We start from the raw sequence: 57,671 nt of genomic DNA, 5'->3' as shown, positions 1-57,671 counted from the left end.
TTTGAGGGAAACTGTTTTACCACCTGTATTAGGCCCGGTCACAATGATTTGTGAGAAATCATTACCCAACTCCAAATCAAGCGGCACAACGGAATCAGCCGCGATAAGCGGATGCCGGCCTCGCTTTATTTTAATGAAGCCTCGATCATTTAATCTAGGCATTGTAGCTTTCAGTTCCCTTGCTAAACCAGCTTTAGCAAAAGTAAAATCAAGCTCAGCCAATTGATCCACATCCAGCACAAGCAAATCCACTTGTTCGGCAACCAGCTCAGTGAGTGCGCGTAAAATCTTCTCAATCTCAACTTCTTCCTTAAACTTTAATTCACGAATTTTGTTATTTAATTGAACAATAGCATCTGGCTCAATATATAGCGTCGCACCTGATGCTGACTGATCGTGAATCATTCCGCCAAAGCTGGATCGATACTCCGATTTAACGGGAATTACAAAACGGTCATTACGAATAGTGATCAATACGTCCTGTAACATTTTCTGAACAGATGAATTACGAAGCATTTGCTCTAACCTCTCGCGGACTCTTCCTTCACCTGTGCGTAGTTCGCTTCGCACACGTCCCAGTTCAGGGCTCGCACCGTCAACAACAACAGCATTCTCATCTATACAGCTATTAATTTTATCTTCTAACGGCTTATTTTCTGTGAGTAATTCAACCTGCTCTTTGAGCATTGGAATTGCGTATTCCTCATGAACCGCAAGAACAAATCGCTTTAACCTGCGTGTACCGAACATCGTCGTCGAAATATCGAGCAGCTCCGTAGGGTTTAACATCCCACCTATTCTAACCCGGTGCAAGGAAGATCTAATATCACGAATCCCACCAAAAGGGGCATTCCCTTTCAATCGTTCTACATTAACAGCCTCATCAGTTGCTTGCAGCCGAAGCTTGACGAGTTCAAAATCACCTTTAGGCTCAAGCTTTTCCACGGCATCCTTACCAAGCGAAGTTGACGCATGATGAGCAAGTTTATGTAAAATCTTCTGATAATCTAATGTTTTAATTATTTTCTTATTCAACTATCCCAACCTCATTTCTCTAACCTATATTATAAACCAAAACCAGCCTGATTAGCTACGGAGACAATCATTATATGGAAGATGCTGCCTACCATAATATTCACTCGAATTGGATACAATAAGCTGTGCACCTATCCTCCTGCCAAAAGGAATTGCAAGACTTAGACACCAAGCAATAGTTCAAAAAATCACTTCTTGTTATGAGAACTTAATCTCATCACAAAAAGAAGGAGGTTTCACGAGATGCATCTTCTCGGACATCTGGTAAGGTTTATTGTTTCTGCCTTGGTTTTAATGTTTGTCAGCTGGTTAGTTCCAGGGTTTAAAGTCGGTGGTTTCTGGAGCGCATTTTTTCTAGCTTTGGTCATTGCTGTTGCTGCTTGGATCATTGAAGGGATCTTCGGCAAACAAATCACTCCCTTTGGCAGGGGAATCGTAGGCTTTCTGGTAAGCGCGCTTGTCATTTGGGCCGCCCAGTTTGTCGTGAGTAATGTTTCTACGAGCATAATAGGTGCCGTTTTAGCTGCTTTAGTCATCGGAATCATCGACCTATTCATTCCTGTGAAAACCCCTTTTGAACAAGGGATCTCAGGAAAAGAAAATCGTCGATAAAAACCTATTAGTTTCGATAACTGATACCCATGCTAAAGCCCAAAAAAGATCGGTCTGCCGCGTATCCACTCGCCGGACCGATCTTTTCTATGCTAACAATCTCTTTCACGAGTTTGTCACTGTTTTTTCGGAAGAGGTCGTGTACAATGATGAGGGAAACAAATACAATTCCGGAGGGATATACATGAAGAAATTACTCGTTCTTTTTATGGGAATAGTCTTAGTCATTGCGATAGCAGCTTGTGGAAACAAAGATACGAAATCACCACAATCCTCTACATCTCCCGCCGCTACTACACAAGCAGCAGGCCAGCAAGTTTTATTGAAAGCCACTAACTTCAAATTTGACCAATCCGAATATCGTGTCAAAAAAGGAGAGCCCGTTACAATTACGCTTGATAATGCTCAAGGCGTTCATGGTGCATCCATTAAAGAATTCAAAATAAACCTCGATAATAGCAACAAAACAGTTACCTTTACGCCAGATAAAGCAGGTTCCTTCCCAATTAACTGCTCTATAATGTGTGGCAGTGGTCACGCTAATATGAAAACAACATTGATTGTTGAATAGTTTAAATTATCAGTTCATAAGTCCTTATCGCGGCAATAAAGCGGTAAGGGCTTTTTTGTATTTGGATGATGGTGTAACATTTCCTCTGAAGCAAGTTCATTCATGATTCATAAGTGACAATAACGTTGCGTCAAAGCACTTGACAGTACCTTAAATAGACAGGAAACAAATAAACGGATAAGAAAAGCATCCATCCACTTTCTAAACAAAACATCCTCAACATACTTTATGTTCTTGGAATTTGTGAACATATACGCACAAAAGTTAGTGTTGATCTTTCGAGAGTTAAAAGTTGTATACTTTCTTTTATTTTGGCTGGATACTACTTTTTGTTTGCGATTTCTGTCCGCACCTGAACCCATGCGTGAATATTGCTTATATAAAGCTAGTTGCAGCTTCTCCAGCATTAACTTAGCAGTTCGATAATTTACTCCAAGCAAGCTCGCAAACGCTGCAATTGAATAAGTTTGGCCATCTTGGATCAATGCTCGTATAGCTTTGAACCATTGCATCAAGGAAAGCTTAGATTTATGCATAACCGTTCCAGCCGTTAATGAAATTTGCGTGCGGCATTCTTTACACTCCAATAAATTGCGAGTCTTAATTATATAAAATAAATGATAATCACAATTCGGGCAACAAAACCCACCGGCCCACCGTCTTTTCGTCAAAAATCTTACACAATCTTCCTCTGTCTTGAAAGTGTCATCCAACGATTCAAATAAATATGTATCCATGAATTGACCCCTTTCGATTACAAAGCGACCCTAAATTATTTCCTATATTTGTATTATACAGAACATTTGTTTGCATGTAAAGCAATTTTTGTTTCCGAGATTAATATCATGAATATTCATTTTCTGTAGTATCTACAATGTAAAAAATCAAGTATTCGACTAATCAATATCAATAATTTGAAGCTTTTTTTGAGCTTTTGCTATAGTACCGGTCTCATCTCCGTCAGGGACATAGAATGTTTTAATGCTTCAGCAAGGTTTTTTGGATGATTGTAGATACCACAGAAAACATAATTTTAAAGTGTAAAGGTTCGAGTGAAGGTATTATTTTCGGATTTATAAAGCCAGTTGTTCTTGCCACTTCGCAAGGGGTTATTTGACTTGAATATCCCCTGTGAAAAAGTAGTTTTATTAGATGTTCCTAGCCTCAATTTCTGGAGTAATGTTTTACGAAGCTCGTGGTGTCGTTGTCATTATCGGTTGTCTGTGTGGTCGTGGTGTCTTTTTCTTTTGCTTTTGCCTTTGTCTCTGACTTTGTCCCTGTCGATTATCGGTTTGGTTATATTTGTGGTTGTGGTTGTGGTTGCGGTTGTGGTTGCGGTTGTGGTTGTGGTTGCGGTTGTGGTTGTCGGTGTGGTTGTGGTTGTGGTTGTAGGTGTGGTTAAGGTATTTCGTGACTTTGTAGATACTACAGAACTCATATGTTTAGTGGATGAAAGTCGGGGAGTGCTGGTGCTGGTGCTGGTACTTTGTGGTGGAAACTGATAGAAGCTGCCCTTTCTATATTAGAAATGTAGGCAGCTTCTATAGGGGGATTCCTTGCTTCCAGAGTTCTTGGAGTTTTCCTGCTATATTGGGTAATTCGTTTATTAAATATGGAGCTATGGTTGAGCTTGAGAGCAGCTTTTGAAGTCCATCTGAGGGCATGATCGTGATAACATTGACGGCTATAATGATGATCAAAAGTGCTTCTGCTAAGCCCAACAATGCGCCGCTCCAACGGTTGATGAAGTTCAGGCCTGGGGTTTTTGCTAGAATATTAAGTGCTCTGCCTACGATGACTAGTGCAAGTTTTACGCCAAAAAACAATATTGCAAAGGCTAAAGCGTTCAGGATATAGGTATCCAAATTAAGGCCTTTTACGATAAATTCATATTTTTGGTAATTTTGATAGGTAGGCAATGCAACTGCATTTCGAAGCAGAGGGGCAAAATCCCTGTAAAAATAAAATGCAACGAGGTAGGCGAGAACAAAACCTGAGAGCGAAACAATCTGGGCAATAAATCCTCTAAAGTAACCAAGCAGCAGACCCAAAGCTACTATCGACAACATGACATAGTCTAGTGTATTCAGTGTCACTGTGGATTACCTGCTAGGACTGTCTGTTTCTACAAGCTCGATCCACTCATTGTATTCATTCTGCAGCTTAGCATATTCCTCGCGCAACTCTTTATACTCTTCTTTGATATTTTGAAGTTCTTTTTGCTGAGCTTCATCGTTCAAGCTTTGGTGCATTAACTCTTCTTTTTCTCTGCGGGCCTGGGCTAAAATCCGTTCTTTTTCTTCTTCAAAATGTTGAGCAAGGGCACTTCGTTCTAATTGTTGCTGCTCTAGTAATGCATCAATTTGCGCTTGATATTGTGTAATAATGGTTGATTTTTGGTCTTCAAGCTGTTTAATAATGTTTGTATGTCGTACTTGGAATTCCCCAACTAGATTGCCTTTATCTTGCTCAAAACGTAGAACCTTAGCATCAGCCTCGTCCTGGTAAATGACGGTGAGTGTTTCTATTTCCTCTTGGTGTGCAGTTGTGAGTGTTTCTATTTCCTCCTGGTGTGCGGTTGTGAGTGTTTCTATTTTCTCTTGATGTTGATTTGTAATTATATTTAATTTCTCTTTATGTTGGTTTGAAATTACATTTATTCTTTCTTGAAGTTGGTTCGTAATTGTATCTATTCTCTCTTGAAGTTGGTTTGTGATAGTTTCAAGTTCCCTTTGATGTTGGATTGTGATGCTTTCTAGTTCCTCTTGATGTTGATTAACAAGTGTTTCCTTTTCCGCTAGATACTGATTCGAAAGCTTGAAGATCTCTTCTTGATGTTGCATGTTTATGATTTCTTTATCCTGCAGATGTTGCTGCATTAGTGCTTCTTTGTCTTGTTGATATTGCTGATGTAACATTTCTTTGTCTTGCAAGTGGATTTCTGAGAGGGACTGTTTTTCGACTCTGTGTTGTTCGTTGAGCTTTTGAAGCTGATGTGCCTTTTGTTGTTTCTCTTGTTCGAATTGTTGCTTTGTTTGTTGGTGTTGTTGTTTTTCTTGGTCTAGCTGTTGTCTTACTTGAATTTGTTGACGTTTTTCCTGCTCTAGCTGTTGTTTGACTTGTTCTAGTTGTTGCTTGACTTGCTCTTGCTGCTGTTTAGCTTGTTCTTGCTGTTGTTTAGCCTGCTCCTGTTGTTGTTGTTTAGCTTGCTCTTGTTGTTGTTTAGCTTGCTCTTGCTGTTGTTTAGCTTGTTGTAGTTGTTGCCTCAATTGCTCTTGTTCTTGTTTTGCTTTCTGCACTTCTTGTTTCATTTGCTCTTGCACTTGGTTACTTTGTACTAGCTTAGCATTTTGTTCACTTATGGATGCCTGTTGTTGCTCGTATTCTTGTTTCAATTCGTTAAAGGTAACGTTTAGTTTGTCATAGGCAGCTTTGGTCGCTTCTTGATTCTTTTGGGTTTTGGTCAGTTCTTCCATGATTTCATTCATACGGAAGCACTCATCTGCCATGTTCACGGCAGCCAGAACGGCGATTTTCTGTGAATCTAGCCGCGGATAGCCCTTTGCAATACGAAACATTTGGTCGTTCACGTATTCAGCTACTCGCTTCATGTAATTGGTGCTTGTGCTTGCTTTTAATTTGTATTGGTGACCATATATATCAACGGTAATCCTCGTTTTATCTTCAGCGTTCACTTTTTTATATCCTCCCTTAGATGAAAGGCTGGCCCTATCGAGTGTAATTTCGATAAGACCAGCCTGTTTTCCTGCAACTTAAATGAAAGTTACACTATTTTCTTAACTCTGCCTCATATTGTTGTTCAAGGGTTTGAACAACTTTGGCATGAAGCTCTGTTACTTCTTCATCCAGCAGTGTTCTCTCTGCGTGACGGTATACTAAGGCAATGGCTACGCTTTTGCGATTTGCGCCTAAACGTTCTCCTGTATAGATATCAAATACTTGAATGGATTCTAACAAGTCTCCAGCTACTTCGGTGATGGTTTGCTCCATTAAACCTACTGGTACACTAGCATTCACTACTACAGCAAGATCGCGCCCAATTGACGGATAACGCGGCAGCAATTTATATACAATTGCATCTCCGGCAGCTTCTAAGATTGGGGAAAGCTCAACCTCAAGTACGTAAGTGTCATCAAGATCACGCTGCTGTTGGACTGTAGGATGCAGTTGACCGATTCGACCTATTACTTGCTCACCTTCAGCTGTTTTTAAGAGGAGCTCGGCGGTTCGGCCCGGATGGAAACCATCTGGTGATGCAGATTGATAGCTGAGTCCTTTAACGCCTAGATAGCTTACAAGTCGGTCAAAAACACCTTTGATATCATAAAAGTCGACAGCCTCGGACTTCTGCGCCCAATGTGCTTGACGGCGTTTGCCTGTCAATACGATGGAGAGGAGGAGCTTCTCTTGCGGCAAATCTGTTAGTGAAGACTCATCTGTAATGAATACTTTGCCGATTTCGAAAATAGCCACGTCATCCATCGTACGATTACGATTGTAGCTTACAACGTCTAGCAGATGCGGCAGCAAGCTTGTACGCAGTTGGCTGCGATCCTCGCTCATTGGCATAGCGAGCGAGATTGGCTTTGCCGCTGGGTATAGACCCGGCAGGGCAACAGTTTGATCCGGCTGTGTGAAGGAATAAGTGATGACTTCATGCAGTCCGCTTTGAGTCAGGAGATTCCGTGTAATACGACGGATCGACTGCTCTTTGGACAAGGAGCCGGGCGTCGTCACGCCGGTCATTAAGGTTGTCGGGATGTTGTCGTAGCCGAAAAGGCGAGCTACTTCTTCGATCAAATCGACATCCCGTGTGATGTCTCCGCGGCGGCTCGGCACATGCACGAGCAGCTTGCCTTCGCCTGCCTGCTCGAATGTGAAGTGCAGGCGCTCTATGATTTGACCCATCTCGGCCAAGGAAAGTTCAGTGCCGAGATAATTGTTCACACGGTCAGCAGCAAGCTCAATGCTGACCGGCTTGTGTGAGCCCGCTATGGCTTGGACGATGCCTTCAGCGACTTGACCTGATGCGTACTGAGCCATTAACGCAGCAGCACGGTTTAATGCCGGAAGCACCGCTTCCGGGTTCACTTCTTTCTCGAAGCGAAGACTCGCTTCAGAGCGGAGCCCTAGCTGGCGCGACGTTCGGCGCACTGAGCTGCCTGCGAACTTGGCGGATTCAAGCAGGATCCGTGTTGTACCTTCTGTCACTTCGGAGTTAGCACCGCCCATAACACCTGCGATTGCTACCGGCTTCGTACCGTCCGTGATGAGCAGCATATGCGGCTCTAGTGTACGCTCTACATCGTCGAGCGTAACGAGCTTCTCGCCGGCCTCAGCGAGGCGTACATCGATGTGACCATTGTTCAACTGCTCTGCATCAAAAGCGTGGAGCGGTTGGCCGTATTCAAGCATCACGAAATTCGTGATGTCTACGATGTTGTTGATCGGGCGGATACCAGCCGCCATCAAACGGTTCTGCATCCACAGCGGAGAAGTGCCAACACGCACGCCTTCGATAAGACGAGCCGCGTAGTGCGTGCACTGCTCCGTCGCTGTGATCTTCACACTGATGCGATCAGCAGCTTTCACTGCGGCTGTTCCAGCCGCCCCGCGCGCTGCTTCCGCATCAGGCAGTTTGACGCCGCGTCCGAGGATCGCTGCGATCTCATAAGCAGCTCCGAGCATGCTCAAGCAATCGGAGCGGTTTGGTGTCAGATCAAGCTCTAATACCTTGTCACTGATTGCAAGTACATCAAGAATTGAGCTGCCAATTTCGGTATCTTCAGGCAGAACTAGGATGCCTTCTTGAATTTCCTTCGGCAGCAGCTTGTCGTTCAGGCCAAGCTCTTTAGCTGAACAAATCATTCCTTGTGATTCTACACCGCGAAGCTTAGCGCGTTTGATTTGTAATCCGCCAGGCAGCACGGCCCCAATCATGGCGACTGGCACCTTTTGTCCCGCATCTATATTTTTAGCCCCGCAAACGATTTGCAAGTCTTCGCTTTGTCCGGCATCAATGATACACACACTTAATTTATCTGCGTCTGGGTGTTTTTCGCGTGATTTTACAAATCCAACGACTACGTTCGTTACACCCTTATTGCGATCTTCCACGATATCCACTTCGATGCCGCTTCGGGTAAGTTTTTCTGCTAATTCCTCGGCTGTGAAGCCTGATACATCGACATATTCCGATAACCATTGATAAGAAACCTTCATGCTTAACCCCTCCTTTTCCTGATGCTTACAAGTGTAAGAATTGCTTTAAGAACCGCAAATCGTTCGTGTAGAAATGGCGAATATCTTCAATTCCATATTTCAGCATCGCAATGCGCTCAACGCCCATTCCAAATGCAAATCCTGTGTATTCCTTCGGGTCATATCCACCCATCTCCAGAACGCGCGGATGTACCATGCCGGCTCCGAGGATTTCTAACCAGCCCGTTTGTTTGCATGTACGGCAGCCAACGCCGCCACACATCGCACAGCTCACGTCCACTTCAACGCTAGGCTCTGTGAATGGGAAAAAGCTCGGACGCAAGCGAATTCTCGTCTCTTTGCCATACATCTCTTGAACGAATTGAAGCAAGGTTCCTTTCAGATCACTCATCCGTACGTTACGGTCGATGACTAGACCCTCAATTTGGGTAAACATATGTGAATGTGTTGCATCATCATCATCGCGGCGGTATACTTTGCCCGGACAAATGATTTTGATCGGAACTTCCCCTTTGCGTTTCTCCATCGTTCTAACTTGAACTGGGGAGGTTTGTGTACGCATTAGAATCTCATCCGTGATATAGAAAGAGTCCTGCATATCGCGAGCTGGATGATCCTTCGGAAGATTAAGCGCCTCAAAGTTGTAGTAATCCTGCTCTACCTCTGGACCTTCAGCAACGGTGTACCCCATTCCAATGAAAATGTCTTCAATTTCTTGAATAACTTTGCTTAAAGGATGCACCGCACCTTGCTGCGATGGACGACCCGGCAGCGTTACGTCAATCATTTCTGCACGCAATCTGTTCTCGGTTTCTTGCTGTTGGTACGCTGCTTGCTTCTCTTCAATAACGGTCTCAATTGCTGCACGAACGTCGTTCGCTACTTGGCCGATGACCGGTCTCTCTTCCGCACTTAATGCGCCCATACCGCGTAGCACCTCGGTTAGAGGCCCTTTTTTACCCAAATACTTAATACGTAAATCGTTCAGCTCCTGCTGACTTTGTACGCCGCTCAGCTCCTGCAGCGCTTCCTGCTTTAAAGCTTCTAACCGCTCTTTCATCGAAATCCCTCCTGAATTAGGCCCCTGAATCACCCTAAATGAAAACACAAAAAAGACTTTCCGCTCCCTTACAAGGGACGAAAAGCCGTGGTACCACCCTAATTAGATTCGTTCACTGGCAAAGGCCAAATAAACGATTCTCACTTCATTTCAGATAACGGACGATGTGTCCGGTTCCTTCTATTTAGAAGCCATTGGTTAAGCTTCCGTTCAAAGGACTGCTCGGGAGCGAACTTCAGCAGCCTGATTCTCGGGGATAGCTCTCAATCATCGGCTTTCCCTCCCTGTCAAGAAGCACTGCGTACTCTTCTCCGTCAAAGCATTTTCGCGTATGTGTATCAATTATTATATGCAAGAAATGCCTGATATGCAAGTGAACTAGCCTCGGGCACTGAATTTCCCTATTGACTTCGAATAATCATCGGCGTATATTTTATTTAAATAGTTTAAACATTAATTTGTATAAATATTTTATCATTTAATGATTTGATACTTTAATTAAGTGGTAAGGAGGAATTCAATATGGAAGATGAACTGATTGCTTATACGGATCGTTTCCGCACAACATTTGAAACCGCACATCGAAAAATTGGCCATACGGTACTTAGCCAGTTAAATTCGGAGTTAACGAAGCCACAAATATTCATGTTATTCATGATTTCTAAAGAAGGCGCTCCGAAACAAACTCATCTCGCTGAGAAACTGGGCGTTAAACCAAGTGCGATCACCGTTATGATTGATCGGCTTGTCCAAAGTGGGCATGTTATACGTAAACACCATGAGACAGATCGACGTATTGTGCTGGTTGAAATAACCGAAACCGGAAAGGCCATACTCAAACAAGCGGAAGATGTCCAGAAAGAAGTGATTGCTCGTGGACTGTCACAGCTTCCCCCGGAAGAAATGCGTATTCTTGTGAGTGCCTTTGAAAAGCTTACTGATTATTATTAATTTCATCTTATTCAAGGAGTGGTACAAGTGGAAAACATACAAAAAACAGCTTCAGAGAAATCCATAGAAGCAGAAGGACCAGAACTCAAAAATCGAGGTCTCCTGCTTACCGGTCTTATCATTGCTATGCTATTTGGCGCTTTGGACGGTACAATTGTCGGAACAGCAATGCCGCGTATCGTTGGTGAATTCGGCGGTCTTGGTCTCATGGCTTGGTTGACTACTGCTTACATGTTGACATCAACGGTTGTCGTTCCAATTGCAGGTAAACTTGCTGATTTAATTGGTCGTCGGGTCATCTATGTAACAGGTTTAGTTATCTTTATCGCGGCTTCCGCCTTATGCGGGATGTCTCAGAACATGACCGAACTGATCTTGTTCCGCGGTTTACAAGGTCTTGGCGGCGGTATTATGATGCCCATGGCGATGATTATTATTGGGGACTTATTTACTGGTAAACAACGTGCCAAATGGCAGGGCGTATTCGGTGCGATCTTCGGTTTATCATCAGTTATTGGCCCCCAAGTCGGTGGTTGGATCGTTGACGCATTGAACTGGCGTTGGGTATTCTACATCAACCTCCCTGTTGGTATCCTTGCTGTTGTCTTAATTGCAATTGCATTACCGAAGCACAAAGCAAACGGCAAAGTAAAGTTCGATATTCCTGGTATTGTCACCATGATTGTCGGTGTCGTCAGCTTATTGCTTGCCTTAACATTTGGCGGTAAAGATTTTGCTTGGTTCTCTTGGCAAATCATTGGGCTTTTTGTGCTGGCCATTGTATCCTTGGTTTCCTTCGTTATTATTGAAAGTAAAGCCGAAGAGCCGATCCTTCCTGTTCGGTTATTTAAAAATAGAACATTTACAACAATTAACGGTGTAGGTTTCCTTATGGCCGTCGGTATGTTCGGAGCTATTATGTTCGTTCCTCTCTTCATGCAAGGCATCGTCGGTATCAGTGCTTCAGCATCAGGTACAGTGATGACACCGCTCATGATTACGATGATTGCAGCCAGCGTTGTTTCCGGTCAATTCATTCAAAAAATCGGTGTTCGTAAACAAATGCTTGGTGGTATGATTATTATGGCTATTGGCTTCTATTTCCTTGGCACCATGGGCATAAGAACGACGAAGTTGATTGCTTCAAGTTATATGTTGATTCTTGGTCTAGGTATGGGTCTGGTTATGCCAATCCTAACACTTGCTTTACAAGAGAGCTTCCCGAAATCTGAGCTTGGAGTCGTTACGTCTTCCAGTCAATTCTTCCGTCAAATTGGCGGTACATTCGGTATGACGATTCTCGGAGCCATTATGAACCACAAGTCAACAGTGCTGTTAGAACAAGATTTAACTCCTGTTGTCAATCAGCTTCCCGCGGAAGCAAGTGGGCTGGCTACACAAATGACGGATATGATCCATACAAATCCACAAGCCTTATATTCCTCACTTCTAAGTCCTGAAACCTTGGCCAAAATGCCAAAAGAATTCGTGGAGCACATGCTGCCAATTCTAAAAAATGCCCTGGTTACATCGCTTCACCAAGTGTTTATTGTAGGCTTAGTGTTCGTTTTACTCGGGGCTGTTCTGACTCTCTTTATTGGTAACATTAAAGTATCCGACCGTAAATCTAAGAAATCAGATGACAAAAAAGAAAACGAAAATGAACTTTCGCCAGGAATCGCTTAATACAAAAAGGCTCTTTTCTCTAATTGGAGAGGAAGAGTCTTTTTCTTTTTGACACGAAGCAAGCTATAGCGTTTAATAAACTTGGATACCTTAAAAAAGGAGAGTGCTCGCCATGAAATATCGCAGACTTGGTAAAACGGATTTGAAAGTTTCCATTGTAGGTGTTGGGACTTGGCAGTTCGGCGGAGAGTGGGGACTTACTTACACACAAGCTGAAGCAGATGCTATTCTCGATCAAGCAGCCGATCTTGGTATAAATTTGATCGATACAGCAGAATGCTATGGTGACCATCTATCGGAATCTCTTATCGGTAATTACTTATCCCGCCGCAATCGCGAGAACTGGATCGTGGCTACGAAATTTGGCCACCATTTCCACGATCTGTTCACCCGAACAGATGATTTCAGTTCCGAAGGTGTTGTCAAACAACTTGACGATTCTCTAAAAGCTTTACAAACGGACTATATTGACTTATATCAATTCCATTCCGGACCTGATGATTTATTTGATAATGATGTGCTTTGGACAACTTTGGACAAACAAGTTCAAGCCGGGAAAATCCGTCATTTGGGAACATCCATTGGTAGTAATGCTAATATTCATCAAACAGAAGCTTCCAGCAAGGTCAATTCCAAAGCCATACAAGTCGTATACAACCGATTGGATCGAGCCCCAGAAGAGCTAGTTTTCCCTTCCTGTGTGAATCAAGATCTTGGCGTATTAGCGCGTGTCCCATTGGCTAGCGGCTATTTGAGCGGTAAGTATAAGCCTGGTGCTGTGTTCAGCAACACAGACGTTCGCCATCGTCATGATGCCGAGAGTGTGAAACAGAAGCTTGAGGATGTGCAGCGCATCCAAAAAGAAGAAGTTCCTGAAGGTATGGACATGGCCAAGTGGGCATTAGCTTGGTGTTTGAAGCATGATGCCGTTACAACGGTCATTCCAGGCTGTAAAAACCCTGAACAGGTTATTGCGAATGCAAGCGCAACGGAGCTTATCAGCGATAACCACCCACAGGCTTGGAAAGCTTAAGAGAATGAGGAAGGAATGACTTCTGAATGAGTCATACACAACACGCAGAAACATGGAAGCAACTCAAAGAGCACTTGCCTCAGTGGGTTACGGAGAGCAAGACACATACATCAGACGGACATGTTGCTTCCTACATTCCTGAACTTGCTAACGCTCCAGCCGATGTTCTAGGTATCTGTATTATGGATACTGAAGGAAATATCTCTGTGGCCGGCGAATCTGATTTCCGTTTTACTTTACAAAGCATTTCGAAAGTATTTACGCTCATTTTGGCGTTGATGGATAACGGTGAAGAGATCGTTTTCTCCAAGGTGGGAATGGAGCCTACCGGAGACGATTTCAACTCGATGCTGAAGCTCGAACTCGTCGAGCCCGGCATCCCCTTTAACCCGCTTATCAATGCTGGGGCAATTGCGATATCATCCTTGATTGCAGGTAGTAATCCTACGGAGCAAGTTGAACGGATTCTCCATTTTTTCCGAGATATCGCTCATAATCCTTCACTTGAAATTAATCAAAGTGTGTTCCGATCTGAGTCGGATACCGCACACCGGAATCGTTCGTTAGCTTACTTCCTGAAAGACAACGGTGTGCTGGATAGCGAGGTTGATGACGTCCTCCACGTCTATTTCAGCCATTGTTCCGTCGAAGTGAGTTGTACCGACTTGGCTAGAATGGCCCTCGTTCTTGCGCATAATGGCGTAGATCCGATTCGTAATCAACGCCTTATACCGCGGCGATTCGTGCAGATCGCTAAGACGTTCATGTTTACCTGTGGTATGTACAATGCCTCTGGTGAATTCGCCATGAACGTTGGGCTGCCTGCCAAGAGCGGCGTGTCTGGCAGCATTTTGACGATGGTGCCCGGACAATATGGGATCGGTTTGGTCGGCCCCGCTTTGAACCGCAAAGGTAACAGCACAGCTGGCGTTCACCTTTTGGGTACGCTGTCGCAGGAATTTGATTGGAGCCTATTTTAGATTTCGATAAACCAAGTTGTAATGCCTAGCAATCACTTGTTATCCGTAAAATTGTTGTACGTTGTACAACTTTACGTGGGCTAATTTACATTTTCCTCGCGAATGTTGTAAAAAAAAATATAACAATTCCAGCCAAAAGTAGCTATATTGTCTATAAAAAGGCTAAATTGTTGTACGCAGTACAACTTGCTCATCTAGCTCTTCTTTTTACCAAGCATGCTAAATAGGGGTAAACCTCAGTTTCGGCTTCTGCTATTGCTATTGCTATTGCTATTGCTATTGCTATTGCTATTGCCATGGCTTGGCTTACACAGCTTAAAAAGAACCTTCCCAATAGTCGGGAAGGTTCTTTTGCCTTTTCGAGTATTTTCGTGGGACTTCTGGGACTTCCGGGGTTTCTGAGGCATGTCAGAAAAACGATTGGTTAGTTCAACGAAATTAACTGGAACGTCATATTATCCGCGGCGGAATATGGCCATTGAATCATTTTACCGCCTGCGACCAGCGAGTTATCGGCTACATTTAATGACTTACCGGATAGCCTGTTAATAATTTTGAAATAACCGCCGCCTACGCCCTGAATTTCCCACTGATCATTCAAGGTCGAGCCGAAATCCCATTGGATCACGTCTTCACCGTCCATCAAGGAGGCGTTTTTGACAGCCATAGCCTTACCGCTCTTCACGTTGATAATTTTATTAAAGCCTGCCGTTGTCGATGTAATCACCCATTGGTCATTTTGCGCAGTGCCGTAATCCCATTGAAATATTTTCGCTCCATTGTTTAGGGCAGCTGCTTCAACGGCAACGGATAAGCCCGTCGATTTGGGTACGATTCGGTACGTTTTACCTGAGATAAAGGAACCGCTCGTCGTTTCTGATCCCGTCAATTTCACCATAACGGTCCCATGTGAAGGTACATTTACAGTGTAGCTGTTGGTGAACGTTCCCTTCTCGGTCTTGGACCATAAATCCCTTACGCTAGCTGTAGCATTCAGGCCAATGCTTGAGAAATTGACCGTCATGTTCGCAGCCGCGCCGGTACGATTTAACAACACAACCGCACGTGTTCCAATAGCCTGCAGTTTTTTGGAGTACACCTGCAAACCTCCGAGATCGCTTACTAATATGCCTTGGCTGCCGAGCGCATCCTGATTTACAGCAATTACTTCAGAATTCATGAGTGTATCTTTCGTGAATTGACTCATCGTGCTCAAATTATTGCCCGCAATCAATGGAGAAGCCATAATCGTCCACATCGAGAAATGCGAACGGTATTCCGTATCCGTCATGCCACCGCCGAAGACGGCGCCAGTTCCATAATTGCCGACCATAAGCATATCTGCGTCATTCCAGCCTTTGGTAGGCCCCGCAAAATTGGCAAGCGGAGCGTTCTGATCAATGATCCAAGTTACTCGATCCCAATAATCGAAGATATCATCCGTCGTCCTCCACATATTGCCCGTGGCCGCACCCCACACCCATGGTTTGTTGATGCCCCAATTGCAAATGCTGAATAGGATGGGCCTTCCCGAGTTAGCGAGCGCATCCCGGATGATCGTATATCTGGTTTGCGGATCCATGCCCCCATTATCGCACCAGTCAATCTTGACGTAATCAACGCCCCAGGAAGCAAACGTATTCGCATCCTGCACCTCATGTGCATACATCCCCGGTTTTCCAGCACAAGTAGTGAACCCAGCATCCGTGTAGAGACCGAATTTTAAGCCTTTGCTATGAACATAGCTCGCAAGTGATGCCATCCCGCTTGGGAATTTGACCGGATCGGCAATTATAGTACCGTCGCTGGTCCGACCTGTCTGCCAGCAATCATCGATCACAATGTACTTGTATCCGGCTGCCTGCATACCGCTGCTTACCATCGTATCGGATCATGTTCGTATATTTCGCATTGAATCCGGTATAAAGATCATCAATCATGGTACGGTAAGTGCTGTTTCCCGTCCGCTGGTAAGCATCCATGACCGTTTCCCACATCTGAGCCTCCCACCAGAAATCGGTGTACAGTCCTCCATCGGGCCCATAGGCATGAGCAGCATGTGTGAGATGGTCACTGTTCGTGTAGAAATAGAGCCATTACCAAACTCACACTTAACCATTTGACAGCTGATCTTCTTTGCATGATCACATAAAACAACTCCTTTTCTCATTTAAAATTAGTTGTTGTGAATGCGCTTTCAAAAATGTAAATTTCACCTCCCTTCAGCGCCAATTTATCTCTAATTTGTTTGAAGTGATGCATACGCCTCCAGTAACATAACACCGCTTAGCATCACACTTAACTGAATGGGGCCTTCAGGAGGTATTGTCCAATCTGTGCCGACACGTCCGATGTTGTCTATGCCTTGCTCCAAAAGCGTGATTGCATTTTGCTCAATAAGCTTTGCTGGCAGCTCAAATTCGAGGTGAATCTCCGTCAAATTCAGCAGATACCTGATCAGTATCCCTTTGAATAAACCTGTATCGTCGATTCCTTCATCGGGCAGCATCCCTGTAGCACTGTCGCACAATCGGTTCTTCACCGCAGCTGCCGTGCGGCAGGCATCCTCCAGATAAACTGAATCCCCTGTACAGATGTATAATTCGATGCCAGCCCCGATGAAGACGCCCTGACAATAAGTAAACTGCCAGTCCCTATCTATCTTCTCGTCGCCGAGTCGATTAATGCCATCGAATACGAATCCATCAACGGGATCGGTTAACGTCCTTTTGTTCCAATCATAGATTTTTTGTGCCCAAGCCAAATCCGCTTCATCGCCAAATCGTTGAAACAATCGCACTGCTAAGATAACGGCTGGAGCGTTAGCTGGCGTGTTTTTGTAATCGAGCTGATTTTTTCGCCAAGCAATCCCGCCACCCATATGCTCATTCCATCCTCCTCGGATGTCTTCCCACAAGTCGGCAACACTCTCCCGGTACATCTGAGCGCCTGTCATGTCGTAAGCCCTTAGCCAAGCTAGCGCCATCCACTGCATATCATCATAATATTGATGGCGAAACGTTCCTCCGTTGGAGCGAAGAATACCGTGGAACAGCTGCTCTAATCGGTTCAAATAGTCCACATTGCCGGTTCGCGCATAGCCGTCAAGGATGACATCCGCAGCATGTGCTTGCCACCAATAATAGTAATTTTCGTCAGGGCGATTGACAGTTAAACTGTCGTCCCACTGATTCATAATCTGTGTATCCGGATTCCAATAAAGCTTGTGCAAAATCGTTTGCAGTTGTTCTGCCATCGCTGCTGCATTCATCTATCCCTCGACTCCTCTGTGCCTAAAAATAAAGGGGCAGATTTTCGGCTGCCCCTGCACTTAATACTTTAGTTCTGTTTCAGCAATCCTTGCTTCTCCAGCTCAGCCATACGCTCCAGCAGCATAACGCCGCTCAGATTCACGCTCAAATCCTCAGCAGGCTCAGGTGTTGCCGCCCATGATTTACTGAACATGACGCGCTGCTCATCTCTACCGTACTTCCAGAGACTGTCTGCATTCGTTACAAGAAGCTCAAGCGACTCCTTCTGACCAGGGTCCGCAAGTACAAGCTCCGCCAAATAACGGACATATATCCCTTTGAACAAGCCGCCGTCTCCATTGCTTTCACTTGGCAGCATGCCTGTTACCGGACTTGTCAGCCTGAGCTTAGATGCTTGTGCAGTCCGAGCGGCATCCGCCAGATAGCTCTTGTCCCCAGTCGCCTGATACAGCGCAACCCCTGCTCCGATGTAAACACCTTGGCAATAGGAGAATTCCCAGCCTTTATCAATCTTACCGTCTCCCTCGCGGTTTTTCCCATCCCAGACAAAGCCCGAATCCGGATCAACAAGATTAGCCTTCTGCCAATCGTAAATCTTTTTCGCCCAAGCTAGATCCTCCGACTTGCCGAACTGCTTATACAATCTAGCAGCTAGAATGGCTGCTGGAGCATTCGCCGGTGTATTCTTATAATCAAGCTGCGGCTTGCGCCATGCAATGCCTCCGCCTTGCTCTTCGTTCCAGCCCGTCTTAATATCTTCCCAGAGCTCAAGCGCGGCTTCCTTGTATTTCTCGTCACCTGTAGCGTTATAAGCACGGAGCCAAGCTAGAGCCAACCATTCCATATCATCGTAGAAATCATTCGGCAATACGCCGCCATTACGATCCAAAATCCCCTGATACATGTTCGCCAGGTAGCCCTTATACGCCGTATCGCCCGTTCTTGCATAAGCGTCCACTAGCGTATCTACTCCATGCGCTTGCCACCAATAATGGAACTTCTCATTACATAGATCGTTGCAAGGCGACAAATTATCGAATAAGTTCAGCTTTCCGTTCCAATATTGCTTAAGCAGCCCAGCTTGCGCTAGATCCGCACGCTGCTCCCAGGTTTCTCTATTTGTACTCACTTGCACATCGGCCATCTTATTGTTTTTATCCATTGTCTCCACTCCCCAGCTAGCAGCCATAATGATGCCTATCCCAACAATCATCAGGGCTATGATCATTTTTAATCGAATTGTCAATTCGCTTCACCTATCTGTCCGACTTGCGTACTATCCTTTCGTTCCTGTAAAAGCGATTCCTTGCACAAAATACTTCTGCAGCAGCAGGAACAAGATCAGGATCGGCACTACCGCAATTAAAGCACCTGCCATCAACGGGCCGAAATCAACCTGTTTGTTATAAGTAAAAGCAGCTAAGCCTAGCTGAATCGTTTTCTTGGCAGGGTCGTTAAGCATAATGAGCGGACCGAGAAAGCTGTTCCAGCCTGCTTGAAAGGTGAATATGCCGAGTGTTGCCAAAGCCGGCTTCGCGAGCGGAATATAGATGTTCCAGAAGATACGAAGCTCCCCGCTGCCTTCAATTCGAGCCACTTCCTGCAAGTCACTAGGTAAAGACACGAAAAATTGCCTCATAAAAAATACCGCAAAGGATCCCGACGCTCCTGGCAAAATAATCGCCCAAAATGTATTGAGCAAGCCATTGCCGCCACCGCCCAGCCAATCATTTCCTCCCAGGAAAGGAATGTGCTTCAGCACGAAAAATTGCGGGATCATCGTTACAACACCAGGTATCATCATGGCAGCGAGCAGAATTTTGAACATCGTATCTCTTCCGCGGAAATGAAGCTTAGCGAAGGCATATCCGCTTAAAGAACCAAATAGCAAGTTGAAGAGTACTCCCATGAACGCAAGGTAAAAGGAATTCCAGAAATACAGAGCAAATGGAACGAGCTCAAACGCCTTGCGATAATGCTCAAACGTTATGCTAGAAGGGATCCATTGGATCGGCAGCATGAAAATCTCTTCATCCGGACGGATGGAAGTGATAAGACTCCATACAAACGGGACGACCATGACGATGCAGACAGCGATGGAAATGATATACATGATTGTCGTTTGCCAATAGTACTGTTGTTTCACTTTCCATCCCTCCTAGATCACGGATTCCTCTTTGTTTAGTCTCATATTAATGAGCGAAAATACTAAAATAATGATAGACAGTGCAAACGCCATGGCATCGGCATAGCCCATCTGCAGCTGATTGAAGCCTTGCTGATAAATATGATACACCGTTGTTTTCGTCGAGTTGGCGGGACCGCCCTTGGTCAATACGAACGCCTGGTCAAATAACTGCAGCGCGCCAATGATGGCCATTGTACTTACGAAAAAGGTGGTCGGCCTCAGCACTGGCCAAGTAATATAGCGAAAGGACTGCCAAGCATTAGCTCCGTCCAGCTTTGCGGATTCATACAGATGATCGGGAACCCCATTAAGTCCCGCTAAATAAATGATCATGTTCGCTCCAACGGATTGCCACAAGGTCACTAACACAATGGACAGCATGGCGTAAGGCATTTCAGCCAACCAGGAAGGTCCTGTGATTCCAAACTTGCTCAAAATATCGTTTACGAGTCCGAACTCGGGGTTAAGCAGCCATATCCACACCGTGGCCGCAGCAACGCCAGAGGTTAACGTTGGCAAATACCCGGCTGTACGAAACAGCTTAACGCCGAAGCGGCTGCGCATAAACAACAAGGCCATCGATAAAGAAATGGCAATATTCAGCGGAATATAAAGGACGGAGTAAAACAAAACGTTTTTTAAAGTCGTCCAAAAGATGTTATCTTCTGCTAGACGCTTGTAGTTATCCAATCCAACGAAATCGTTTTTACTCACAATGTCATAATTCGTAAAGCTTAGATAGAACGCCATGATCACCGGAATGATTGTAAAAATAATAAATAGCAAAATCGTTGGCGTAATAAAGAGATAACCCATCCTAGCTTGATGTCGACCCAGCTTGGTTATCGATGCCAAGAGAATTCCCCCTTCCACAAAAAGGGAGGGATAACCCTCCCCCGCATTTCTAGTTACTTCCCTGCTGCGTTCTGATCCAACAGCTTATCACCTTGGTCTTGCCCCTTCTTGAGCGTCGTGGCCGCATCCTGCTTGCCTTGAATGAATAGCTCAATATTCGGCATCAGACCGTCGCCTTCCATAACTGAGTATCCTGGATGCTGCGGACGAATTTTCGCGAATTCCAGGGTATCCATGAATGGCTTCCAGTTCGGATCGTCCTTGAAGAACGGATCCTGCAGCGCCGGTTTGAAGCCTGGCAGGTTTAAGCTTGTTTTCGCCCATAGCAGCGTGTTGTCTTTATTTGCTAACCACCACTTCTCGAATTCCCATGCCTCGTCTTTATGCTTGGAGCCCGCTGGAATAACGAGACCGAAGCCGCCCATGACGCTTCCTTTGGCGCCGCCAGGTCCAGTTGGAGGAGGAACAACACCGAAATCAAGATCCTTGCCGTATTTCTTATAAGTTGATAGCATCCATGGACCTGTATAGGTCATAGCTACTTTCCCGGTCACGAAAGCATCCGTGCCTTCGCCAAGACCTTTTTCAAACCCAACTTTATAAACCTTATCCTTATTGATCAATTTATCCCAGAAATCGAGGACCTGCTTGCCCTGGTCATTATTGAAATTCGTTTTCTTCAGATCGCTGGTCATCATAGAACCGCCTGCTTGCTGCAGCCACATATTGAACAGACCATTATCCTGCATCGACATACCGGAACGAACTAGCTTATCGCCTTCCCATACCGTTAACTGCTTAGCTGCGTTTTCCAGCTCATCCCAAGTTTTTGGAGGTTGTAGTCCTTTCTCAGCAAACAATTTCTTATTATAAAACAGTGCGCGCGCATCAACCGTCAAAGGAAGACCGTACAGCTTACCGCCAGAGGAAAGCTCCTTCAAGGCTTCATCGTAATAATCACCACGGTTAATGTTGTCTTTTTTCAAATAATCGTCGATCGGGTGAAGCACGTTCTTGGATGCATACAGCGAAGTCCGCCATCTGTCCCAGAACATAATATCAGGCGAACCGCCTGAGGTAGCCGCTGTCAGAAACTTCGTGATCATATCTTCCTGCAGAACATATTTAACTTTAATCTTGTCTTGCGATTTATTGAATGCATCAGCCATCATCACAAACTGCTTTTCACCTTCTCCGCCCCAGTCGCCCCAGAACGTAATTTCTACCGGTGCTCCTTTGGTTGCAGCTGTCGATGCTGCTGGTACTGTCGTGGCCTCAGGCTTCTTGCTTTCAGCCGATTGATCCCCGCCAGTTTTCGTGCTGCATGCTGCCAAACTAAACGTGAGCGAGAGAGCAGTTAAAACGGTCATCCATTTTTTCATGTTTCTTCCTCCCTTTTTAAGTAAACGTTACAAGTGCAGTTGCTACAAGGATAAACGACTCCGTCGTCCTTCAGGGACGAGCGCGTTTGTCAAGACTGATGACGCGAAGTGTAATAAAATTTATACTTTCTTATCTACTGTTAAAAGGGGGTTCCACCCCCTGTATAACCTAGGATGAGTGCGATGCGTTCACGCGATCTTTCAGCAGCTTCTTAATCGATAGGCCACATGCGTCTAACACCAACTCGCTGAACATGGAGTTCGCCCAGGAGAACCATGGCCGCGTATATTGCGACGGATCGTCCACGTGGAAGCCCTCATGCATCAGGCCCGTTCCAGCATCCGTGTCGGCTAACATATCAAGGATACGCAGCTTTTCCTCCCGGCTTGAAGCCGTAAGACCTTGAATCGCAAGGGAAATATGCCAAATGTAGCGATCCGGCGTATGCGGACTGCCGATCCCCTGAGCCGCTTTTCCCGTATAGAAGTAAGGGTTTTCATCACTAAGTATAAAGCTGCGTGTATGCTGATAAATGGGATCGGATTCGGCGGCATATCCCAAGTATGGAATCGAGAGCAAGCTGGGCACGTTGGCATCGTCCATTAGATTGAAGTTGCCAAGTCCATCCGTCTCATAAGCAAACATCGTACCGAACTTGGGATGCTCGATCGTTCCGAATGCTTCTATTCCCTGTTTAATCTCAGCGGCCAGCTTAAGTGATTCACGGCTAAGACTGGCATCCTGCCATATCTGCTCTGCGATTTCAGCGATATAACCGAGTACCACAACAGCAAACATGTTTGCGGGAATCAAATATCCGTACGAACAAGCATCGTCGCTAGGGCGGAAAGCTGACCATGTCATTCCCGTAAATCCAACTGGACTGCCCTTTCCATCTCTCGTTAACGTGTCTGTCGGAGGGCAATTCAATCGTTGGAAGCGATAAGGAGACTTTGTCTCATGATCTTGTTCAACGCTCCAAAGATTAAGGATCGCATGAACAGCAGATCGATAGGCATCATTGAAATGCGTGGTTCTCCCTGTTGCTTTCCAAAGTAAATAACTGAGCTGAATAGGATAACATAGCGAATCGATTTCGTATTTACGCTCCCAGATCCAAGGGCTCATTTGGGTCAAGTCATTCTGATGACCTGCGCTGGTTGGCTTCATATTAAATGCATTGGCATACGGATCAAGTTGAATATATTGTATTTGTCGTTTAACCACACCTTCAATCATATCCGCCAAGCTGGAATCCTCATTCGCTAGAAGCAGATAAGCTCGAACCTGAGCCGATGAGTCACGGAGCCACATGGCTGGTATATCACCAGTGATTACGAAAGTTGATCCGTCCTCTAGGCTTTGAATCGTCGTTTGATACGTGTTGGAGAAGCAATCGCGGAACATAGCAACTAGCTTCGGCCGTTGTTCCTTCAGTAATTCGTCACTTACTTGCTCAATGAGTTTACTCATCGATGCAGGTAACTTAGCCTCATTCGTCATCGGGTTCGCTCCTCTCTATTCCAATAAATAAACCGCTTACATTTACGATTATATTGGTATGTATACGATATGTCAATATATATTTATCATACTATTTACATATCATTCAAAACATTTGATATACTAATTAAAAAGAGACTACTAGATTAGCAGTCTCAAGTTTCGTATCCATGATGATTTATCCGCCGTATCATTTGGAGGGTCCTGTTGACTCCCCGATGATTAGTTTTGCTTCCAGACTTATTTTATTGGCAACCTTCTCGCCTCGCTTCAGCTTTAGCACATTCTCTACAGCAAGCTTGCCTATTTCATCCTCCGCTTGGATCAAATGAGTAAAGCGATAGCCGCTGCCAAGCGTCGTAGGAGGGCTATCAAAACAAATAATTGAAATATCCTCAGGTATCTGAAGTCCCATTTGTTCCACGGCAGCCTTGGCTAATAGAGCAATATTATATTCCATTGCGAACAAGGCGGTAATTTGCGGATTGCTTCGCAGGTGCTCACTAATCATTTGGATATCTTTATCAATATTAGGTGAATGAAAAGAATTGGGCAGCGTAGAGGTGATTTCATCTAACCAGAGCGACCGGTCCACCATTACCCCGCGTTCCGCATGAGCCCGCACGAAGCCTTCAATACGGTCCTCAATAGCTGTAGTATCCATGGGCGGCGGCGTAAGTAAGCAAATCTGCTTATGCCCCAAATCAAGTAAATAGTCAGCACCCGTGCGAGCAGCGGTTATGTTATCTGTACTAATCGAAGCCGCGGCTACCCCTTTGAGATGACGGTCAACGAGAACTAAAGGAAATTGCTGTATGACCAACTTAAGAAGTTCATCATTATAGAACTCCCCTTGTGCAGGAAACACAATAATGCCATCCACGCCTAATTCAAGAAACGATCGAATAGCCTTTACTTCATTCTCAGGCACACCAAACGATCTGCGCAGTACTAGGAAGCTATCGTGCTCAGCGGAAGCCTGCTCCATGCCATAAATCATTTCCGTGCCGAAGGTATTGCCGAAATCCGTTATGACTAAGCCAATCAGCGTATGCTTGGTTCTCTCACCTACAGATGGTCCTTCAGACGGAATTCCCCCGCCTTCCATGACAAAAGAGCCTCTTCCTGGCTTACGCACAATGAGACGTTCTTCAGCCAGCATCTCCAGCGCCTTTTTACTCGTAATCCGGCTCACATTATATTCATCCGCCAGTTCCTTCTCGGAAGGAACGCGGTCTCCAACGTTATATTTACGTTGTATAATTTCTTCACGCAGCGTTTCGAATATTCGCTCGTAAATGGGTCTCGAATCTATTGACAATGCTACCTACCCCCTGCGCCCAACCAAATGTTATATCATACGATACCATTAATATATCATGATATACGTGTTTTGGATAGAGTCAGAAGCTAAGCTACTAATACTATGAGTTGATGCAAAACTATCAACCAATCCTATTTATGGACAGTAACATTTTGTTTAATGACAAAATTATAATATTGTCACTTTATTTTTGTTTTTGACCTGATATAATCAAATCAATATCAACCAAGTTTGAATCAACGGACCTGTATGAACCAATATGAGGAGGAACTACTATGGAGAAAAAATTAGAAGGTAAAGTAGCGTTAGTCATAGGAGCGTCTAGAGGAATGGGACGTGAGATCGCAGAGGAGTTGGCTCGAAACGGAGCCAAGGTTGTTGTAAATTACGCCAGCAATCCAGCGAAAGCTGCAGAGGTCGTTCATGGGATTGAACAGAACAGTGGTATCGCAACAGCCATTCACGCTGATATTAGCCGCGTATCTGACATTGAGCTCATGTTCCAGAAAACGATTGAAGCCTATGGCAAAGTAGATATTCTTGTCAATAACGCTGGCCTCATAATTACAAAGCCTATAGCTAATATCACAGAAGAAGATTTCGACAAGCAGTTTAATGTCAATGTCAAAGGTACCTTCTTTGCTTGCCAACAAGCAGCCAAATATTTGAGTGATAATGGTCGAATCATTAACTTCTCAACCTCTGTCCTCGGTAGTATGTTCCCGACCTACAGCGTTTATGCCGGTACGAAAGGAGCTGTTGAACAGTTCACTCGCCAACTCGCGAAGGAATTTGGCTCGAAAGGCATTACGATTAACGCAGTAGCTCCCGGTCCAGTTAATACAGAACTTTTTACTGCGGGTAAAACGGAAGAGCAAATTGAAGGTATGCGCAAAATGAACGCTTTTGGGCGAATCGGTGAGCCAAACGACATATCAGGTGTTGTCTTATTTTTGGCAAGTAAAGAATCCCAATGGATAACTGGTCAAACGATCCGCGTCAATGGCGGGTTTATCTAAACGGGAGTCAACAAAAAAAAGGGGCACAATGTGCCCCTCCTCCCACACAAGCCATCGCTATTGGAGGGCTTCTTTAATACGTTTTAAAGCCTCGATCAGATCATCCATCTCTGTTTCATTTAAACGAATGGTTACGTAATTAGGCGAGATGCCACCATCGTTAATCTCCAGCAATGCCACTTCATCCTTGTTATCAAATTTGACCGACAAATTTTCTTTATCGAGTACTTGAATCCATGCCATTATCGCCACCCACTTTCAACCATCATATATTCAAACCATGTTAATACACCATGAATTCTTTGTTGTACACCGTTTCATTATCATCGGCATCCATAACACGCATCTCTAATTCCCAATTGCCTCGGAACGGCAGGTAGGCCCCCTGCGCTTTGTAGCTGAATTTCACAAAGCCGTAGGATTCTTCTTGTGTGCTATCCTCGTACATGGTTATTGGCACAGAAATAGGCGCCATTTCTTTATCATCTAAATAATGAAGCAGCATGAGCACTTGCTTCGGTTTCCCAGCTTTTTCTGGAAGCCATACTTTCGCTACAAAGGTATTGGTTCCCTGAATTTTAGGTGTAATATCAGCAGATACATGGACCTTTTCACCCATCTGATGCCATGCTAGCGGCTCGTTGACAGGAATTGGCGCCATATAAGTGATGAGCCCTACCAGCAGCACGATTATGACCATAAAGGTAAGATCAACCTTTACCCAGAGAACAGATTGTTTGGCATTCTGTTTGCGCAAATTGAGCCGAATAATAAAACCAATGAGTACAACAAGTGCAACAGCACCAATTTTCACAAGCATCAATATTCCCCACGAAGTGTAAAGCAAGTAACGTAAGTTCGGCAGGAACAACAAGACGGATAAAGATCCGGTTAGGGTAAGTACAAGGATGGAGATCAAAGCCATTTTCGAAAATTGCTGCATATAGGCACTGACATCATCACTTTTCTGACGCCATTTCGCATAGAGCAGCACTAAGCCCCCAACCCAACATGCCGCGCCGACCAGATGTATAAAATCCAGCCCGATTGTTGCCCATAAGGGAGTAAATGAAGCCGCGTGACCGCTAAAGCTTTTTACCGCTAGGAAACTTAAAGGCCATAATAAATCTAGCCACTTTGCCCTACCTATAAGTACAAATCCAAGGAAGGATAGTACTAGCATAAGCGCCCAGGAAATACCGATACTGGTTGCACTAAATAGTTTCCAAATCTCCTCCACCCCACCGCCACCAAGCAGATCTTCGATGTGTGTGAAAATGAGCAGCAATAAGGCAACTAATTGTGCACGCTGGAGATTGAGAGTCCAAGCTGAAAGTGATTTCCGTGTCTCTGCCCCTCTAGCTCCCAACAACCTTAACCAGATTACCCATCCAGTCAACGCCAAAATCATCAAATACCAAAATCCGCGAGACGCATATTGCAGGATATCTTTCGTTGTTAACTGACCCGTCCCATGATCGTGCCCACCATATACAGAAGGCAGATCGAGAGCTTCTTCTTGCGGTGGATTGCCAATCGTTATCGGATAACTCCCTGCAACAGGGTGTCCGTCTGCGGAAATGACGTGATAGCTGATCAAATAAAAGCCCGCAGTTAACTTCGGCAGATCAAGAATTATACCAGTCTGCTCTTTGTTCATATAAGCTTTATTACTCGTAATCTCGTCACCATTATGATCCAACACTTTGATATAGAAGAGTCCTGCATCTAACTGTTCATTAAAAGTAACGGCTACTTGAGGCGGTGAGTTTTCAAGCTTGGTGCCCGCTTCAGGTTGGGCCTGCACTAATGACGCATGAGCAGATGCTGTCTGAGGAACAGCAACTGCACTCAAGAGAATTAAAGCGAGCATGCATACAAACAATGAAGGCATGAACAAAAAACGTTTGGCCGTGTATCGTAAAGATCTTTGCATCGTAAGTTTCCTCTATTCCGAAATCGGTTTACGTCCAGCAAATCCATCCTGATTGCCATGGTAAAAACGAATTCTATCCTCTCCCTGTTTCCAACAAAGCAGTACTTCTTGTCCTTCCATCAACGCCGGAAAATCGACAAGACCTGTATCTATATCCTTGAGTTCCACACCTGTAAGCTGAAAATTTTGAATAAGCCCGCGCGCTTCAATTTGAAGGAATTCCAGCTCTGCTTCCATGACGAAAAACGGATCCTTCTCAGCACCGGGTTTCTCTGCATGCTCGTTTTTCTTTATCCGGAGCTCTGCATATTTTCCCTCAAAATTGTGCTTCAATGCTTGCATTTTCTTCAATTCCTGATCAACAAACGGCAGCATTTCATTTGCCTCTTCTAAACTGAACCATTTTTTAATCGACATATCGCACCTCCGTGCCTTAATTTTATCAAAAAAACAGAATGTCTACGAATTCTACAAATGAGAATGAGGATGGTCATGCGAGTGACCCTGCTCGTCCACATGAGTGACAGATAACTCCGCATATCCTACACCTTTGAGTACTTGAATACGCTGCTGAAGTTCTCTTAGCTTTTGTACCTTACCGCGAACAACTAGTATTTCCAAGCATTGTTGATGGTTTAAATGGATATGCATCGTTGAAATAATCGCATGGAGGTAATCATGTTGAAGCTCCATCAAGGTAATCGGCAAATCGTGAATATGATGGTCATACACCATCACGATCGTTCCGGCAACGGTTTCGTCGGGCTGCATGCTGCTAGACGTTAACAGTGCTTTGCGCGTAAGATCACGTATGGCTTCAGAGCGATTATCATAGCCCTGCAAGGCAATGAGCCGGTCATATTGCTCTATGAGAGATTGCGGCATGGAGATACCGAAGCGCACCAGATTTTCTTTGTCGGACATCCGCCCCACTCCTTTTCGTGTAACATTTCCTATACCCTTACTCTAGCAGAAAGCTGCTCTGCCGCAAACCATACCCGGAGCGAATTCGCAAATTAAACACAATATGGTAAGGTGTATTCATCTATAAATTCATTCATAGGAGTGGGATCATGTCTATACAGCCATTATCTTTTTCGATTGTTGATGTATTTGCCGAGCATAAATATGAAGGCAATCAGCTCGCCGTTTTTCGTCATGCTGCCCACCTATCCACAGAGGAAATGCTCGCCATTACGCGAGAGATGAACTTCTCCGAAACAACGTTTATCCTGTCTGAAGAACCTGTTAATGGTGGATATGATGTGCGTATCTTCACCCCGAAAGAAGAGGTAAAGTTCGCTGGTCATCCGACTTTGGGAACAGCCTACATCATTCAAAAAGATATCATAGGACACCCTGTCCAGCAAATTTTGCTTAACTTAAAAATCGGTCAAATACCGGTCACTTTTGATGAAAAGAATCCCGGCATGGCTTGGATGCAGCAAAAGCCGCCTGTATTTGGAGAAATTATCGATCTAGAGACGATTGGAGCTGTTTTAGGAATTCCAGCATCGTCCATTGATCCGCGGTATCCCATTCAAGAGGTTTCCACTGGCCTGCCAGCCCTGATTGTCCCTCTAAAAAGCTTGAAAGACGTTCAGCGCTGTAAGGTGAATCGTGATCTATATTTCCAACTCATTGAGCCGCTTTCAGCTAAAATGATTTTAGTCTTTTGTCCAGAGACTTATCAGGCTGGTAACTCTTTAAATGCAAGGGTGTTCGGTGATTATTATGGTGCTCCCGAAGATCCAGCTACCGGTAGTGCCAATGGCGATTTGGCTGGATACTTAGTCAAATATCGCTATTTCGGCAATGAATCCATCGATATCAGCGTTGAGCAAGGCTTTGAGATCATGCGTCCTTCCATTCTGTATCATCGGGCATCTCAGAAGGATGATCTCATCTCTATTCAAATCGGCGGTAAAACCATCTATACAGCAAAAGGCGAGTGGGTATAATAACAAATCAAAATGCCGAATCCTATTGAACAGGATCCGGCATTTATTGGTTCGAGTATTACAGCAATACTTTTCATTTTATAAATAAGACAACCAACGTAAGGATTAATAAAATAATAGGCATACCTATTTTAGATACAGGATCCTTAATACGTAGATGCGTTATGACAGCTCCAGCCATAATAACGGCCAACAGCAATCCGCCAATTGCAATAAGACTGTCGTTCCAAATTCCTGCAACCAGGAGTGCGGCACCGGCAATTTCGAGCAAGCCAGTGATTACCCTAAACCACGAAGGCATCCCGTAACGTGTAAATTCATCCACCATTTGCTTTGAACCGAGTTTGGAAGCTCCAAACATCAAAAACCCAAGTGCTAAAATGATTTGAATAATAATAGATACCGTATTCATCTAACTCTCCCCTTTTTCACCTAATTATTAATAAACTATGATTAGATATCCTAATGTTATTATAATATACACTAACATTAGGATAATTATTTGTCAACCATCTTCAACAAGACGCCTAAACAAAATAAAGCTTCTACGTTCCGCTAAAATCTGGTGAAGTTGATTCCACCGAAATAATAAAAACCGTCAGGGAAGATCACCCTGACGGCCCTTTTAGGTTCTAGCGGATATCCGTAATTCTCTTAACTATCCTTACTGAGTTCTTGTGCACCAAACCCCAGTTTCTTAAATAGATCGATCATCTGAAGTTTATCTTCATTGCTTATAAAGGAGAAATTCTCAGATATAACGGCTACATGTTTCGGGAAAATCTCATTAAATAAGGTTTCCCCCTTCTCAGTAAGGGCGACATTCGAGGTTCTTCTATCGGTAGGACTTGATTGTCGTCTTACATAATCTTTCTGTTCAAGCTTATCTACCACATAGGTAATACTCCCGCTTGGAATACTAAATATTTCACTAATCCTTTGAATAGGATGAGGTCCTTTGTTATAGAGGAGCTCTAGAATCATAAAATGGTCCGGACTAATTCCATGACTTTCGATATCTCGTTTGGTATTATCAGCTATAGCTTTAGTAGCTCTACTCCAGATTCGGAATAATCTTAAATCAAGCTGGCTTTGTTCGTCTCCCTGGTACATGATCGTTCCTCCTTTGGATAATAATACTATGCTAACTTTAGGCTAATTTGTTTGTCAAGTCATCGTCTTTTTCAGAAAAAAATAAACTCCTCTTCAGGAGTTCATTATCACAAGCTATCTATTCGGATCTAATGGTAAAATAAGATCAACCGTTGTTCCTATATTGATCTGGCTCTTTATTTGAAGACTCCCGTGATGTGCTTCAATGATTTTTTGACTCACCATTAATCCTAATCCAGTCCCTTTTTCTTTTGTCGTATAAAAGGGTTCTCCTAACATCCCTATTCGTTCCTCAGGAATTCCACACCCCTGATCAATAAAACGTATTACGATTTTATTGTCGTCCACCTTCATTAGAATTTCGATAGTACCGCCTTCTGTCATCGCTTCAATCGCATTTTTAAGAATATTAATAACGACCTGTTTTAATTGATTTTCTTCACAATTGATTAACGGAATGTCTGAATCAAATATCGTATGAATTTGCACATCACTAAGAATTGCTTGTGTGTCAAGCAGGGAGATCACATCATGAAGAATTTTGCGAAGATCCTTCATCTCAAAACACACGGCCTGCGGCTTGGCAATAACCAAAAACTCGCTCACGATATAATTAATTCGGTCTAATTCAGTCAACATGATTTGAAAATACTCATTATAATTATTCGTTTTGGTTTGTAATAATTGAACAAATCCTCTAAGAGATGTTAACGGATTTCGAATCTCGTGAGCAACTCCGGCGGCTAGCTGACCCACTACCGATAGCTTTTCTGATTTAATTAGAAGCTCATCTGTCTTTTTACGTTCGGTGATGTCTTTTGCAATGCCATAAACGCCATCGATCTTATCATTTATGATAATAGGAACCGTCTTTAAATTTAATTCGACATAGTAGCCTCGTTTATTAGTAATGCCGACTTCGATGTTGTTTGACTCACCTTTTGTCGATGCTTCAAACAGTTTTGATGCTTTAAGGTGATCTTCGCCTACCATCAAACGACAAAAGGATTGATTCAGCAGCTCTTCCTGCTGATAGCCCGTAATCCTTTCAGTAGCTGGATTCATATTAAGTATTCGTCCATTTAGATCTAATTCAAATATAGCATCGGGGTTATTTTCAACAAGTGACTTATAACTCTGCTCTCTCTCTTCCAGCAAACGTTGGGCTCGTTTACGCTCAGTGATATCCTTACATATAAGCTGAACTGCCGGTTTACCTAAGTAGATAATAGGTACCGCTCTGACCTCTACATCAATAACTTGACGATCGACACGAAGAAATTTCTGCTGGGTGGGAGCTGTCGGAACCCTCTCCTCTTCGATCAGCCTAATTCGTTCCTTCGCAATGTCTATATAATCGGGATGCACCAAATTCATTATTGGATAATCAATAAGTTCCTCTGGGCTAGCTGCCCCAAATATTTCAGCACCGGCAGGATTGATATAGACTATTCTCCCTTTACTGTGAACAACCAACGGTTCTGGTGAGTGTTCTACAAGTATTCGGTATCGTTCATCGCTTTCTGTAAGGGCTTTCTTCAAACGTGTTACCCACCAATATAGAACCAATGCCGTAAGTAATACATAACATAGACCCTTAGTTGAATGAATAGTGATTGCCCCAGAAAAGTTAAGAATGTCCATAACTCTATCGGACAGGATAATCCATAGACTTCCTACAAGCATGTAGACCAAAGAGATTTTAAAAGGAGTTCTGAGATTTAGTGCCTTTGACCAATTATGCATATCATTCTTCCTTAACCTTCCTTTTTTCACTCTAGCTGAACACAAAATAATTTACTAGCCGTCATTATATGTAGACGTTTTTGATTATAACATTTATTTTTTAAAATGATTATCGGTTTTTTATTCCATCGGATAAGTCTTCTAGCAAGCAAAAAAAGGAGCCGCCAATGAGCAACTCCTCCACTTAACAATTATTTAGATTTGGTCGAGTGCGATTACTCAGCAGGCGCGGCCGTTGGTAGCGGACCTGCCGGAGCTGCGGCTCTCGGTTTGTCTTGCAATACTCTTGGTTCTGGACTCACGGGTGCAGCTTTCGGCTTGTCTTCCAATACTCTTGCTTCAGATGCTACTGGAGCAGGTCTTGACTTGTCATCCGACACCTTTGGCTCCTCCTCTACGGAAGCCGCATTTCTCGACTTCTCGTCCGAAGGCGTTGCCTGCGGTACTACGGAAACGGCCGCTTTCGATGTCTCCTCAGAAGCCGTCGCATTTGAATCTACAGATTCCTGCTGTTTTACTTTTTCTTCGGATACAGCCGCACTTTGCAATGGTGTAGATGTCGAACTGTCCTTAGGATTCGTTAACGCGCACCCACTAATAAAGATCATGGTTGCTATCCCAAGAAACGACCAACGATATGAATTTGCTTTAAATTGTTTGATCATTTTAATTCTCCTTTGAAGTTGTATTTTGCTTCCAGTTAGATTTACATTTCCAACAGCTTGAACAGGTCGCGAGAAATTTTCCAACAATTTGATAAGCGTATATCCATAGTCCTGGCTTTTATCGGGAGTTAGGCAGCTGAGAGCAAGGGCATCACTTGCGATTTCCTGGTCTTCCCGCATTCGGCGATAAGCATACCAAAGAACTGGATTAAACCAATGAATAATCAGCAAAGCATGCATGAACCAATTGACCCCAATATCATTACGTTTGCTATGAGCCAGTTCATGTAGGAACACATGCTGTAATTGATCGTCATTCAAGCTGTTTAAAATGGTTTTAGGCATAATCAATTGGGGTTTTACAAAACCGAATAGGGTTGGTGTTGCCAAATTGCATGATTCAACAAGAGCAATAGGTTTATTTATCGACATCATTTTTTTACATTGATCGAAAAGCTCCAGTATTCTTTCATCGGTTATCGCAACCGTCTCATTTTTCATTTTTCGGGCAAATTTCCTGTTGATCCGGATTGTATATATCCCCAAAAAACACATGCCTACCAGCCATACAACAACTAAATTCCGATAAATAGATTGGGCAGCAGATTCCGATACAACAGCTCTTGTAAGTAGTTCTTCCTGATTAACTTGCACGGCCGAATGAACGGCATCGGTGTAGCCGATCCAATTATAAATACTGAATTCGCTCTCAGGGCCCCATGGCAAAATTAATCGTATAATAACCAACAGCCACATCAAGTAATGCCATCTTGGTTTTAAACGATGCCTTAACACGTGCTGCATGACTACAATCAACACAACCAAAACACTTGCCATAGTCGAGACAGACCAAACCCAATCAAAGAGATCAATAAGGTTTTCCATTAATCGTTTCACATTCACCCTGCCCTTTCCTTCACCATGTCAAAGAGATAACAGCTGGCACGTTGCAAACCACAAATCCTTCATTTTGTTTTGTCTTCAAGAATATTTTTCAATTCTTTAATATCTTCCGCTGACAGCTGTTCTTCCTTCAAAAAGTTAACTAGCAGCGGCTTAAAAGCACCGCCATAAATTCTCTTCAGGAAGGATTGCGTTTCTGATTTTACACATTCGTCTTCGGATACTAATGGAAAATAGGCATACACCCTGTTTTCTTGTGAATACGAAATGGCTTGTTTTTGGGCCAATCTGTTTAAAAGCGTTCTTACTGTTTTCGGTTTCCAATCCGTTCGGACTTCTAAAGCTTCGATCACTTCATTTGCCGTACATGGTGTCTTAGCCCATAGAACTTTCATTACTTCCCATTCCGCATCGGATATATGGGGAACACTTTTCACAGGCTTACCTCCTAATTTTTCTGAGGATTACATATGTAATACAATTGTTATATTACAACTGTAATCCACAGAAGTCAAATACAAGTTCAATTGACGAGAAAAAAGCTGCTCGCCATATAAATGGCAGAAACAGCTTTGAGTTTTTTTATTTATTTATCACACTAAGTTCATTAACTGTCTCACGCGAACTTCCAACTCAACGAGCGAGAACGGCTTCGTCATATAGTCGTCAGCTCCCATTTGAAAGCCTTTGGCTAAATCATCTTCCTTCTTCTTGCCTGAAAGCATAAGTACCTTCATATCCCGGACGGTTAGACGCGGATCCTTTTTTATCTGCGACAGCAATGAGAACCCATCCAACTTCGGCATCATTCCATCGAGAATACAAGCATCATAGGTATTGGCAAGCAGTAAGCTGAGCGCGACTTCACCATCAGCAGCATGGGTAATTGTAATCGGTAAATGCTCTAAATGGGAAGTTAGAATCGCTCGTAAAATCGGATCATCGTCCACGATGAGTAGATTTTTCTTGTTAATTTGCGGACTGGCCGCCAACTTACGATGCTCTGTTCCTTCATCCTCGACCGACGCACTAACAATCCTATCTCTGCCTTGTTGCTTAGCTTGATACATCGCATCGTCAGCCTTAGCCACCCACTCCGCAACCGTCATCCCCTCATGCCACTCTGCAACACCTGCTGAAAAGGTGATCGAAAAGGTTTGGCCCTCGTACTGTGCAACAGCATTTAAACGAACTTTATTAAGTATGGACTGCATAGTTGCAACTGCCTGTTCCACCGTAGTATTCGGAAGGGCAATAACGAACTCTTCGCCGCCAAAACGTGCTAGCAGGTCTGTCGAACGCAAGTTCACTTGCAGCAAATGAGCCAAGCCTTGGAGAACCAAGTCTCCCACGTGATGCCCATAAGTATCATTGATCCGTTTAAAGCAATCAATATCTATAAAAACAAGTGAGATTGGTGCCGGATAGCGCTCAATACGCTGTAATTCCATACCAATCTGAAGATCGAAATAGCGGCGATTGAACACCCCGGTCAGCGGATCACGGAAGGCAAGCTGCTCGAAATTTTTGGTCCTTTTGAGCAGTCCATAGATTCTTGCGGCCAATTCCTCATACTGAAATGGCTTCGTCACATAATCATCGGCTCCCAAGTGAAAACAGCGGACTTTATCATTCAAATCGTTACGTCCCGACAATACAATAAGCGGTAACCATTTCAATGTCGGATCCTCTTTGAGAAATTCAAAGAGTTCATACCCAGACTGAGGATGCATCATGAGATCCAGCGTCACTAAATCATACGTATGTTCACGTAATAATTTCATGGCGCTCTCCACATCGGCTGCTTCATCAACAATACAATCATCGAGTTGAAGTCGACGGGTCAAATAATTGCGCAGCACCTCGTCATCATCCACAAGCAGCAATCGACTTTTCATGGACCCAAGCAGAGAGCCTCCTCCAGGATCCTGCTGTTCATCCATCTGGATTTCCGTCACACTGATTTCATATTCCATATTCATTTCTCGAAGTGAATGAATACTGCGTTCTGAGCTTTCAATAATCGGATTGATTGCCATGAGCAACTCTTCTCCGTCAATATCCATGGATTGCGTCCACTCCCAGGTTCGAACCATATCCTCAGCCAGCTTACCGATCCTGACATAACCAAAAATAGGCGCACTGCCTTTAAGCGTATGTACAATGCGATAAAACTGTTTTAAATCATCAGCTACAGCCGCCATCTGGATCGTATCAAGCAGCAAGTTAAGTTGTTTAAGCTGCTTTTCAAATTCACGAATAAACAGCTTTCTTCCTTGTCTAAGAATTCTTGCATCTCTATCCGATACTGACTTGGAGTCCTTCAACCCCTCTAGATTCGTATTACTCATGACAGCCAATCACCCTTTTTTATATATAAAATAATCTCTATATAGTTCGAATTAACGTTGTAATAATTGTCCAACCGTATCAATTAATTGAAGAGGGCTGAATGGTTTAACAATATAGGTGGTTACGCCTGCTGCTTTGGCTTTTTCTTTGTCCTTCTCTAAGGCTTTAGCTGTCAGCAAAATAACCGGTATATCCTGATTGGCATTATCGCTATGTCGCAGCCATTCACAGACTTCAACACCCGTCCGCTCCGGCATCATATAGTCAAGTATGATAAGATCGTAGGTTTCTTTTTGCAATTGCTCCATCGCTTGTTGACCATCTTCAGCTTCCGAGATGGCATAACCTTCATCAGAAAGAGTTTCAGTAAGCAGAAAACGCAGCGCGAGCTCGTCATCTGCAAGTAATATTTTATAAACAGACATGGCGTTCTCCTCAACCTAAATAAATTACCTTAATTATAGCATCATGCATTCTGGCAGGATAGGAATTTGTCGAAATAAATCGAACATTTCACTTGTTTTTTTGAGCGGAATAGGCTCTCCATGAGGAGCTATTAATCTCTACGAGCCCGCTAATGTTTTCCCAAATATAAACCCAGCCTTCACGCAAGCCATTGACATCGCTGACCCACACTCTTTCATACTCATTTGAGGCACCGGGACCGTTGTACCCCTCCAGAATATCCATCGCTTGCAGTCCTTCCTCTGTTACCTCGAACCACTCGCCAATCACTTTATGATCCCCTTCAGTAAGAACAAGAGCAGGATATGGGCCTACATCATATAGACGTCCAAATATCGTACCCGGTTGTACGGAGATTAAAAAAGGTGCAGCAACATGATGATTACTCTCTCCCGCAAGCAATGTTCCGTAAGGAAATCATAATGACTCCTCCTACCTAACCGATGAATTCAGATGTTTCACATTTAATTCCATTAATTCGCTGAGGCATGAAAGCATCCCTTCAATCAAGCGCACAAAAGACATACTGCATGACAGTATGTCTCATTAAGGCTAGGTTTTTTGCCCAGAGCCAAGTAAGCACCTCCTATGTTTCGTATAAAACGGACCATCAGAAAGCGGCTTCTTACAGCGCGGAAGTCCGCGCCTCGGCAGTCGTCTTGAGGTCGGCAAGCCAGGCTTCGAGCGAGGACGTGAGTGCCGCGCGCATGCCGTCGGGGTCGGCTGCAACTGGCGGACCGTCCCAGGACTCCGTGGTATGCACGACAACTCCTTTGAGGGTGGGAGTGATGGTCCAGACGTGGACGCCTTCGATGCCTTGTGCTGGCCCGCCCCAAACGATGCGCCGCATGGGATCGACCTCGCGGATGATGGAGACGATGGGTAGCCCATGCGTCTCCCACTTAAAGGTACTTCCCACCGCGATTGGACCGGATAACCGTGCCTGTGAGACATTTTTCTGCCAAGTTGGCCACTGGTTGATGCCAGTCTGTATCCGCCATACGGTCTCTTGTGGAGCGTTGATTTCGATGGAAAGGTCGACGATGACCTGGGCGTTTCGGTCGACATCGATGGTAGCCCGTTGAGAATCATCAAAGGGTCTCGCAAAAATGACCCCACCAATCAGAATGATTATCAGTAAAAGAAAGCTCATCGTGAATGTTTTTAAATGTCAACTGACTTAATTATTTATTTTCTGTCGGCGAACCCTCTCACCAACGAATCGTATAAGTGAATTAGTTCCTCGGACGGACGAAGGCGTACGAGGTGCAATTTTCGTCGAGCGATAGGGATATACTGTTTGCTGTATTCGGTATCAGCCCTAAAAACAAGTATGTTGCAGCACATCGCGTCGTTCATTCAGAGCTGACACGTATGTAAGAATATTTAAAAAAATGAGAAGCCATACAGATAAATTTGCGCGGCTCCTCATTTTCACACCAACTGTATATTTATGCACTTTTTTTAGAGTCCGATCACTTTGATATAAGAAGACCCCGACACTTGAAGTGCCGGGGTCTTCTTATGAGGCAGGAAGCGAATCTCAAGGCTTTCCCACTATCGCGCAGCTCCGCCAAGAATAATATCCAAGTGCCGGGAAGTGTCATACACCGTCTGCAGCGGACTTTCTGCGTACAGACCGACTTCAGCCGTTACCGTATCGGTATATCCGATGTCCTCTAACGCCGATCGAACTGCCGTCCAATTGACATCGCCTGAGAGCAGCGGGACAAAGCCATTGCCATTTCCTACGCTTGGCCGATAATCCTTCACATGCACTTTGAATATGCGTGAACCAAGAATTTTGATCCACTGCTGCGGATAACCATTATGCAAAATATTGCCTACATCAAAATAAACCCCGACATAAGAAGAATGGAGATCGTCGACATAAGCACGCATTTCAAGCGGCGAAAGCAAAAATTTGTTCCACACGTTTTCGATGCCAATGCGAACGCGACGTCGTTCTGCTTCTTTCACCAGCAAAGCTAGTTCCGCACGGCTGCGGTCGTAGCACTCATCGTACGAGGTCTCCTCGTTGACGGCTCCAGGCACGACAAGCACCGTATCGATACCTAGCAGCTCCGCTAGCTCCAGCTGTTTCTCGACAACGCGACGGCCCTGCTCACGTACAGACGCGTCCGCCGAAGATAGCGGTGTGTGCCACAGCAGAGAGGTAGACAAGCTTCGCAGCTGAATACCGTACTCTTTTGCCATGCGGCCAATCTCCTCTGCCTCCGTCGCAGTCGTCTCCATGGTCAGACCAACGCCGCCTAACGGATTGACATTCAGCTCAACCGCGTCATAACCAGCCTCACGGCTAATCGAGAATAACTGCTGAAGGGGCAGCCCTTCAGGAAAGCACCATTGATTGACTCCTTTTAACATGCCTTAACCTCCTTCGTGTATTTCAAAATGGAAACATTCGTACTCTTATGTCGAAGTGATCTTTATCGTTTGCTTCGCAACGGCCGAATCATTCGCCGCCAGTGTAACCTCAAGCGTCGCTGCCGCTTCGCTATAATCACCAAGCACTAGCTCCTGCCGTCCTGTTTTCACAGCTGCGACAAACGCCCGATTCTGCTCGAGGTAAAAATCCATCTCCGACGTCAAAGTCACGTCTTGCGTATCATCTACAATCCGAACCGTCATACCGCTTATTGATACGTAGAAGTCATGCCCGAAAAACTCCACATCCCCACGTCCAATTTTACGGGACAAGACCGTATTGCTGATCGTGCCTAGCGCCCCGCTGCGGAGGCCGAAAGATACGATACCCACATCATACACCGTTGCCTCTGGATAATTTCGATGGATGTGTCGCTGCTCGTAGTTCGCTTGGACGTAGTCAAACTCACCTGCCAAATAACGAATTAAGTCCACTTGATGTGTCGATTGCTCTACAAGTTGACCGCCCGAAAGATTCATAAGCCTCCACCAACCTACTTCTGGCATGCCGCCAATTCGGTACGCGAGCACCATATCTACTTGCTTATCAGCCAAATACTGCTTTGCCTTCTGCACAGTGTCCAGATAGCGCAAGCAATAGCCTGACGAATGAATGATGCCCGACTCACGAATGATCTGCTCTTTACGACGCACTTCCTCCATTTGCAAGCCGGTAGGTTTCTCCGATAACAGATGTATGCCCCGTGCGGCAGCCGCTTCTTCAATCCCTTCCCTAGCAAAAGGTGGCGTGCATATATAAAGCGCATCGATTACTCCTGCATCCAACATTTCTTCCAAAGTGCCGTACGGCTTTGCGCCGAAAGTCTCAGCTATCTCCCTCGCCCGATCCGCGTTCATATCGCATACGGCCGTAATCACTGCGTCATCGATTTGCTGCAATGTTTTCATGTGGTACTCCGCCATGCCGCCTACACCGATAAATCCAATTCTTACTTTTTCCATCTGTTGTGCCCTCCTATGTGTTTACGTTTACTCCATTAGCATACCGAATCAGAAAGCGCTTGTATTTAGGGAAACCGAACCGCAATTTACGCAAAACGCAACTAGTCCAACATCGAACCGTGCTGCAACCGTTGACTTTTCCGCCAAACCGTAGGTGGGAGACCTTCTTGCTCTTTAAACCACTGTGAAAAGGAATGCAACCTGAAAAAGCCTACCTGATCGGCGATTTCACGTATATCCTTATCTGTTGAGCTAAGCAGCCATTTCGCCTCCTGCAAACGGCACTGCTGCTGATATTGCTTTGGGCTAACGCCGTACATTTGTTCAAATACGCGACGAAAGGCGGGCTCCGTAAAACCAGCCATCTCTGCCAAATCAGAAATGTGAACCGATTCCTGCACATTTTCACGGATGTAGTCAGCCGCTTTCGTCACGGTCATCCCCTGCAAATCCTGCTGAGAGTGTTCAAGTAAAAAAAGCAGCAGCACTTCCATCCATGCCGAATAATTAGCTCGCTTCTCCTTTAAGAACGACGCTTTCATCCGAAGCCATTCCCGGAACAATCGCTCGAAACGCTCTTTGTCCAGTCGGGATAAAGCAAGGAATATAGGTGAGCTCTCTGCACCCCCATCGCCTGTAAATCCGCTGCCTCCGAGCTTCGTGACCAGCTCCATCGTACGCGCCGTTACGCCCTGCAGCAAAATAACCCCAAACCTCACATTCGTCACCGCTTCAAACCTGTGTGACAAGTCTGACGGGATAATAACGATATGGCCTGCTTCCATCCAGCTTCGACTCGACCATTCGAACAAGCACCGTCCTTCTAGCACGATACTGACTTCAACGGCCGAATGACGGTGAAATCCATCATCATAAAAATCGGCATCATGTGTGCCAATAAAACTGCGGATATCCAGCTCATCTTGCATTTGTCTTGCATCACCTCCAAAGCGATCAGACGTAAACAACGTTTTCTTTCTTTTTAATTTCAAGAAAGTAAAGGCATTTCCTTCAATTTGACGACAATCTATACTAAGCAGGCTCAACGAAAAAAAAAGCAGCACCTCTAGGGATGCTGCTTCTATGCTTGATTGGCTGTTAATTCACGTGTTTTCACGATGATTTTGCGGATGCTGTCTTCCGATAAATGAAAGACTTTGATAAGTTCCATCACAGTGGAACCCGTTTGGTACAACCGGAAAATTTCTCGATTTCTACGCTCAATGATAATACGTGTTCCGTTATTTTCTCCCCATCCAGCGCGCTTCTGCTCTTTCTTAGGGATATATACAATTTCACCTTGGATATATTCTTGTAATTGTTTTAATAGGTTAGGGGGAAGAACGTCTTTCCCGTTCTTGTAACTCATGGATGAAAACCTCCTCAAATTGTCGAGCAAAGTTAAACTTTGTCTGATTTGCAGAGAGTATCTTCATCGCCCCATAACCTCCTACCATTCTCAAGAAATGGAATAAAAAAAACACGATCATAATCGTGCCTGTCGGTTGTATATGCAATTATACAATTCAGGTGAACGGTTATTCCACGAATGATATTCAGTTAGGAGACGAGTACCTCTGCGGCGGCCGCAACATTCATCGCTACTGTCATTGTGTTCATTAAAAAGCACTCCTTTCACCAGATAGTTTAATTTTTGAAATTGGGTTGGAGAGCAAAGTCTCTCCTAATTTATGGTGTTCACTACGTGTTCACATTCTCATTATATGTAAAAAGCATCTCGCTGTCTACTCATTCAGGAAAAATATGCGGGGGCCTAGCGACCCCCGTTTGGAACGATGGCCTCTGCTTACGCAGAGACCACCTCTGCTTTTGTTGTAATCACTTTGATCACTCCTTTCCGAAGTAATTAGCCGGCCGGCTACCTCTATATTTACTCATATTTCCAGCTTGTTCTCAAGTGAAAGAATGGTTATATTCGTTTTCTCCTAGTTACAACATTCCGCCTTCATATGAGTCAAAAAGTTGCTGATCGGGCGTCCGTAGCGAGATTTGTAGTCTTTCTCGGCAAGTTCACGGATGATCTGATTGTAGCGAGTCTATTTCATGCATAATTATTTTTTCCTGACAAAACCTAACCCATATCAACTTGGTGAAGGGGTTTTGTTTATGATTCTTCAAAAGAAAACGCAATGGCAGGTTGTTTTAACCACCCTTTGTATCACTATGATCTTCATGGGTGGAGGTTGTACAAATAAACAAACCCAAAACATTGGAGCGCCTACAACTACCCATGCCCAAGCCGGCCAGAATGCCAGCATGTTTGTAGCGGACAATTCGACATTTTCCAATGTTAAGGTTTACAGTGAAACCAACGGACTAGTCTGGGTACCGCTGGAGGAAACCTCGGCATCGATAGATTTTGATTTGCACTACGTGGGCGACAGTTTCTCAATGGGTGCCACGGACCCCGTATATTCCGTTAAAGTAAATCAAACTCAAGCATTAGTAGGCGATAAACCCATCGAACTTCCGCAGGCTCCGAGATTATTCGATCACAAACCTTATATGACAACACAGGCGTTATCAATTTTGATGGGTACCCCGGTGAATTGGAACGCTCAAAATTCGCAGGTTGTCTTTAATCCGATCAATGACAGTACGTTGTCCGAACAACAAAACGCATCTGCACAGCAGTCTGGAAGTTCAACAGAACAAATACAGAGCCTTTCCGTGAATAATGTAGATAAAAGTAACTTAATAAGCTATGCCCAGAACTTTTTAGGAACGCCGTACAGCTTTTCATCGGGACCCTACGATAGTACGCATACGTTTGACTGTTCTTCCTTCGTCCAGTATGTGTATTCCCATTTCGGCGTCAATCTTCCAAGATCTTCTCAGTCTCAAGCCCAAGTCGGACAAACCGTAGACATCAATAACTTGCAAACCGGGGACCTGATGTTCTTTTACACACCTGGGCGGTTTGCTAGCAATCGCATTGTAGGCCATGTGGGGATATATGCGGGTAATGGGAGATTCATTAATACGTACGGGCAGCCCGGGGTTACTTTTACCGATTTTAATACGTATTGGAGGGGTCGCTTTTTGTTAGCGAAACGTGTAGCTTAGCGAAGCTTGTATGGCGTTACGACAGCACATAACGTAGAACTAGTGCACAAAGGGAATATATGGATGATTTCCGGAATAAACGCTCAGCGGCGAATTATGGATTTACTAAGCCGCGGTTAGTCATTTTCTATACGAAGAGAACGCCATTTCATTGTCCAAGCGAATAAGCAACGTGATTCTAACTGATTAAAAACTGTAAACATAAAAAAGAAGCAGGCAGTTACTTAAACTCGTAGAAAGTTAAGTAATTGCCTGCTTGATTCTTTTATTGGTATGGATTATTTAGTTGGAACTGTAAATTATTAACATAAAAAGTTTCCGTTTATATTCTTTTAGATGAAGGGAATTTCTGATTATATATTTTTCCTTTCATTTATTGTCATATTTAAATCCCCCATAATCAATGACCACGATCTGATTATTCCGCTTTAAACGCAGGTTAGGAGTATGGGGTTTATGATACTGACCCACACCATTTGATGGAATGATGCCATTGCCCAAAAATTTCTTTACTATTTTCATAAGTTCTCGTCTATATATTGGAGAATTGGGGAATTTTCGATCATATTTTTTCATGGTTACCCAGCGATATGCTGCGTCGTAATCAATAATTTGCGCAAGATATTTTTTTATCGGTTTCAAAGATGATTTATACAGGTTTACTTCCATCTGGTTGCATATGATCCCTTTTTTTGATTTTGCTATCTTCAACACATACCCGTTACCTAAATCGTATACAACTCTCGTTCCCCCAGCCCCAATGTATTTCTTCCCTTTTATTTTCCTTTTCATGTACTCGTCCATTTTAATCAAGGCAGCATCCCCCATTCAAGTAATGACATCTCGACAGAGCAATTTACGGATATTAGCGTCAACTTATTCTATGTCGAGAACCACAACCTGATTGGACATTCAAAATAAATGGTAGAAGAGAAAAAGCCACCGACCTAATGCCAGCAGCCTCTATTGTTTGAACTCTCGTTAGTCTAAGAAAGATTTATGTGGAAAATATGTTGAAGTCTATAACTCTTCTTAATGTTTTTGAATAAGTTAAATAAATTATTCATTCAATATTTAGGGGGTCTCCTTAAAAAAATGAAAAAATACATTGAATTATTAAAGGAAGAAAATTCATCGGATTGGGTTCAAGACGAATTGTATATGATCTCAGTAATAGCAAAGTATTAAAGGTTGTTAAAACTACATATGGGATTAAAAGCAACATTAGAGAAGTAAGAACATTTAATTCATGTCCATTTCCTGTAAGAAAACATCTTGCCAAAATTATAGACTATGAGAATAAATATGGCTGGTTAATCATGGGGAAATATAATCGGAATTTCCCGAAATCTAAAGAATATAAGCGAAAACTTTACGAAATGAGAACCCTATTTAAGGAAAATGGAATCATACCTTATGAAATTGTAAACCGTCAGGGTGAACCAAATTTTCAAAACTTACGTTTAGACCAAAATGGAGAGATTGTTGTGATTGATTATGGAAATTTTAGATTTCTCCGTAAAAAATAGTTTAGTGTATTAGTTCGTAATTTTGGAGTGAGCTTAACTGAGCCATTATTTTAATAATGGTTCGACTACTTTTCTTTTTGATTTATACTTCTTATAATAATCTGACATAACAAGTCTATTTAAGTTTGAGCTATGAATATCTTAGTAGTTAACATACATTGTTAAGTCTTTTAAATTTGAGTACAGCGTTTCTTCTTTACTCGTTAAGTTAGTAGCTTCCTAGAAATATTTCAAATGAATATAAACTTCTTGAAAGTTCATAAGGTCTATATTTACTATCCCTTTATATCTTTCCTCAATCTATTTTTCATCTATACGTTCTGAGCACACTTTTTTGCGATGATAGATGGAAAAACTCCCGTTAATTTATTGGATATTTCGTTTGGTAGTCCTTTAACCGGAAAACCTACCTTTAATTAAGCAGAAATCAGCTAAATGACGCATTAACACTGAATGTAGCTGGAGGTTTTCCCGTTAAATGCACGTTCAACGATGTCCTAGTGAAATTAACAGGAGGAATTCCATCTGTATCTACTTACAGGTCTTCCGTAATCTGCGCAGCTTCCTTCGGGTGACAAGACTTCTTTCAAACATTGGAGCTCCGTCGCGGTGAGGGCAAACACGCTGACTACTGGCCGAGCGCCACAACTGCGATGCCGCTGCTGTTTAGCAGCGCGCGGATGTCGCGCGCGAACTCCACGGCGTGTGCACCATCGCCGTGGATGCAGATCGTGTCCGCGCGCATGCTCAGGTCCTCTCCCTCTCGGGAGAGGACCTTCCCTTCGCGGACGAGCCTTACGACCTGCGCCGCAGCGTCGACGGCGCTGAAGAGCAGCGCCCCCGGCTGATCGCGGGGCGTCAACGTGCCGTCCCGCTGGTAGCTGCGGTCCGCGAAGGCTTCGCTCGCGGTCTGCAGCCCCGCGGCGGCACCCGCCCGCAGCAGCTCGCTGCCGGGCGGACCGAACAACGTCAGCTCCGCGCTGACGCTGGCAGTCGCAGCCGCAATGGCCGCGGCGAGATCATGGCGCTTCGCAGCCATGTGATAGAGCGCGCCATGCGGCTTGACGTGCTGCAGGCGTCCGCCTTCGGCGTGGACGAACGCCTGCAGCGCCCCGAGCTGATACAACGTCAGCTCGTAAGCCTCCGTCGGCGTGATCGCGATCTCACGCCGGCCGAAGCCCTGTAGATCGGGAAGGCCCGGATGGGCCCCGATCGCAACGCCCTTGCGCAAGCACAGCTGCACAGTGCTGCGCATGGTTGCGGGATCGCCTGCGTGGAACCCGCAGGCGATGTTGGCGGAGCTGACAAAGTCGAGCAGCTCCTCGTCCCGGCCAAGGCGATATGCGCCGAAGCCTTCACCCATATCACAATTCAAGTCAATACGCAGAATCCTCACTCCCAGTCCTTCAATTTTCCAATCCTTCAGCTCTTCAACTCTCTAGCTCTCCAGCCCTTCAGCTCTCAGCTCTTCAGCTCTCAGCTCCTCAGCTCTCAGCTCTCAGCTCTCAGCTCTCAGCTCTCAGCACTCCAGCTCTCAGCACTCCAGCTCTCAGCTCTCAGCTCTTAGCTCTCAGCTCTCAGCTCTCAGCACTCCAGCTCTCAGCACTCCAGCTCTCAGCTCCTCAGCTCTCAGCTCTCAGCTCTCAGCTCTCAGCTCTCAGCTCTCAGCTCTCAGCTCTCAGCTCTCAGCTCTCAGCTCTCCAGCTCTCCAGCTCTCAGCTCTTCATCTCTCAGCTCCTCAACCCCTCAGCTCTCAGCTCCTCAGCTCTCAGCTCTCAGCTCTCAGCTCTCAGCTCTCAGCTCTCAGCTCTCAGCTCTCAGCTCTCAGCTCTCAGCTCTCAGCTCTCCAGCTCTTCAGCTCTCAGCTCTTCAGCTCTCAACTCTCAACTCTCAGCTCTTCAGCTCTCAAGCTTTCAAGCTCTCCAGCTCTCCAGCTCTCCAGCTCTTCAGCTCTCAGCTCTCAGCTCCTCAGCTCTCAGCTCTCAGCTCTCAGCTCTCAGCACTCCAGCTCTCAGCACTCCAGCTCTCAGCTCCTTCCTCAGCTCTCAGCTCTTCAGCTCTTCAATCCTTCAACTCTTGAGTCCTCAACTCTTTTATCCATGATCCCGCACCCAAGCCCGAACCCCAGCCTCAAGCAGCCGCAAATCCATCGCCTGCAGCAAGATCTGCTCCTGGGCTTCACGGTGGCTGACCTCCCGGAAACGAATCTTTCCGCCTGGTTTCACCTGAGCTACTAAGGGAAGATCGGCCGTGATGACGTGCGCGATGCGCGGGTACCCTCCGGTTGTTTGGCAGTCCGCCATCAGAAGGATGGGCTGTCCACTTGGGGGCACTTGAATCGTCCCTTGGACGACCGCTTCTGAGATCATCTCACTCGGTACGCCATCAGATAGTTCTAGCTCCTTCCCTTCCAAGCGATAACCCATTCGATCTGACTGCGCAGTAACGATATAGCTTTGAGCCAGAAAGCTGCGTACGCTTGCCTCGGTGAAAAGGGCAGCTTCCTTCCCTTTTACGACTCTTACAACTGGATTGTCTTCATAGCCCGGACGAATAAAAGCACTCACAGACCCTGGATGGTGAAGATAATCGCCTACCACGTCTTGTCTTACCGGCAAATCATCTCCCGCTTGGAGTGCTCTACCTTGGTGACCGCCTATGCCCGCATGTAAATAGGTGCTTCTGCTGCCCATTACAGGTTTCACCTCGAAACCACCATACACGGCTAAGTAGGCTCTGCATCCCTTAACTGCATAATGAACATTTAACTGGTCTCCTTTACGGATCAGAAATGGTCGCCACAATGGAACCCGAATACCGTCCCTATCTGCTTCCATATCAGCTCCGCATAAAGATAGCAGCATATCCTTCTTCGCAACCATGCTCGGTCCTAGCAGCGTCATTTCTAGAGCAGCTGCGCCCCTATTATTCCCAACAAGTATATTGGCTGCTCGATGCGCAAAGAGGTCCATGGGGCCTGATGTAATGACGCCATATTTCCGCTGTCCATACCGTCCCTCATCCTGCAAGGTTGATAATAATCCCGGCTTGATGACCTCAAAGCCCATTTCCCATGTCCCTCTCTTTTTCATATTGGAACTGCTCAGCCGTGATGGAAACAAATCTTACTTGATCTCCTACCTTCAGTAGTGATGGTGGATCAGAATCTGGACGAAATAAAGCCAGCGGTGTACGACCAATCAAATTCCAGCCGCCCGGCGTTTCAAAAGGGTATATGCCTGTTTGAGCACCGCCAATGCCCACCGAACCAACGGGTATCCTCGTCCGAGGTACCGATTTTCTTGGTGTAGCTAGCTGGTCATCCAATCCACCCAAATAAGGAAATCCAGGTGCAAAGCCAATCATATATACCGGGTAAATCTGTGAGGTATGTAGGTGCACGATCTCTTCCTTGCTAGCACGATGATAGTCCGCAACATCCTCAAGATCCGGACCATAATCCCCACTATAACAAACAGGGATATTAATAGTTCTCCTAGGCTCGTTAATATGAACCTCATTTGTATGTTCAAAGTTATCCAAGAGATGTTGTATATGTAATAAGACAATGTCATAAGGTAATAACGTATTCGTCCAGCTGGCCTGTCCATTTTTTCGGGTGGTTCTCTTTTCTGAATAGTGGTTGTAAACCTGAAAGTTGTCATAATAAATCGTGATTGTTGTATATGCCGTTACTATTTCGATAAAACCTTCAAAACGATTATTCTCTAGGTAAGCTGTTAACTGACGTACACGATTCAGAATAGATAAATCAATGTCCGTACCAAGCCTAATTACAATAGCCGAATCTCCAAGCATATGGCATTCGTAAAAGAGCTTGGTCATGCAAACTGTTGCTTTTTGAGCCAATTCGCACATATTTCAGGCCAAATATAAGCTTCCTGATGATCATCCGCTATTCCAATACCATGACGCCCGCTCTCAAACACGTGCAGATCAAAAGGCACTTTATGACGGCTAAGCGCCCCTGCAAATAGCAAACTGTTCTCGACGGCAACAGCCGCATCATCAGCTGTATGCCAAAGAAATGTCGGTGGCGTATGCGCTGTTACTTGTTGGTCATTAGATAGCAGCGAAACCAATTTCTCATCCGGTGTTTTTCCCAGTAAATTAATCTTTGAGCCTTCATGTCCATACTCTCTGGAGAAGGTAATAACAGGGTAACACAGCACCATCACATCGGGACGACTGCTCTGTCTTTCGATAGGATCGACGGACTCCCGATCCCCTGCATCGAAATGTGTACCGGTTGTAGAAGCCAAATGTCCACCTGCCGAGAAGCCAAGAATACCAATGCGGTTCGGATCGATCTGCCATTCTTCGGCATGATGCCTTACAGTTCGAATTGCCCTCTGTGCATCTTGGAGTGGAACCGGGTGTTCGTAAGGAGCTACGCGGTAATTCAAAACAAAAGCTGAAATCCCAAGCCCATTTAACCATTTGGCAATCGGCTCTCCCTCATGAGGAGCACGCGTACCATATCCTCCTCCAGGAAATACTATAACTGCAGAGCTTAGGCCTCCCTTAGACACAGGGTATAAAGTCAAACTCGGACATCCTTGGTTATGTTCACCTATGCTATCCTTGGATGCTCCGGGCCATAATTCAATCGTTTTTATGATACTCAATGTGAAACCCCCTATTTTCATTTTCGTACTAAGTTAATAATATCGAATCTCAATCAAGTAGCAAGAGTCTATTTTACAAAAAAAGGAGATGATCTTCATGATCGTAGCTACAACAGAAAACATCGCAGGCTATGAAGTCACGGAAGTATTGGGCAGTACATTTGGGGTCGTTGTTCGAGCCAGAGGGATTGGCGGCGATATTCTTGCTTCATTAAAGGGACTTGTCGGTGGGGAAGTCACGCAGTATACCCAGATGGTAGAAGACGGGCGAAAGCAAGCCATGGACCGATTAGTCAAAAATGCTGCAGCCATGGGCGCTGATGCTATTGTAATGATGCGTTTCGATAGCGGTGACATCGGACAAAATATGAGTGAAATTGTCGCTTATGGCACCGCCGTCCGGACACGAAGGCTATGAGTGGACTCGGTCCAATTTTACTTATCTATGGAACATGGGTCATCGGCTTTATTATTCTCCTTCTTCTGGGCTATCTCATTTATGACAAACGCTATAAAAACAACGGTTCAACGACGCCTGGTAAGCCTTCAAACGGCTTTGTCTCAACATCAGAGGTATTCATTGATCCAAAAGATGGTTTCACCTATCGCGTGTATTACAATCCTAGATCAGGGGACCGGGAATACATTCGCGAATCATAACGCCATTCAAACAAAAAAAGCCGTACACAAGAAAGAGACTACACTCTCTCTTATGTGCGGCTTTATTTATGACAACAACCTAGTCCCAGATGACTTCCCAATTTTCGTTCACGCTAGCTTCAATGGTCCCACGCTCCATGATGTATCCTGCCAATAGTTCGGCTACGTCCGTCGGGATATCCTTGATGACCGGTTTATCCTGGAACATCGCATAATTGCCACCGCCTGCAGCTCGGTAGTTATTCATAACAACATCGAATGAAGCTTCGAGATCCAGCGGTTTCCCTTCATATTCCAGTTGTACGACACGCATGCCGATTGGACGGGATATATTCAATTTATAGGTAATCCCTTCCCACATATCATAGTTATAATGCGACGGCTTTGGGTCTCTAAACTTGCTGCTCACCTGAACTTCACCAGATAACGTCAATTCAAAGTATTCTGCTGACTGCTCTAAAGCATCCTTGATGTCTTGTCCGGAAATCCGAATCACTTTTAAAGTATTCGGATAAATGTAGTTGGACACGATGTCCCTCATTGTTATATCTGCTGGAAATCCTGGCGATACGTTATCAAACAGCGCTGTATTTGAAATGGCTGCTCCCGAGAGCTCCATCTGAACACGATTGATGAACTCGATAAGCGCATTGTCTTTTAAGCGAATTTGCATGGGATCATTGACGAGCATATCTCCGGACAGCTTACCAATTGGTTGGTCGAGCCACTCCTGAGTCTTCGCTTCATACGCACTAACAACATCAATTAATTTCTGGTCCGCTTCAATATTAGCCACAGAAAGCAGCTCCGATTTCTTGGCATCGATGCGCCATTTGCCATCTTCCATTGAGAACTCTAATTCAACTTTACCAAGTGTTACACCAGCAGTTCCTGGTTGAACAATGATGACACCATTGATTTCTACTCCCGCAATGCTTCGGTGTTGGTGCCCTGTAAGCAGAACATCTATCCCTTCCACTTCCATACATAGTTGGTAGCCTTGGTTCTCTCCCGTTAGAGGCTCCGTAGGCTCACCCGTCGTTAGATGTCTTTCAAAACCGCCATGGTAGGAGACAACAACAGCATCCACTTGCTCATGCTCCTTGAGTACCTTTACCCATTTCTTAGCCGACTCTAGAGCATCTTCGAACCGTAGACCCTCGATATGATCGGGATTCTCCCAATTCGGAATATAGGGAGTTGTCAATCCCAGAATACCTATGCGAACGCCGTCCGGTAACTCTTTAATCAAATATGGCTTTCCTAGGAACGGCTCTCCGCTTTCCGCATCCACAATGTTGGCACATAACCAAGGAAACTTGGATTCCTGAACCGCTTTTTGCAGCACACGAAGTCCATAGTTAAATTCATGATTGCCAATAACGGCCGCATCATAACCCACATAATTCAGACCAAGGACCATCGGGTTCATCGGCTCGTTATCTAATCTAGCATGATGATACGCAAGTGGTGTTCCTTGAATCAGGTCTCCATTATCAATCACAATAACATGGGCTTCTTTCTTACGTTCGGCGGCAATAAGCGCAGCCAATTTAGATAGACCCACATCGTTAGGTTGATTGTTTGCATAGTGAATAGGCAGCATATTTCCATGCAGATCACTTGTTTCTAATAGAGTTACTCTACTTTTCTGCAGCTTACTAGGTTGAGTCAAATTACCCACTCCAAGCGTATTATTTTGTAACACTTTACATATCGATTGTCAGATTAACAAATACTTCACACTATCTTCCATATATTATATGATAATGTTATAGTACATCATAGATAAAAGTAAACAATTAAACGGAGGTCAAAAAAAGATGATGAAAAAATTTACTGTCATTAGCTTGTCCATGATTGTTGCTGCAGGTGTTCTTGCAGGCTGTGCAAAAAAAGAGGAAACAGCTCCCGCTGCATCCGCATCTACGAAAGCTTCCGCTACACCAGCTGCAGCTGCAGGCTTCGTACCTAAAGAACTTAAAGTACAGTTCGTTCCTTCCCAAAATGCAGAGACGCTTGAAGCAAAAGCAAAGCCACTTGAAAAACTACTAGGTGACAAACTGGGCATCCCAGTTAAGGTTTCCGTATCAACAGATTATAACGTTGTTATTGAAGCAATGGCATCCAAACAAGTTGATGTTGGCTTCTTGCCACCAAGTAACTACGTTGTTGCCCATGACAATCGTAAAGCAGCTGACCTACTTGTACAAGCTACACGTCTAGGCGTTGACGATGCAACAGGCCAACCAACCAAAGATCTTGTTGATTTCTATAAATCAGAGATTCTCGTTAAAGCAGATTCCCCAATCAAAACAGTTGCTGATCTGAAAGGCAAGAAAATGGGCTGGCAAGGTGTTACATCCGCAGCTGGTTACGTTTACCCAGGATTCGTACTGAAAAAAGCTGGCGTAGATCCAGTAAAAGATGTAACTGGTGTTCAATTCCAAGGACATGATAAAGCGGTTATCGCTCTTCTTAACGGTCAAGTTGACGCTGTAGGCGTATTCCAAGACATTCGTACGAATATGACGAAAGATTACCCAGATGTATTCAAACAAACTCGCGTTCTTAGCTTCTCTGATAAAATTCCTAATGATACCATCGCCGTTCGTTCGGATATGGATGCAGCATGGAAAAAGAAAATTACAGACGCGTTCATCGCTATTGGTAATGACCCAGAAGGTCAAAAAGTCATTTTCGATGTTTACTCACACAAAGGCTATGTAGCTTCTGAAGATTCCAAATTCGACATCGTTCGTAGCGTTAATAAAGAAATGGGCTTGAAATAAGCTTAGTTCCCTGTGAAATGAAAATACCTCCACATGATCTTTTTGGATTATGTAGAGGTATTTTTTTGCATTCTACTCCGAACCTCCCTTGCATACTATGAATGTGGCACGTCCGCGCAAATGTTTTTTTACTTTTGCATGACAAACGTTTACCTGGACCTGTCATATATCATAGTGAGGTGAAAAATTGGATGTTCGAAATGCTTATTAGTTGCAAAAAAGAAGTCTCTATCCGGTGCGGTAAAGACGAGATAAGGGGGGTCATTACGAATTACCATCCTACTTTTCGACTTTTGAAATTGAATAATGTCTTGATTCCTATAGAGCTGATCGAACAAATTGAGGTGTTAGAACCAGTCTTGGATTCATTAGCCCAATCACACAATCGACGTGAAAATAGGTCACTTCGCTTGGTAGCCCAAGGCAGGCACTATAGCTAATGATTAAATAGAGATATCCCGTTTAGGAAGTTGTATTTTGTAATAGTTTGTACAACAATCGCTACGTGGGTAGCGTCTGAGAAGCTGAGAATCGGCTTCTCAGTAGTCAGTCCCGCGCGCGCGTCCTGTGAAAGCGCGGAAACCGCGCTTAATGTGGAGCGCTCGAACAAATAAGTGCGAAAACCGCGCTTTCAGCGAGAGCTCCGCGAGCCGATGCTCGTCGGTAGTACAAACGCAGGGTTATCGTGAATTTGCTAGCCTAAAGTTTTATATAATAATATTTTTATACAACTTGTAGGCCACACAGTCGTGGGTATGTTGCTTATTGTTGCGGAAAATACAACAATTACGCAAACTTTGATCATCCTGCTTATTAATGCGCCTAAATTGTTGTACGAAATGCAACATCTTCAAAAAACTACAGACAAAAACAGAGAAATTATTGTACGTTATACAACTCCCTAGCTCGTAAGCAGGGTAAAATCATTTTACTAGTAAAAATCTTCCCTCCGAACCGTCTTTTCCACAATCCGCGAAATCCGAAAAAGTCATCATTTTATCCTAAAACAAACAAACAGTACTGCCCTAAATGGGCCATCCTAAATAAATGCCATCATTTACGAACAAATAAGCCTCCAAACCAACTTTGATAGCTGGAATTGGAGGCTTATTTTTCAACTAAATTTCACTTATAAAGACTTTCCTATGTCCTCATACAATGCGTTTGCGGAGTGTCCCTGAGATGTAGTCAATGACAGAGACGGTGACAATAATCCCAATGAGGATGATACCAACTCGCGGCCACTGCCTCGCGTTGAGTGCAAAGATGAGTGGCGTACCGATACCTCCTGCACCAATAACACCTAGCAATGTCGCTGAACGGACATTAATCTCAAAGCGATATAAGGTATACGAAATGAAATCGGGAATGACCTGCGGCACCACGGCAAACGCCATCCGCTGCCAAATGTTTGCACCTACGGCCGTCATGGCTTCCGTAGGTCCCATATCCATATTCTCAATGGCTTCTGCATAAAGCTTGCCGAGCATCCCTACAGAGTGAAGTCCTAATGCCATAACCCCAGCAAAAGCATTAGGACCTACTGCTTTAATAAAGATCAAAGCCATAATAATCTCCGGTATTGTTCGTACGACACTCAAGAACAATTTCCCTGTGCTTGAAACTGCACGAAATCGACTCATATTAGCTGCTGCCCAGAAGGCAAACGGGAGACAGACAATCGCTGAAACAAAGTTACCTAAGTAGGAAATAGATAAGGTTTCAAGCAAGGATCGAAGTAAATCTTCACCTTCTGGGATATACACATAAGCCCAATCAGGATGTACTAAACCGGATAACATGGATTTCGTGAGAATCCAAGTCGTTGGTTGGAAGCCCGTCAACTCAAGGCCAGTTAATGCCCATATGAACAAAGCAACAACGGCAACCCAACCGATTATCTTATACGTAGTTGAACGCGAAGCTGACATCGGTTTCGCGCTGCCTTTTAGCAAATAGGAACGGAATCGTGTACTGACCAAATCAATAATAACAACAACTAATAAGGTATAAATAACAATGGCACAGGACTGATCGTAACGGAACAGATCCAGCGTGTTTTTGAGCAGCAAGCCAATACCACCGGCTCCAACCAATCCGAGAATAGCTGATGCCCGAATACTAACTTCGAATGTGTACAATAAATGAGCCAAGTAAGTAGGCGCAACCTGAGGAATAACGCCGAAACGAATGAGTTTGAGTTTGTTAGCGCCAACAGCCGTCATAGCTTCAAGCGGTCCGGGGTCAATAGCTTCCGTTGATTCGTAAGAAAGCTTAGATATAATACCAAAGGTGAAGAAAATTAGTGCAAGTGTACCGGCCGTTGGGCCAAAGCCTACCAAAACAGCAAATAGTGCTGCGTAGAGCAGATCTGGAATCGTTCGGAATAGATTCATGATAAGTCTAGCTGGGTAGAACAACCATGGCGCCGTAGTAACATTACGAGCTGCTAGCAGTGCCATCGGAAAAGCAAACAAGGCTCCAATTGCTGTACCAATAATGGACATCTGCAGCGTTTGTGCCATTGGCTTCCATATATCAGCGAAAAACAGCCAATCCGGCGGAAACATCTCGGCAATGAATTTAAGAATCTCCGGAGTACCGGTAACGAGTTTCGTCAGCGTCGCATCTGTCTGATATATACTCCCAATCAGGAAAAGCACCATGATCAGGGCAATGAGATAGATTTTCGTACGAGGAGGCTTCTTGACTGTCGCTACACTCATTCCTCCAGCACCCCCAAGAGCTCGTCTTTCTTAATCGCACGACCATAAATCTCGGAGAAAACATCATCCGTTGCTTCCGAAACGGGTCCGTCGTATACGACTTTACCTGCGCGAAGTCCGATAATTCGAGTTGCATATTCACGTGCGAGGTCAATAAAGTGAAGGTTAACGACAGTCGTTATACCAAGCTCTGTATTGATCCGCTTCAAGTCGTCCATAACTTGTCTCGTCGTTAATGGATCAAGGGAGGCTACTGGTTCATCTGCTAAAATGATTTTCGCTTCTTGTGCCAGCGCTCTCGCGATGGAAACACGCTGCTGTTGACCGCCGGACAATTCATCGGCGCGTGAATAAGCTTTTTCCCGAATATTGACTCTCTCCAGTGCTTTCAAAGAAAGTTCGATATCGTGTTTAGGAAACAATCCGAGCACTGTACGCAAGGTAGAATGATAGCCTACACGTCCGGATAATACGTTTCGAATCACGGTAGAACGCTTAACTAGATTAAAGGTTTGGAAGATCATCCCGATATCTCTGCGCATACGGCGTAATTCGGCACCGTTCGCCTTTGTTATGGATTTGCCATCGATTAATATTTCTCCATCTGTCGTCTCATGCAAACGGTTAATCGCACGCAGCAAGGTGGATTTACCTGCTCCTGATAGACCTACAATAACAACGAATTCTCCGGGATGAATAGTTAAATTAATGTCATTCAACCCAATAGTTCCGTTAGGATATACTTTGGAAATATGCTTAAACTCAATCATATAAGTCCTACTTTCTTTTACAGAGTATCTGAAGTTCAGACAGACTACTTTCAACATATTTCAGCAAAATCCTTTTTTCTATCATAACCTTTAGAAAATATCCATATTCCATTGTTATCCATAACAAAAAAGTGGTCTCATAGGCTATCAGAGACCACTTTTTTCACGATGATTTATACTTTTGCACGCCAGCGTTCTTCAATCTTCATCCCTTTCCAAACCGCAATGGAAATGGCCCATGCCACCACAAACAGAGCAACTAAGATATAGCCTAATGTCCCGAAATCAATCTCCTGCAGCCACGTCCAGAAGGTCCCTTCCAATCTGAATTCTTCGGAGAGAACTTGACCTAGCTCAATCACACCAATGATTAAAGCAGCAATGACAGCCAATGCGGTCACTGTTAAATTGTAATAAAGCTTACGTACCGGTGTATGAAATGCCCATTTGTAAGCTTTGGTCATGAACATCCCATCGGCTGTATCGAAGAGGCTCATCCCTGCCGCGAACAACAGCGGAAGTGATATGACGCCAATGAAAGGGATAGCTTCCTTCGCCGCATGGGCAGAGATCGCTAGGAGCGCAATTTCACTCGCTGTATCAAAACCTAATCCAAAGAGAAAACCTAACGGGTATACATGCCAGCTTTTGCCTATGAAAGAGAAAAGTGGTTTGATCATTCGAGCAATGAATCCACGGGACTCGAGAAGCTCCTCGAACTCTTTATCATCATTTGTGCTGCCACGAAATTTCAAGAACATTTTATATAGATTGATAAGAATGAGTAAATTTAAAATGCCAATAATGACAAGAAATAGACCGGAAACCGAAGCGCCGATAACGCCTCCAAAACGCTGCATCCAAGGAAGCTCACGCGCTGCCCATTGTACAGAGAATGCCGTCACAATGGCCATGATGAAGACGACAGAGGAGTGTCCCAAAGAAAAGTAGAAACCAACACCTAATGGATTCTTCTTCTGCTGAACGAGCTTGCGCACGGTATTGTCGATCGCCGCAATATGGTCAACGTCGAATGCATGCCGCATCCCTAATGTGTAGGCAAGGAGCCCAATCCCCCAAAAGGCAGGCGTCATTTTCGCTACACTATATAATCCGATAAGCCCAAGTATATGTAAGAGGACGATCACACCAACGTACCCAGCCCAGCTTCTTCTCTGCTGTAGTATTGAT

At 44.5% G+C, this 57,671-nt stretch carries 54 protein-coding genes and 1 pseudogene (2 of these 55 cut by a window edge); 14 read left to right on the top strand and 41 right to left on the bottom strand.

Going from position 1 to position 57,671, the window contains the following annotated elements; translation table 11 throughout:
* Positions 1–1,035, bottom strand: partial view of an endonuclease MutS2 gene (locus GC098_RS28235; RefSeq protein WP_171646509.1) — the start only. 1,326 nt of this gene lie to the left of the window's left edge; only the first 1,035 of its 2,361 coding nucleotides appear in the window; the start codon lies at positions 1,033–1,035; the stop codon falls past the left edge of the window.
* Positions 1,036–1,278: 243 nt separating this feature from the next.
* On the opposite strand from GC098_RS28235, the gene GC098_RS28230 reads away from it, so the two are divergent.
* Together GC098_RS28230 and GC098_RS28225 are read left to right on the top strand one after the other, a co-directional pair.
* The gene (locus GC098_RS28230) at positions 1,279–1,647 is read left to right on the top strand and encodes a phage holin family protein (RefSeq protein WP_171646508.1); all 369 of its coding nucleotides are present in this window, start codon (positions 1,279–1,281) and stop codon (positions 1,645–1,647) included.
* Between the two features lie 184 nt (positions 1,648–1,831).
* Positions 1,832–2,218 carry a cupredoxin domain-containing protein gene (locus GC098_RS28225; RefSeq protein WP_171646507.1) on the top strand — a complete coding sequence of 129 codons (387 nt, stop codon included), beginning with the start codon at positions 1,832–1,834 and terminating at the stop codon, positions 2,216–2,218.
* Between the two features lie 107 nt (positions 2,219–2,325).
* Here the strand turns inward: GC098_RS28225 and GC098_RS28220 are convergent, their stop codons facing one another.
* A complete protein-coding gene (locus GC098_RS28220) occupies positions 2,326–2,955 on the bottom strand; it encodes a transposase (protein ID WP_171646506.1) in 630 nt (209 codons plus the stop codon).
* Between the two features lie 354 nt (positions 2,956–3,309).
* Here GC098_RS28220 and GC098_RS28215 point away from each other — a divergent pair, with 354 nt between their 5' ends.
* Positions 3,310–3,720, top strand: a complete 411-nt coding sequence (locus tag GC098_RS28215) for a hypothetical protein (RefSeq protein ID WP_171646505.1) — start codon at positions 3,310–3,312, stop codon at positions 3,718–3,720.
* A gap of 39 nt (positions 3,721–3,759) precedes the next feature.
* Here the strand turns inward: GC098_RS28215 and GC098_RS28210 are convergent, their stop codons facing one another.
* From GC098_RS28210 to pheS, 4 genes are all read right to left on the bottom strand, one after another.
* Positions 3,760–4,314 (bottom strand): CvpA family protein, encoded by a 555-nt coding sequence (locus GC098_RS28210; protein ID WP_312880390.1) that lies wholly within the window; start codon positions 4,312–4,314, stop codon positions 3,760–3,762.
* Positions 4,315–4,320: 6 nt separating this feature from the next.
* Positions 4,321–5,913, bottom strand: coding sequence for a cell division protein ZapA (locus GC098_RS28205; RefSeq protein ID WP_171646504.1), 1,593 nt, complete (start codon positions 5,911–5,913; stop codon positions 4,321–4,323).
* A 94-nt stretch (positions 5,914–6,007) separates the two neighbouring features.
* Positions 6,008–8,461: a phenylalanine--tRNA ligase subunit beta gene (gene pheT, locus GC098_RS28200; RefSeq protein ID WP_171646503.1), complete on the bottom strand. Its 2,454-nt coding sequence runs from the start codon at positions 8,459–8,461 to the stop codon at positions 6,008–6,010.
* A gap of 25 nt (positions 8,462–8,486) precedes the next feature.
* The gene (pheS, locus tag GC098_RS28195; RefSeq protein ID WP_029194068.1) at positions 8,487–9,521 is read right to left on the bottom strand and encodes a phenylalanine--tRNA ligase subunit alpha; all 1,035 of its coding nucleotides are present in this window, start codon (positions 9,519–9,521) and stop codon (positions 8,487–8,489) included.
* A 522-nt stretch (positions 9,522–10,043) separates the two neighbouring features.
* Here pheS and GC098_RS28190 point away from each other — a divergent pair.
* From GC098_RS28190 to glsA, 4 genes are all read left to right on the top strand, one after another.
* Positions 10,044–10,472, top strand: coding sequence for a MarR family winged helix-turn-helix transcriptional regulator (locus GC098_RS28190; protein WP_171646502.1), 429 nt, complete (start codon positions 10,044–10,046; stop codon positions 10,470–10,472).
* A gap of 63 nt (positions 10,473–10,535) precedes the next feature.
* Positions 10,536–12,158 (top strand): MDR family MFS transporter, encoded by a 1,623-nt coding sequence (locus tag GC098_RS28185; RefSeq protein ID WP_312880394.1) that lies wholly within the window; start codon positions 10,536–10,538, stop codon positions 12,156–12,158.
* 112 nt (positions 12,159–12,270) lie between these two features.
* On the top strand, positions 12,271–13,191 hold the full coding sequence (locus tag GC098_RS28180; RefSeq protein ID WP_171646501.1) for an aldo/keto reductase: 921 nt from the start codon (positions 12,271–12,273) through the stop codon (positions 13,189–13,191).
* Positions 13,192–13,217: 26 nt separating this feature from the next.
* Entirely contained in the window at positions 13,218–14,171 is a 954-nt protein-coding gene (gene glsA / locus GC098_RS28175) for a glutaminase A (RefSeq protein WP_171646500.1), read from the top strand.
* Positions 14,172–14,595: 424 nt separating this feature from the next.
* Here glsA and GC098_RS28170 read toward each other — a convergent pair whose 3' ends face one another.
* The 9 genes from GC098_RS28170 to GC098_RS28130 all read right to left on the bottom strand — a co-directional run bounded on the left by GC098_RS28170 (position 14,596) and on the right by GC098_RS28130 (position 24,693).
* Positions 14,596–16,053, bottom strand: a complete 1,458-nt coding sequence (locus GC098_RS28170) for an alpha-galactosidase (RefSeq protein ID WP_216625452.1) — start codon at positions 16,051–16,053, stop codon at positions 14,596–14,598.
* The gene (locus GC098_RS28165) at positions 16,001–16,168 is read right to left on the bottom strand and encodes a hypothetical protein (protein WP_171646498.1); all 168 of its coding nucleotides are present in this window, start codon (positions 16,166–16,168) and stop codon (positions 16,001–16,003) included. The genes GC098_RS28170 and GC098_RS28165 overlap by 53 nt, the downstream gene beginning before the upstream one ends.
* A gap of 242 nt (positions 16,169–16,410) precedes the next feature.
* The gene (locus GC098_RS28160; protein ID WP_171646497.1) at positions 16,411–17,442 is read right to left on the bottom strand and encodes a glycoside hydrolase family 76 protein; all 1,032 of its coding nucleotides are present in this window, start codon (positions 17,440–17,442) and stop codon (positions 16,411–16,413) included.
* A gap of 68 nt (positions 17,443–17,510) precedes the next feature.
* Complete coding sequence (locus GC098_RS28155) at positions 17,511–18,689, bottom strand: glycoside hydrolase family 76 protein (RefSeq protein ID WP_246359020.1); 1,179 nt, start codon at positions 18,687–18,689, stop codon at positions 17,511–17,513.
* Between the two features lie 30 nt (positions 18,690–18,719).
* Positions 18,720–19,556, bottom strand: a complete 837-nt coding sequence (locus GC098_RS28150) for a carbohydrate ABC transporter permease (protein ID WP_171646565.1) — start codon at positions 19,554–19,556, stop codon at positions 18,720–18,722.
* A gap of 45 nt (positions 19,557–19,601) precedes the next feature.
* Complete coding sequence (locus GC098_RS28145) at positions 19,602–20,447, bottom strand: carbohydrate ABC transporter permease (RefSeq protein WP_171646564.1); 846 nt, start codon at positions 20,445–20,447, stop codon at positions 19,602–19,604.
* A gap of 92 nt (positions 20,448–20,539) precedes the next feature.
* Positions 20,540–21,868, bottom strand: coding sequence for an ABC transporter substrate-binding protein (locus GC098_RS28140; protein WP_171646496.1), 1,329 nt, complete (start codon positions 21,866–21,868; stop codon positions 20,540–20,542).
* 169 nt (positions 21,869–22,037) lie between these two features.
* Complete coding sequence (locus GC098_RS28135; protein ID WP_171646495.1) at positions 22,038–23,372, bottom strand: glycoside hydrolase family 125 protein; 1,335 nt, start codon at positions 23,370–23,372, stop codon at positions 22,038–22,040.
* 190 nt (positions 23,373–23,562) lie between these two features.
* Entirely contained in the window at positions 23,563–24,693 is a 1,131-nt protein-coding gene (locus GC098_RS28130; protein WP_171646494.1) for a GntR family transcriptional regulator, read from the bottom strand.
* Positions 24,694–24,971: 278 nt separating this feature from the next.
* Here GC098_RS28130 and GC098_RS28125 point away from each other — a divergent pair, with 278 nt between their 5' ends.
* A complete protein-coding gene (locus GC098_RS28125) occupies positions 24,972–25,715 on the top strand; it encodes an SDR family oxidoreductase (RefSeq protein ID WP_171646493.1) in 744 nt (247 codons plus the stop codon).
* 57 nt (positions 25,716–25,772) lie between these two features.
* Here GC098_RS28125 and GC098_RS28120 read toward each other — a convergent pair whose 3' ends face one another.
* Genes GC098_RS28120 through nikR form a run of 4 tightly spaced genes read right to left on the bottom strand, consistent with a single transcriptional unit; the run spans position 25,773 to position 28,575 of the window.
* Positions 25,773–25,958 carry a hypothetical protein gene (locus GC098_RS28120; RefSeq protein ID WP_171646492.1) on the bottom strand — a complete coding sequence of 62 codons (186 nt, stop codon included), beginning with the start codon at positions 25,956–25,958 and terminating at the stop codon, positions 25,773–25,775.
* Between the two features lie 40 nt (positions 25,959–25,998).
* Positions 25,999–27,651 carry a copper resistance CopC/CopD family protein gene (locus GC098_RS28115; RefSeq protein WP_171646491.1) on the bottom strand — a complete coding sequence of 551 codons (1,653 nt, stop codon included), beginning with the start codon at positions 27,649–27,651 and terminating at the stop codon, positions 25,999–26,001.
* A 12-nt stretch (positions 27,652–27,663) separates the two neighbouring features.
* Positions 27,664–28,068: a DUF2203 domain-containing protein gene (locus GC098_RS28110; protein WP_171646490.1), complete on the bottom strand. Its 405-nt coding sequence runs from the start codon at positions 28,066–28,068 to the stop codon at positions 27,664–27,666.
* A 51-nt stretch (positions 28,069–28,119) separates the two neighbouring features.
* Positions 28,120–28,575, bottom strand: coding sequence for a nickel-responsive transcriptional regulator NikR (nikR, locus tag GC098_RS28105; RefSeq protein WP_171646489.1), 456 nt, complete (start codon positions 28,573–28,575; stop codon positions 28,120–28,122).
* Positions 28,576–28,730: 155 nt separating this feature from the next.
* On the opposite strand from nikR, the gene GC098_RS28100 reads away from it, so the two are divergent.
* Positions 28,731–29,612: a PhzF family protein gene (locus GC098_RS28100; RefSeq protein ID WP_171646563.1), complete on the top strand. Its 882-nt coding sequence runs from the start codon at positions 28,731–28,733 to the stop codon at positions 29,610–29,612.
* 73 nt (positions 29,613–29,685) lie between these two features.
* Here the strand turns inward: GC098_RS28100 and GC098_RS28095 are convergent, their stop codons facing one another.
* From GC098_RS28095 to GC098_RS28035, 13 genes and pseudogenes are all read right to left on the bottom strand, one after another.
* Complete coding sequence (locus GC098_RS28095; protein WP_171646488.1) at positions 29,686–30,024, bottom strand: DoxX family protein; 339 nt, start codon at positions 30,022–30,024, stop codon at positions 29,686–29,688.
* A gap of 242 nt (positions 30,025–30,266) precedes the next feature.
* Positions 30,267–30,725: a MarR family winged helix-turn-helix transcriptional regulator gene (locus tag GC098_RS28090; protein ID WP_171646487.1), complete on the bottom strand. Its 459-nt coding sequence runs from the start codon at positions 30,723–30,725 to the stop codon at positions 30,267–30,269.
* A gap of 114 nt (positions 30,726–30,839) precedes the next feature.
* Positions 30,840–32,369 carry a PAS domain-containing sensor histidine kinase gene (locus tag GC098_RS28085; protein ID WP_171646486.1) on the bottom strand — a complete coding sequence of 510 codons (1,530 nt, stop codon included), beginning with the start codon at positions 32,367–32,369 and terminating at the stop codon, positions 30,840–30,842.
* A 317-nt stretch (positions 32,370–32,686) separates the two neighbouring features.
* A complete protein-coding gene (locus tag GC098_RS28080) occupies positions 32,687–34,021 on the bottom strand; it encodes a M56 family metallopeptidase (protein ID WP_171646485.1) in 1,335 nt (444 codons plus the stop codon).
* A gap of 80 nt (positions 34,022–34,101) precedes the next feature.
* Entirely contained in the window at positions 34,102–34,476 is a 375-nt protein-coding gene (locus GC098_RS28075) for a BlaI/MecI/CopY family transcriptional regulator (protein ID WP_171646484.1), read from the bottom strand.
* Between the two features lie 156 nt (positions 34,477–34,632).
* On the bottom strand, positions 34,633–36,390 hold the full coding sequence (locus GC098_RS28070; protein WP_171646483.1) for a response regulator: 1,758 nt from the start codon (positions 36,388–36,390) through the stop codon (positions 34,633–34,635).
* 51 nt (positions 36,391–36,441) lie between these two features.
* Positions 36,442–36,816 (bottom strand): response regulator, encoded by a 375-nt coding sequence (locus GC098_RS28065; protein ID WP_171646482.1) that lies wholly within the window; start codon positions 36,814–36,816, stop codon positions 36,442–36,444.
* Between the two features lie 88 nt (positions 36,817–36,904).
* A pseudogene (locus GC098_RS28060) lies at positions 36,905–37,273 on the bottom strand (gamma-glutamylcyclotransferase family protein); the annotation flags it as partial.
* A 208-nt stretch (positions 37,274–37,481) separates the two neighbouring features.
* Positions 37,482–38,009, bottom strand: a complete 528-nt coding sequence (locus GC098_RS28055) for an SRPBCC family protein (protein WP_171646480.1) — start codon at positions 38,007–38,009, stop codon at positions 37,482–37,484.
* A gap of 404 nt (positions 38,010–38,413) precedes the next feature.
* Positions 38,414–39,244: a sugar phosphate isomerase/epimerase family protein gene (locus tag GC098_RS28050; protein WP_171646479.1), complete on the bottom strand. Its 831-nt coding sequence runs from the start codon at positions 39,242–39,244 to the stop codon at positions 38,414–38,416.
* Positions 39,245–39,289: 45 nt separating this feature from the next.
* Complete coding sequence (locus tag GC098_RS28045; protein ID WP_171646478.1) at positions 39,290–40,267, bottom strand: Gfo/Idh/MocA family protein; 978 nt, start codon at positions 40,265–40,267, stop codon at positions 39,290–39,292.
* 101 nt (positions 40,268–40,368) lie between these two features.
* The gene (locus GC098_RS28040) at positions 40,369–41,259 is read right to left on the bottom strand and encodes a helix-turn-helix domain-containing protein (protein WP_246359019.1); all 891 of its coding nucleotides are present in this window, start codon (positions 41,257–41,259) and stop codon (positions 40,369–40,371) included.
* 89 nt (positions 41,260–41,348) lie between these two features.
* On the bottom strand, positions 41,349–41,636 hold the full coding sequence (locus GC098_RS28035; protein ID WP_029194044.1) for a CD3324 family protein: 288 nt from the start codon (positions 41,634–41,636) through the stop codon (positions 41,349–41,351).
* A gap of 758 nt (positions 41,637–42,394) precedes the next feature.
* Here GC098_RS28035 and GC098_RS28030 point away from each other — a divergent pair.
* Positions 42,395–43,354 carry a C40 family peptidase gene (locus GC098_RS28030; RefSeq protein ID WP_171646477.1) on the top strand — a complete coding sequence of 320 codons (960 nt, stop codon included), beginning with the start codon at positions 42,395–42,397 and terminating at the stop codon, positions 43,352–43,354.
* Between the two features lie 369 nt (positions 43,355–43,723).
* Here the strand turns inward: GC098_RS28030 and GC098_RS28025 are convergent, their stop codons facing one another.
* A complete protein-coding gene (locus tag GC098_RS28025; protein ID WP_171646476.1) occupies positions 43,724–44,182 on the bottom strand; it encodes a hypothetical protein in 459 nt (152 codons plus the stop codon).
* Positions 44,183–44,493: 311 nt separating this feature from the next.
* Between GC098_RS28025 and GC098_RS28020 the strand changes: the two genes are divergently transcribed.
* Positions 44,494–44,883 carry a hypothetical protein gene (locus tag GC098_RS28020; protein ID WP_171646475.1) on the top strand — a complete coding sequence of 130 codons (390 nt, stop codon included), beginning with the start codon at positions 44,494–44,496 and terminating at the stop codon, positions 44,881–44,883.
* Positions 44,884–45,511: 628 nt separating this feature from the next.
* Here GC098_RS28020 and GC098_RS28015 read toward each other — a convergent pair.
* The 4 genes from GC098_RS28015 to GC098_RS28000 all read right to left on the bottom strand — a co-directional run bounded on the left by GC098_RS28015 (position 45,512) and on the right by GC098_RS28000 (position 49,553).
* Positions 45,512–46,273, bottom strand: coding sequence for a LamB/YcsF family protein (locus GC098_RS28015; protein WP_171646561.1), 762 nt, complete (start codon positions 46,271–46,273; stop codon positions 45,512–45,514).
* Between the two features lie 703 nt (positions 46,274–46,976).
* On the bottom strand, positions 46,977–47,975 hold the full coding sequence (locus tag GC098_RS28010; RefSeq protein ID WP_246359018.1) for a 5-oxoprolinase subunit C family protein: 999 nt from the start codon (positions 47,973–47,975) through the stop codon (positions 46,977–46,979).
* Positions 47,941–48,729, bottom strand: a complete 789-nt coding sequence (pxpB, locus tag GC098_RS28005) for a 5-oxoprolinase subunit PxpB (RefSeq protein WP_171646474.1) — start codon at positions 48,727–48,729, stop codon at positions 47,941–47,943. The genes GC098_RS28010 and pxpB overlap by 35 nt, the downstream gene beginning before the upstream one ends.
* Positions 48,726–49,553 carry an alpha/beta hydrolase gene (locus GC098_RS28000; RefSeq protein ID WP_171646473.1) on the bottom strand — a complete coding sequence of 276 codons (828 nt, stop codon included), beginning with the start codon at positions 49,551–49,553 and terminating at the stop codon, positions 48,726–48,728. Before GC098_RS28000 ends, pxpB begins: the two co-directional genes overlap by 4 nt.
* A 76-nt stretch (positions 49,554–49,629) precedes the next feature.
* Between GC098_RS28000 and GC098_RS27995 the strand changes: the two genes are divergently transcribed.
* Both GC098_RS27995 and GC098_RS27990 read left to right on the top strand, forming a co-directional pair.
* Positions 49,630–49,950, top strand: a complete 321-nt coding sequence (locus GC098_RS27995) for a heavy metal-binding domain-containing protein (protein WP_029194039.1) — start codon at positions 49,630–49,632, stop codon at positions 49,948–49,950.
* Complete coding sequence (locus GC098_RS27990; RefSeq protein WP_171646472.1) at positions 49,947–50,192, top strand: HD family phosphohydrolase; 246 nt, start codon at positions 49,947–49,949, stop codon at positions 50,190–50,192. Before GC098_RS27995 ends, GC098_RS27990 begins: the two co-directional genes overlap by 4 nt.
* 79 nt (positions 50,193–50,271) lie before the next feature.
* On the opposite strand, the gene GC098_RS27985 is transcribed toward GC098_RS27990, so the two are convergent.
* Positions 50,272–51,849 carry a bifunctional metallophosphatase/5'-nucleotidase gene (locus GC098_RS27985; RefSeq protein WP_171646559.1) on the bottom strand — a complete coding sequence of 526 codons (1,578 nt, stop codon included), beginning with the start codon at positions 51,847–51,849 and terminating at the stop codon, positions 50,272–50,274.
* Positions 51,850–52,015: 166 nt separating this feature from the next.
* Between GC098_RS27985 and GC098_RS27980 the strand changes: the two genes are divergently transcribed.
* Positions 52,016–52,984, top strand: coding sequence for a phosphate/phosphite/phosphonate ABC transporter substrate-binding protein (locus GC098_RS27980; protein WP_171646471.1), 969 nt, complete (start codon positions 52,016–52,018; stop codon positions 52,982–52,984).
* A gap of 1,151 nt (positions 52,985–54,135) precedes the next feature.
* On the opposite strand, the gene phnE is transcribed toward GC098_RS27980, so the two are convergent.
* From phnE to GC098_RS27960, 3 genes are all read right to left on the bottom strand, one after another.
* Positions 54,136–55,710 carry a phosphonate ABC transporter, permease protein PhnE gene (phnE, locus tag GC098_RS41750; protein WP_376773965.1) on the bottom strand — a complete coding sequence of 525 codons (1,575 nt, stop codon included), beginning with the start codon at positions 55,708–55,710 and terminating at the stop codon, positions 54,136–54,138.
* On the bottom strand, positions 55,707–56,480 hold the full coding sequence (gene phnC / locus GC098_RS27965) for a phosphonate ABC transporter ATP-binding protein (protein ID WP_029198595.1): 774 nt from the start codon (positions 56,478–56,480) through the stop codon (positions 55,707–55,709). Before phnC ends, phnE begins: the two co-directional genes overlap by 4 nt.
* Before the next feature lie 173 nt (positions 56,481–56,653).
* Positions 56,654–57,671: the 3' portion of a HoxN/HupN/NixA family nickel/cobalt transporter gene (locus GC098_RS27960; protein WP_171646470.1), read on the bottom strand. Its footprint extends 8 nt past the window's final position; the window shows 1,018 of its 1,026 coding nt (coding positions 9–1,026); the start codon falls outside the window, past its right edge; the stop codon is at positions 56,654–56,656.

It is taken from the genome of Paenibacillus phytorum (assembly GCF_013141715.1).
GTDB classification, from domain to species: Bacteria; Bacillota; Bacilli; order Paenibacillales; family NBRC-103111; genus Paenibacillus_E; species Paenibacillus_E phytorum.
This window is presented reverse-complemented; position numbering and strand designations above follow the sequence as displayed.

Excerpts from the sequence above, each read along its gene's own strand:
- GC098_RS28050 (WP_171646479.1), bottom strand. The coding sequence starts at position 39,244 with ATGTTAAAAGGAGTCAATCAATGGTGCTTTCCTGAAGGGCTGCCCCTT.
- GC098_RS28085 (WP_171646486.1), bottom strand. The coding sequence starts at position 32,369 with ATGGACATTCTTAACTTTTCTGGGGCAATCACTATTCATTCAACTAAG.
- GC098_RS28025 (WP_171646476.1), bottom strand. The coding sequence starts at position 44,182 with ATGGGGGATGCTGCCTTGATTAAAATGGACGAGTACATGAAAAGGAAA.
- pxpB (WP_171646474.1), bottom strand. The coding sequence starts at position 48,729 with ATGACCAAGCTCTTTTACGAATGCCATATGCTTGGAGATTCGGCTATT.
- GC098_RS28180 (WP_171646501.1), top strand. The coding sequence starts at position 12,271 with ATGAAATATCGCAGACTTGGTAAAACGGATTTGAAAGTTTCCATTGTA.
- GC098_RS28120 (WP_171646492.1), bottom strand. The coding sequence starts at position 25,958 with ATGGCATGGATTCAAGTACTCGATAAAGAAAATTTGTCGGTCAAATTT.
- GC098_RS28150 (WP_171646565.1), bottom strand. The coding sequence starts at position 19,556 with ATGTATATCATTTCCATCGCTGTCTGCATCGTCATGGTCGTCCCGTTT.
- GC098_RS28065 (WP_171646482.1), bottom strand. The coding sequence starts at position 36,816 with ATGTCTGTTTATAAAATATTACTTGCAGATGACGAGCTCGCGCTGCGT.
- GC098_RS28055 (WP_171646480.1), bottom strand. The coding sequence starts at position 38,009 with ATGAGCTTTCTTTTACTGATAATCATTCTGATTGGTGGGGTCATTTTT.
- GC098_RS28045 (WP_171646478.1), bottom strand. The coding sequence starts at position 40,267 with ATGGAAAAAGTAAGAATTGGATTTATCGGTGTAGGCGGCATGGCGGAG.
- GC098_RS28225 (WP_171646507.1), top strand. The coding sequence starts at position 1,832 with ATGAAGAAATTACTCGTTCTTTTTATGGGAATAGTCTTAGTCATTGCG.
- GC098_RS27990 (WP_171646472.1), top strand. The coding sequence starts at position 49,947 with ATGAGTGGACTCGGTCCAATTTTACTTATCTATGGAACATGGGTCATC.
- GC098_RS28140 (WP_171646496.1), bottom strand. The coding sequence starts at position 21,868 with ATGAAAAAATGGATGACCGTTTTAACTGCTCTCTCGCTCACGTTTAGT.
- pheS (WP_029194068.1), bottom strand. The coding sequence starts at position 9,521 with ATGAAAGAGCGGTTAGAAGCTTTAAAGCAGGAAGCGCTGCAGGAGCTG.
- phnC (WP_029198595.1), bottom strand. The coding sequence starts at position 56,480 with ATGATTGAGTTTAAGCATATTTCCAAAGTATATCCTAACGGAACTATT.
- GC098_RS27980 (WP_171646471.1), top strand. The coding sequence starts at position 52,016 with ATGATGAAAAAATTTACTGTCATTAGCTTGTCCATGATTGTTGCTGCA.
- GC098_RS28010 (WP_246359018.1), bottom strand. The coding sequence starts at position 47,975 with ATGAAAAAGAGAGGGACATGGGAAATGGGCTTTGAGGTCATCAAGCCG.
- GC098_RS28190 (WP_171646502.1), top strand. The coding sequence starts at position 10,044 with ATGGAAGATGAACTGATTGCTTATACGGATCGTTTCCGCACAACATTT.
- GC098_RS28160 (WP_171646497.1), bottom strand. The coding sequence starts at position 17,442 with ATGAATGCAGCAGCGATGGCAGAACAACTGCAAACGATTTTGCACAAG.
- nikR (WP_171646489.1), bottom strand. The coding sequence starts at position 28,575 with ATGTCCGACAAAGAAAATCTGGTGCGCTTCGGTATCTCCATGCCGCAA.
- GC098_RS28115 (WP_171646491.1), bottom strand. The coding sequence starts at position 27,651 with ATGCAAAGATCTTTACGATACACGGCCAAACGTTTTTTGTTCATGCCT.
- GC098_RS28135 (WP_171646495.1), bottom strand. The coding sequence starts at position 23,372 with ATGACGAATGAGGCTAAGTTACCTGCATCGATGAGTAAACTCATTGAG.
- GC098_RS28230 (WP_171646508.1), top strand. The coding sequence starts at position 1,279 with ATGCATCTTCTCGGACATCTGGTAAGGTTTATTGTTTCTGCCTTGGTT.
- pheT (WP_171646503.1), bottom strand. The coding sequence starts at position 8,461 with ATGAAGGTTTCTTATCAATGGTTATCGGAATATGTCGATGTATCAGGC.
- GC098_RS28000 (WP_171646473.1), bottom strand. The coding sequence starts at position 49,553 with ATGAAAATAGGGGGTTTCACATTGAGTATCATAAAAACGATTGAATTA.
- GC098_RS28030 (WP_171646477.1), top strand. The coding sequence starts at position 42,395 with ATGATTCTTCAAAAGAAAACGCAATGGCAGGTTGTTTTAACCACCCTT.
- GC098_RS28090 (WP_171646487.1), bottom strand. The coding sequence starts at position 30,725 with ATGTACCAGGGAGACGAACAAAGCCAGCTTGATTTAAGATTATTCCGA.
- GC098_RS28165 (WP_171646498.1), bottom strand. The coding sequence starts at position 16,168 with ATGTGGGAAACGGTCATGGATGCTTACCAGCGGACGGGAAACAGCACT.
- GC098_RS28035 (WP_029194044.1), bottom strand. The coding sequence starts at position 41,636 with ATGAGTTACAAGAACGGGAAAGACGTTCTTCCCCCTAACCTATTAAAA.
- GC098_RS28070 (WP_171646483.1), bottom strand. The coding sequence starts at position 36,390 with ATGAGTAATACGAATCTAGAGGGGTTGAAGGACTCCAAGTCAGTATCG.
- glsA (WP_171646500.1), top strand. The coding sequence starts at position 13,218 with ATGAGTCATACACAACACGCAGAAACATGGAAGCAACTCAAAGAGCAC.
- phnE (WP_376773965.1), bottom strand. The coding sequence starts at position 55,710 with ATGAGTGTAGCGACAGTCAAGAAGCCTCCTCGTACGAAAATCTATCTC.
- GC098_RS28080 (WP_171646485.1), bottom strand. The coding sequence starts at position 34,021 with ATGGAAAACCTTATTGATCTCTTTGATTGGGTTTGGTCTGTCTCGACT.
- GC098_RS28125 (WP_171646493.1), top strand. The coding sequence starts at position 24,972 with ATGGAGAAAAAATTAGAAGGTAAAGTAGCGTTAGTCATAGGAGCGTCT.
- GC098_RS28145 (WP_171646564.1), bottom strand. The coding sequence starts at position 20,447 with ATGGGTTATCTCTTTATTACGCCAACGATTTTGCTATTTATTATTTTT.
- GC098_RS28110 (WP_171646490.1), bottom strand. The coding sequence starts at position 28,068 with ATGTCGATTAAAAAATGGTTCAGTTTAGAAGAGGCAAATGAAATGCTG.
- GC098_RS27995 (WP_029194039.1), top strand. The coding sequence starts at position 49,630 with ATGATCGTAGCTACAACAGAAAACATCGCAGGCTATGAAGTCACGGAA.
- GC098_RS28220 (WP_171646506.1), bottom strand. The coding sequence starts at position 2,955 with ATGGATACATATTTATTTGAATCGTTGGATGACACTTTCAAGACAGAG.
- GC098_RS28095 (WP_171646488.1), bottom strand. The coding sequence starts at position 30,024 with ATGAATACGGTATCTATTATTATTCAAATCATTTTAGCACTTGGGTTT.
- GC098_RS28170 (WP_216625452.1), bottom strand. The coding sequence starts at position 16,053 with ATGGTAAGCAGCGGTATGCAGGCAGCCGGATACAAGTACATTGTGATC.